The organism is Streptomyces sp. HmicA12 (assembly GCF_000373565.1).
Classification (GTDB): Bacteria; Actinomycetota; Actinomycetes; order Streptomycetales; family Streptomycetaceae; genus Streptomyces.
Window position 1 is genome coordinate 509,858 of sequence record NZ_KB891798.1, and the last position, 55,367, is coordinate 565,224.

Annotated in this window: 56 protein-coding genes and 4 pseudogenes (1 of these 60 cut by a window edge); 26 read left to right on the forward strand and 34 right to left on the reverse strand. The window is 70.5% G+C overall.

Going from position 1 to position 55,367, the window contains the following annotated elements:
* Window positions 1–241 carry the 3' portion of a hypothetical protein gene (locus tag B072_RS0106180; RefSeq protein ID WP_018529069.1) on the forward strand. The gene continues 134 nt to the left of window position 1, outside the view, so the window shows 241 of its 375 coding nt (coding positions 135–375); its start codon lies beyond the left edge, outside the window; its stop codon occupies window positions 239–241.
* Window positions 242–245: 4 nt separating this feature from the next.
* Here the strand turns inward: B072_RS0106180 and B072_RS48990 are convergent, their stop codons facing one another.
* From B072_RS48990 to B072_RS0106195, 3 genes and pseudogenes are all read right to left on the reverse strand, one after another.
* Window positions 246–500, reverse strand: a complete 255-nt coding sequence (locus tag B072_RS48990) for a hypothetical protein (protein ID WP_018529070.1) — start codon at window positions 498–500, stop codon at window positions 246–248.
* Between the two features lie 16 nt (window positions 501–516).
* Window positions 517–1,323, reverse strand: a pseudogene (locus B072_RS42560) (serine hydrolase domain-containing protein); the annotation flags it as partial.
* Window positions 1,324–1,328: 5 nt separating this feature from the next.
* On the reverse strand, window positions 1,329–1,826 hold the full coding sequence (locus B072_RS0106195; RefSeq protein ID WP_026245506.1) for a pyridoxamine 5'-phosphate oxidase family protein: 498 nt from the start codon (window positions 1,824–1,826) through the stop codon (window positions 1,329–1,331).
* A gap of 115 nt (window positions 1,827–1,941) precedes the next feature.
* On the opposite strand from B072_RS0106195, the gene B072_RS0106200 reads away from it, so the two are divergent.
* From B072_RS0106200 to B072_RS0106215, 4 genes are all read left to right on the forward strand, one after another.
* Entirely contained in the window at window positions 1,942–2,340 is a 399-nt protein-coding gene (locus B072_RS0106200) for an SHOCT domain-containing protein (protein WP_018529072.1), read from the forward strand.
* A 99-nt stretch (window positions 2,341–2,439) separates the two neighbouring features.
* On the forward strand, window positions 2,440–2,874 hold the full coding sequence (locus tag B072_RS0106205) for a DUF6325 family protein (RefSeq protein WP_026245507.1): 435 nt from the start codon (window positions 2,440–2,442) through the stop codon (window positions 2,872–2,874).
* 44 nt (window positions 2,875–2,918) lie between these two features.
* Complete coding sequence (locus B072_RS0106210; protein ID WP_018529074.1) at window positions 2,919–3,227, forward strand: SHOCT domain-containing protein; 309 nt, start codon at window positions 2,919–2,921, stop codon at window positions 3,225–3,227.
* Between the two features lie 54 nt (window positions 3,228–3,281).
* Window positions 3,282–4,052, forward strand: a complete 771-nt coding sequence (locus B072_RS0106215; protein WP_018529075.1) for a DUF4239 domain-containing protein — start codon at window positions 3,282–3,284, stop codon at window positions 4,050–4,052.
* A gap of 1 nt (window position 4,053) precedes the next feature.
* On the opposite strand, the gene B072_RS0106220 is transcribed toward B072_RS0106215, so the two are convergent.
* The gene (locus B072_RS0106220; RefSeq protein WP_018529076.1) at window positions 4,054–5,205 is read right to left on the reverse strand and encodes a D-arabinono-1,4-lactone oxidase; all 1,152 of its coding nucleotides are present in this window, start codon (window positions 5,203–5,205) and stop codon (window positions 4,054–4,056) included.
* Window positions 5,202–5,384, reverse strand: coding sequence for a hypothetical protein (locus B072_RS48040; RefSeq protein ID WP_158689157.1), 183 nt, complete (start codon window positions 5,382–5,384; stop codon window positions 5,202–5,204). The genes B072_RS0106220 and B072_RS48040 overlap by 4 nt, the downstream gene beginning before the upstream one ends.
* A gap of 103 nt (window positions 5,385–5,487) precedes the next feature.
* Between B072_RS48040 and B072_RS0106225 the strand changes: the two genes are divergently transcribed.
* On the forward strand, window positions 5,488–6,159 hold the full coding sequence (locus tag B072_RS0106225) for a TetR/AcrR family transcriptional regulator (RefSeq protein WP_018529077.1): 672 nt from the start codon (window positions 5,488–5,490) through the stop codon (window positions 6,157–6,159).
* 3 nt (window positions 6,160–6,162) lie between these two features.
* Here the strand turns inward: B072_RS0106225 and B072_RS0106230 are convergent, their stop codons facing one another.
* Window positions 6,163–7,203 carry an SMP-30/gluconolactonase/LRE family protein gene (locus B072_RS0106230; protein ID WP_018529078.1) on the reverse strand — a complete coding sequence of 347 codons (1,041 nt, stop codon included), beginning with the start codon at window positions 7,201–7,203 and terminating at the stop codon, window positions 6,163–6,165.
* Between the two features lie 143 nt (window positions 7,204–7,346).
* Window positions 7,347–8,408, reverse strand: coding sequence for an SDR family NAD(P)-dependent oxidoreductase (locus B072_RS0106235; RefSeq protein WP_018529079.1), 1,062 nt, complete (start codon window positions 8,406–8,408; stop codon window positions 7,347–7,349).
* A 182-nt stretch (window positions 8,409–8,590) separates the two neighbouring features.
* Between B072_RS0106235 and B072_RS0106240 the strand changes: the two genes are divergently transcribed.
* Window positions 8,591–10,405, forward strand: coding sequence for a flavin-containing monooxygenase (locus tag B072_RS0106240; protein ID WP_018529080.1), 1,815 nt, complete (start codon window positions 8,591–8,593; stop codon window positions 10,403–10,405).
* Between the two features lie 114 nt (window positions 10,406–10,519).
* Here B072_RS0106240 and B072_RS0106245 read toward each other — a convergent pair whose 3' ends face one another.
* Complete coding sequence (locus B072_RS0106245) at window positions 10,520–11,059, reverse strand: hypothetical protein (protein WP_018529081.1); 540 nt, start codon at window positions 11,057–11,059, stop codon at window positions 10,520–10,522.
* A gap of 224 nt (window positions 11,060–11,283) precedes the next feature.
* On the reverse strand, window positions 11,284–11,418 hold the full coding sequence (locus B072_RS48045) for a substrate-binding domain-containing protein (protein WP_158689158.1): 135 nt from the start codon (window positions 11,416–11,418) through the stop codon (window positions 11,284–11,286).
* Window positions 11,419–11,505: 87 nt separating this feature from the next.
* On the opposite strand from B072_RS48045, the pseudogene B072_RS47290 reads away from it, so the two are divergent.
* Together B072_RS47290 and B072_RS49915 are read left to right on the forward strand one after the other, a co-directional pair.
* A pseudogene (locus B072_RS47290) lies at window positions 11,506–11,877 on the forward strand (dihydrofolate reductase family protein); the annotation flags it as partial.
* Window positions 11,874–12,288: pseudogene (locus tag B072_RS49915) on the forward strand (VOC family protein). The pseudogenes B072_RS47290 and B072_RS49915, both read left to right, overlap by 4 nt.
* A 1,194-nt stretch (window positions 12,289–13,482) precedes the next feature.
* Here B072_RS49915 and B072_RS49920 read toward each other — a convergent pair.
* A pseudogene (locus B072_RS49920) lies at window positions 13,483–13,638 on the reverse strand (DapH/DapD/GlmU-related protein); the annotation flags it as partial.
* A gap of 719 nt (window positions 13,639–14,357) precedes the next feature.
* Here B072_RS49920 and B072_RS0106265 point away from each other — a divergent pair.
* Entirely contained in the window at window positions 14,358–14,726 is a 369-nt protein-coding gene (locus B072_RS0106265; RefSeq protein ID WP_018529085.1) for a VOC family protein, read from the forward strand.
* A 50-nt stretch (window positions 14,727–14,776) separates the two neighbouring features.
* Here B072_RS0106265 and B072_RS0106270 read toward each other — a convergent pair whose 3' ends face one another.
* From B072_RS0106270 to B072_RS45425, 3 genes are all read right to left on the reverse strand, one after another.
* The gene (locus tag B072_RS0106270; RefSeq protein ID WP_018529086.1) at window positions 14,777–15,526 is read right to left on the reverse strand and encodes a peptidase E; all 750 of its coding nucleotides are present in this window, start codon (window positions 15,524–15,526) and stop codon (window positions 14,777–14,779) included.
* A gap of 404 nt (window positions 15,527–15,930) precedes the next feature.
* Complete coding sequence (locus tag B072_RS48050) at window positions 15,931–16,095, reverse strand: hypothetical protein (RefSeq protein ID WP_018529088.1); 165 nt, start codon at window positions 16,093–16,095, stop codon at window positions 15,931–15,933.
* A complete protein-coding gene (locus B072_RS45425; RefSeq protein WP_158689159.1) occupies window positions 16,092–16,385 on the reverse strand; it encodes a hypothetical protein in 294 nt (97 codons plus the stop codon). The genes B072_RS48050 and B072_RS45425 overlap by 4 nt, the downstream gene beginning before the upstream one ends.
* A gap of 177 nt (window positions 16,386–16,562) precedes the next feature.
* On the opposite strand from B072_RS45425, the gene B072_RS0106290 reads away from it, so the two are divergent.
* Window positions 16,563–17,321, forward strand: a complete 759-nt coding sequence (locus tag B072_RS0106290; protein WP_018529090.1) for an esterase/lipase family protein — start codon at window positions 16,563–16,565, stop codon at window positions 17,319–17,321.
* A gap of 131 nt (window positions 17,322–17,452) precedes the next feature.
* Here the strand turns inward: B072_RS0106290 and B072_RS0106295 are convergent, their stop codons facing one another.
* A complete protein-coding gene (locus B072_RS0106295) occupies window positions 17,453–17,824 on the reverse strand; it encodes a hypothetical protein (RefSeq protein ID WP_018529091.1) in 372 nt (123 codons plus the stop codon).
* Between the two features lie 203 nt (window positions 17,825–18,027).
* Here B072_RS0106295 and B072_RS48055 point away from each other — a divergent pair, with 203 nt between their 5' ends.
* Window positions 18,028–18,243 carry a hypothetical protein gene (locus B072_RS48055; RefSeq protein WP_158689160.1) on the forward strand — a complete coding sequence of 72 codons (216 nt, stop codon included), beginning with the start codon at window positions 18,028–18,030 and terminating at the stop codon, window positions 18,241–18,243.
* A gap of 214 nt (window positions 18,244–18,457) precedes the next feature.
* Here the strand turns inward: B072_RS48055 and B072_RS0106305 are convergent, their stop codons facing one another.
* The gene (locus tag B072_RS0106305; RefSeq protein WP_018529093.1) at window positions 18,458–19,096 is read right to left on the reverse strand and encodes a DUF402 domain-containing protein; all 639 of its coding nucleotides are present in this window, start codon (window positions 19,094–19,096) and stop codon (window positions 18,458–18,460) included.
* A gap of 444 nt (window positions 19,097–19,540) precedes the next feature.
* Between B072_RS0106305 and B072_RS0106310 the strand changes: the two genes are divergently transcribed.
* Window positions 19,541–20,491, forward strand: a complete 951-nt coding sequence (locus tag B072_RS0106310; protein ID WP_018529094.1) for a hypothetical protein — start codon at window positions 19,541–19,543, stop codon at window positions 20,489–20,491.
* A 4-nt stretch (window positions 20,492–20,495) separates the two neighbouring features.
* On the opposite strand, the gene B072_RS0106315 is transcribed toward B072_RS0106310, so the two are convergent.
* Complete coding sequence (locus B072_RS0106315) at window positions 20,496–21,413, reverse strand: LysR family transcriptional regulator (protein ID WP_018529095.1); 918 nt, start codon at window positions 21,411–21,413, stop codon at window positions 20,496–20,498.
* A gap of 164 nt (window positions 21,414–21,577) precedes the next feature.
* On the opposite strand from B072_RS0106315, the gene B072_RS0106320 reads away from it, so the two are divergent.
* The 3 genes from B072_RS0106320 (at window position 21,578) to B072_RS0106330 (ending at window position 24,381) form a co-directional block, all read left to right on the forward strand.
* The gene (locus tag B072_RS0106320) at window positions 21,578–22,339 is read left to right on the forward strand and encodes an SDR family oxidoreductase (protein ID WP_018529096.1); all 762 of its coding nucleotides are present in this window, start codon (window positions 21,578–21,580) and stop codon (window positions 22,337–22,339) included.
* A gap of 210 nt (window positions 22,340–22,549) precedes the next feature.
* Complete coding sequence (locus B072_RS0106325) at window positions 22,550–23,458, forward strand: alpha/beta hydrolase (RefSeq protein ID WP_018529097.1); 909 nt, start codon at window positions 22,550–22,552, stop codon at window positions 23,456–23,458.
* Window positions 23,455–24,381 carry an NADP-dependent oxidoreductase gene (locus B072_RS0106330; RefSeq protein ID WP_018529098.1) on the forward strand — a complete coding sequence of 309 codons (927 nt, stop codon included), beginning with the start codon at window positions 23,455–23,457 and terminating at the stop codon, window positions 24,379–24,381. The genes B072_RS0106325 and B072_RS0106330 overlap by 4 nt, the downstream gene beginning before the upstream one ends.
* 299 nt (window positions 24,382–24,680) lie before the next feature.
* Here the strand turns inward: B072_RS0106330 and B072_RS0106335 are convergent, their stop codons facing one another.
* From B072_RS0106335 to B072_RS0106345, 3 genes are all read right to left on the reverse strand, one after another.
* Window positions 24,681–24,995 carry a hypothetical protein gene (locus B072_RS0106335; protein WP_018529099.1) on the reverse strand — a complete coding sequence of 105 codons (315 nt, stop codon included), beginning with the start codon at window positions 24,993–24,995 and terminating at the stop codon, window positions 24,681–24,683.
* A gap of 452 nt (window positions 24,996–25,447) precedes the next feature.
* Window positions 25,448–26,833, reverse strand: coding sequence for a glycoside hydrolase family 2 protein (locus tag B072_RS0106340; RefSeq protein WP_018529100.1), 1,386 nt, complete (start codon window positions 26,831–26,833; stop codon window positions 25,448–25,450).
* Window positions 26,834–26,850: 17 nt separating this feature from the next.
* Window positions 26,851–28,848, reverse strand: coding sequence for a DUF4832 domain-containing protein (locus B072_RS0106345; protein WP_018529101.1), 1,998 nt, complete (start codon window positions 28,846–28,848; stop codon window positions 26,851–26,853).
* Window positions 28,849–29,110: 262 nt separating this feature from the next.
* Here B072_RS0106345 and B072_RS0106350 point away from each other — a divergent pair, with 262 nt between their 5' ends.
* The 6 genes from B072_RS0106350 to B072_RS0106375 all read left to right on the forward strand — a co-directional run bounded on the left by B072_RS0106350 (window position 29,111) and on the right by B072_RS0106375 (window position 35,761).
* Complete coding sequence (locus tag B072_RS0106350) at window positions 29,111–30,061, forward strand: carbohydrate ABC transporter permease (RefSeq protein WP_018529102.1); 951 nt, start codon at window positions 29,111–29,113, stop codon at window positions 30,059–30,061.
* Between the two features lie 12 nt (window positions 30,062–30,073).
* On the forward strand, window positions 30,074–30,964 hold the full coding sequence (locus B072_RS0106355; RefSeq protein ID WP_018529103.1) for a carbohydrate ABC transporter permease: 891 nt from the start codon (window positions 30,074–30,076) through the stop codon (window positions 30,962–30,964).
* A gap of 60 nt (window positions 30,965–31,024) precedes the next feature.
* Window positions 31,025–32,374 carry an ABC transporter substrate-binding protein gene (locus tag B072_RS0106360; RefSeq protein ID WP_026245509.1) on the forward strand — a complete coding sequence of 450 codons (1,350 nt, stop codon included), beginning with the start codon at window positions 31,025–31,027 and terminating at the stop codon, window positions 32,372–32,374.
* Between the two features lie 44 nt (window positions 32,375–32,418).
* Window positions 32,419–33,918 carry a glycoside hydrolase family 36 protein gene (locus B072_RS0106365; protein ID WP_018529105.1) on the forward strand — a complete coding sequence of 500 codons (1,500 nt, stop codon included), beginning with the start codon at window positions 32,419–32,421 and terminating at the stop codon, window positions 33,916–33,918.
* A 96-nt stretch (window positions 33,919–34,014) separates the two neighbouring features.
* Window positions 34,015–35,172 (forward strand): ROK family transcriptional regulator, encoded by a 1,158-nt coding sequence (locus B072_RS0106370; RefSeq protein ID WP_018529106.1) that lies wholly within the window; start codon window positions 34,015–34,017, stop codon window positions 35,170–35,172.
* Between the two features lie 127 nt (window positions 35,173–35,299).
* The gene (locus B072_RS0106375; protein WP_018529107.1) at window positions 35,300–35,761 is read left to right on the forward strand and encodes a VOC family protein; all 462 of its coding nucleotides are present in this window, start codon (window positions 35,300–35,302) and stop codon (window positions 35,759–35,761) included.
* A 97-nt stretch (window positions 35,762–35,858) separates the two neighbouring features.
* Here the strand turns inward: B072_RS0106375 and B072_RS0106380 are convergent, their stop codons facing one another.
* The 10 genes from B072_RS0106380 to B072_RS0106425 all read right to left on the reverse strand — a co-directional run bounded on the left by B072_RS0106380 (window position 35,859) and on the right by B072_RS0106425 (window position 46,158).
* Window positions 35,859–37,397, reverse strand: coding sequence for a DHA2 family efflux MFS transporter permease subunit (locus B072_RS0106380; protein WP_234018801.1), 1,539 nt, complete (start codon window positions 37,395–37,397; stop codon window positions 35,859–35,861).
* 331 nt (window positions 37,398–37,728) lie between these two features.
* On the reverse strand, window positions 37,729–38,376 hold the full coding sequence (locus B072_RS0106385) for a CoA transferase subunit B (protein WP_018529109.1): 648 nt from the start codon (window positions 38,374–38,376) through the stop codon (window positions 37,729–37,731).
* Window positions 38,376–39,158, reverse strand: coding sequence for a CoA transferase subunit A (locus B072_RS0106390; protein WP_018529110.1), 783 nt, complete (start codon window positions 39,156–39,158; stop codon window positions 38,376–38,378). The genes B072_RS0106385 and B072_RS0106390 overlap by 1 nt, the downstream gene beginning before the upstream one ends.
* Before the next feature lie 110 nt (window positions 39,159–39,268).
* A complete protein-coding gene (locus B072_RS0106395) occupies window positions 39,269–40,015 on the reverse strand; it encodes an SDR family NAD(P)-dependent oxidoreductase (protein ID WP_018529111.1) in 747 nt (248 codons plus the stop codon).
* Window positions 40,012–40,983 (reverse strand): fumarylacetoacetate hydrolase family protein, encoded by a 972-nt coding sequence (locus B072_RS0106400; RefSeq protein WP_018529112.1) that lies wholly within the window; start codon window positions 40,981–40,983, stop codon window positions 40,012–40,014. The genes B072_RS0106395 and B072_RS0106400 overlap by 4 nt, the downstream gene beginning before the upstream one ends.
* A gap of 87 nt (window positions 40,984–41,070) precedes the next feature.
* Window positions 41,071–42,009, reverse strand: a complete 939-nt coding sequence (locus B072_RS0106405; protein ID WP_018529113.1) for a VOC family protein — start codon at window positions 42,007–42,009, stop codon at window positions 41,071–41,073.
* 5 nt (window positions 42,010–42,014) lie between these two features.
* Window positions 42,015–43,019: an amidohydrolase family protein gene (locus B072_RS0106410; RefSeq protein WP_018529114.1), complete on the reverse strand. Its 1,005-nt coding sequence runs from the start codon at window positions 43,017–43,019 to the stop codon at window positions 42,015–42,017.
* Window positions 43,016–44,161 carry an FAD-dependent oxidoreductase gene (locus B072_RS0106415; RefSeq protein ID WP_018529115.1) on the reverse strand — a complete coding sequence of 382 codons (1,146 nt, stop codon included), beginning with the start codon at window positions 44,159–44,161 and terminating at the stop codon, window positions 43,016–43,018. The genes B072_RS0106410 and B072_RS0106415 overlap by 4 nt, the downstream gene beginning before the upstream one ends.
* Before the next feature lie 36 nt (window positions 44,162–44,197).
* Window positions 44,198–45,160, reverse strand: coding sequence for a cyclase family protein (locus tag B072_RS0106420; RefSeq protein WP_018529116.1), 963 nt, complete (start codon window positions 45,158–45,160; stop codon window positions 44,198–44,200).
* Window positions 45,157–46,158 carry a fumarylacetoacetate hydrolase family protein gene (locus B072_RS0106425; RefSeq protein WP_018529117.1) on the reverse strand — a complete coding sequence of 334 codons (1,002 nt, stop codon included), beginning with the start codon at window positions 46,156–46,158 and terminating at the stop codon, window positions 45,157–45,159. Before B072_RS0106425 ends, B072_RS0106420 begins: the two co-directional genes overlap by 4 nt.
* 136 nt (window positions 46,159–46,294) lie before the next feature.
* On the opposite strand from B072_RS0106425, the gene B072_RS0106430 reads away from it, so the two are divergent.
* The 3 genes from B072_RS0106430 to B072_RS46265 all read left to right on the forward strand — a co-directional run bounded on the left by B072_RS0106430 (window position 46,295) and on the right by B072_RS46265 (window position 49,285).
* Window positions 46,295–47,212, forward strand: a complete 918-nt coding sequence (locus tag B072_RS0106430; protein WP_026245512.1) for a LysR family transcriptional regulator — start codon at window positions 46,295–46,297, stop codon at window positions 47,210–47,212.
* An 881-nt stretch (window positions 47,213–48,093) separates the two neighbouring features.
* Entirely contained in the window at window positions 48,094–48,741 is a 648-nt protein-coding gene (locus B072_RS0106435) for a dihydrofolate reductase family protein (protein ID WP_026245513.1), read from the forward strand.
* Window positions 48,742–48,874: 133 nt separating this feature from the next.
* On the forward strand, window positions 48,875–49,285 hold the full coding sequence (locus tag B072_RS46265; RefSeq protein ID WP_078506311.1) for a hypothetical protein: 411 nt from the start codon (window positions 48,875–48,877) through the stop codon (window positions 49,283–49,285).
* 348 nt (window positions 49,286–49,633) lie between these two features.
* On the opposite strand, the gene B072_RS0106440 is transcribed toward B072_RS46265, so the two are convergent.
* The 3 genes from B072_RS0106440 to B072_RS45430 all read right to left on the reverse strand — a co-directional run bounded on the left by B072_RS0106440 (window position 49,634) and on the right by B072_RS45430 (window position 53,032).
* Window positions 49,634–50,401, reverse strand: coding sequence for a phosphotransferase (locus B072_RS0106440; protein WP_051127110.1), 768 nt, complete (start codon window positions 50,399–50,401; stop codon window positions 49,634–49,636).
* Between the two features lie 209 nt (window positions 50,402–50,610).
* On the reverse strand, window positions 50,611–52,197 hold the full coding sequence (locus tag B072_RS0106445) for a cation acetate symporter (RefSeq protein WP_018529121.1): 1,587 nt from the start codon (window positions 52,195–52,197) through the stop codon (window positions 50,611–50,613).
* Window positions 52,198–52,681: 484 nt separating this feature from the next.
* On the reverse strand, window positions 52,682–53,032 hold the full coding sequence (locus B072_RS45430) for a hypothetical protein (protein WP_018529122.1): 351 nt from the start codon (window positions 53,030–53,032) through the stop codon (window positions 52,682–52,684).
* A gap of 298 nt (window positions 53,033–53,330) precedes the next feature.
* Between B072_RS45430 and B072_RS0106455 the strand changes: the two genes are divergently transcribed.
* The gene (locus B072_RS0106455) at window positions 53,331–54,071 is read left to right on the forward strand and encodes a class I SAM-dependent methyltransferase (protein ID WP_018529123.1); all 741 of its coding nucleotides are present in this window, start codon (window positions 53,331–53,333) and stop codon (window positions 54,069–54,071) included.
* On the opposite strand, the gene B072_RS49755 is transcribed toward B072_RS0106455, so the two are convergent.
* On the reverse strand, window positions 53,959–54,717 hold the full coding sequence (locus tag B072_RS49755) for a hypothetical protein (protein WP_324603818.1): 759 nt from the start codon (window positions 54,715–54,717) through the stop codon (window positions 53,959–53,961). The two genes, B072_RS0106455 and B072_RS49755, sit on opposite strands and share 113 nt — an antisense overlap.
* 260 nt (window positions 54,718–54,977) lie before the next feature.
* A complete protein-coding gene (locus B072_RS42580) occupies window positions 54,978–55,337 on the reverse strand; it encodes a hypothetical protein (protein WP_018529124.1) in 360 nt (119 codons plus the stop codon).
* Window positions 55,338–55,367: the final 30 nt, after the last annotated feature.

Sequence of the window (55,367 nt, forward strand, 5' to 3'; positions counted from 1 at the left end):
CGTCTACCCCGAACCGCACCACCGCGCGGCAGCCCTCATGCACCAACTGGTGCGGGTGCCCGCCCTGGAGGCGCGCAACAAGCTGTTCGCCGCGGTCGTCGCCGCTGCCTATCTGAGCGCGTCGGGCCTGTTCGTCACCGTCGGCGCCAAGACGGCCGCCGACCTCGCCGAACGCATCGACCGCGACGCCCTCGACGTGCGCGGCGCCGCCGCGGAGATCCGCGGCTGGATGCGGACCTGAGGACTCAAGTCCGAGGGCCGATCTCGGTCGCGGTCAGGTCCGCGAGTCGTCGTGCGGTGTCGAAGTGCGGGGTGAGGCGGTTCTTGGACATGGCGAAGGAGGTGCCGGTGGGGATGTCGGCGTAGACGTGGCTGCCGCCACCACCGACCCAGCCGAATGTCGTGGGCGTCTCGTGCGGCCGAGTACCGATGCGGCCGAGCGGATATCCCACGGCCAGCCGTGTGGTTACCGAGTACTTGGTCGGTGCCTTCGAAGGCAACCGCCGTCAACTCCTCGAGCTGGTGGGAGTCGACGAACCGACCGTCGCGTACCGCGGCTTTCATGGCAGCGATCGCCCGCGCGGAGAAGGTGCCGACCGACGGGATGTCCGCTTGCAGGACCTCGTGGTTGTTGCCCATGGCCGCGATCGGCTGCATCTCCCAGGGCGCGAGAACGGCATCGCCGTCAGGTGGGGCCACCGGGCGCGGTGACGCGTCTTCGAGTCGTGCCGGGCCGCTGCGGGGCACACCGAAGTACAGGTCACCGTCGATGTCCATGGGCACGGCGACCCACTCGTGCAGGAGCTGCCACATCGATGTGCCCGTGGTCCGGCGCGCGATCTCGCCGACGAGGAAGCCGAAGGTGAACGAGTGGTGCCCCGTCGCGGTCCCTGGGCGCCATCGAGGTTCGGCGTCGGCCATCGCGGTGCAGACCCGCGACCGGTCGGTCAGGTCGGCCGGACCGATGCCACGAGGCATCGCCGGGACGCCGGCCGAATGCGTCAGCACGTGCCGAGGTGTCGCCGTCTCCTTGCCGCGGGTGCCGAACTCCGGCCACGGGTCAGCCACTTGCGTGTCGTATCCGACAGCGCCCGTCCTGACGAGCAGGTGAGCGATCAACGACGTCATGACCTTGCCCGCGGAAAAGCTGAAGAACGGGATCTGCGGAGTCACCCTGCGCCCGCTCCGACTGTCGGCGACACCGGCGACGGCGTCGACCACCAGCGCGCCGTCATGGAAAACGGCGACCTGCAAGCCGGTCTCTGCTTCGCTGTCGACGAGTTCGTCGAGGACGCTCCGCACCTTCTGCTGCAATGAAGGCATCAATGTCACCGGCTCGGCCACGTGTAGCGGGTCTGACTGGATGCCGGAAGCCCGCCGAAAGCGAATCCGACCATCGGCGCGACCCGATACAGCCTGACGTCGCCGACGATGACGGCCTCGCCCAACCGGTACCAGGGACCCACGGGGCCGGTCAGGTGCGTGCCGTACTTCCGCTCGAAGTCCGCGACAGCCCGTTCACGCCGGGAGCGGTCGTCCACCACGGATACGACCCCCTCGATGACGACGTCCACACCGGGCAACGTATTGGTGCCGATCGTCAGCACACAGCGGGGATCGTGCTCAAGGTCGCGCGCCTTGCGCTCCTGACCGCCCGTGGTGAAGCACATGCCACCCAGACTCCACGCCGCCAACAGCGGTGTCACGTGCGGTCGCCCGTCAGGACGGACCGGGGAGAGCCAGAACACCTCCGCCCCACCGATGACCGCCAACGTCGACGCCCAGGGTGTCGCTCGCACGCCCGGAGACGAGAACGGCCCCAACACGGCATCCGGTCCGAGCCCGCACGGGGCAGGTCCGGATGGCTCAACTCCGCATGCCGTTTGCGGGCCCAGGAGGGAAGCTCGCAGAAAGAATCCCGATCCTCACTGGAGGCAGACGGTGGACGACTACCCGCTCCTCGGCATCTTCCTGACAACCCTGTTCCTCTTCTTGTGGGTCATGTGGTTCTTCCTGCTCTTCCGCATCATCACGGACGTCTTCCGCGATCGTGAGCTGAGCGGCTGGGCCAAGGCAGGATGGATGATCTTCTGCATCGTCCTGCCCTTCCTCGGCGTCTTCGTCTACGTCATCGTCCGCGGCAAGGGCATGGGGGAGCGCGACGCCGAACAGACCCGCCGAGCGCAGGAAGCCTTCCAGGACTACGTCCGCAAGGCGGCCGCGCCCGCTGCCGGCACGGCCTCCGGAACGGACGAGCTGGCCCGTCTCGCCGAGCTGCACGCCTCGGGCGCCCTGACGGACCAGGAGTTCGAGCGCGCCAAGACCAAACTCCTCTCCTGACCGCACGGCGGTGCTCTGTCGCGCGAGCCGAGCACCGCAGCACACCCGCACGCGTGGCGTGCGCCCGTTCGGCCAACCAAACCCTGAAGGGTGACGCTCGTGACGCATGGACTTGACGCCATCGGTCCGGTGGACGTAGCCGTGATCGGCTTCGAAGGCAGCCACTTCAACGGCGAGATCGTCCCGGCACTGAAGGAGATCCAGGAGAACGGCACGGTGCGCGTCCTGGACATCACTTTCGTACGAAAGGACCCGGACGGGGCCGCGGAGGTGGTCGAGCTCACCGACCCTGAGGTCGCCAAGGCGTTCGGCCAGATGACCGACGCCCAGTTCGACCTGCTCAGCGACGAGGACCTGCGGAGCATCGCCGACGGACTGGCGGCCGACTCCTCGGCCGCGGTCGTGGTGTGGGAGAACTGCTGGGCGGCCCGTCTCGGCGCCGCCGTCCGCGCCTCCAACGGCGAGGTCCTGATGCTGGAACGCGTCCCCAGGGACACCGTCGAGGCGGCCGTCAGCGCACTCGACGCGGGCTGAGCCCGCAACCACCGCAGACTCATCACCACGAGGGGACGACGCTCATGCCTCAACGATTCGGACGGCCCGGCCTGCTGGGCACCATGGCCCGCACCGCGGTGATCTCCGGCACGGCCAGCGCGGTCTCGGGCCGCGTGAACCGCCGTCTCGCCGACCGGGACGCACAGCGGCAGGCGCAGGCGTACGAGGCGCCGCCGTACCAGACCCTCGCGCCCGCCGCCCCGGCCCCCGCGCCCGCCGCGGGCGGTCAGGACCGGGTCGGCCAGCTCACCGCCCTGGCGGATCTGCGCGCTCAAGGGCTGCTCACCGAAGAAGAGTTCGCCCGGGAGAAGGCTCGGATCCTCGCCTCCTGAGCCGTCACCCCGACACCACGTGCCGCGTGCCCGTACACGCGGGGACGGAGCGGCATGTATCTGCTGTGGGCCCTGGTCGCCCTCGCGGCGTTCGTGTGCGGCGCGGGGCTGACCCTTCTGTGGCACCGGTACGTGGGCCCACGCGCCGGCACCGACGGCATGCCCGTGATGGCGGCGGCCTGCGGCACCGTCGCCTCGCTGTACGTGCTGACCATCGCCTTCCTGATCGTCAGCGCCAGTTCGAGCCTGGGTGACGCGCGGGCGGAGGCGGAGGCCGAGGCGGGGGCCTTGAGGGACGCCTATCTCGCGGCGGACCACTTCACTTCGGACGAACGCGGTCGTCTCCAGCGCCAGGTGCGCGGCTATGCGCGCACCGTGATCGACGTGGAGTGGCCGACCCTGGCCCGCGATCCGGCCGCCCCCGCCGCCTGGAGCCGCCTCGACGGGCTGCGGGACCTGGCCCTGGACAGCAGGGGCGCGTCGGCCGAGGTGCGCGCCGATCTGCACCGTGCGGTGGGGGACCTGTACACCCAGCGGCGGCTGCGGGTGGCGGCCGCCACGGAGAGCGTGCCCCCACTCCTGCTCGGCTTCCTGATCACCACAGCCGTCGTGGTGCCCGTCTTCTTCCTGCTGATGGGCTGGCCGTCCGGGCCGCGGGCCGCGGTGGGGCTGGGAGTGGTCGCGGCCCTGTTCGCGTCCGGCATCTTCATCGTGCTGCAGCTCGACCATCCCTACGCGCACGGCATGCGCATCTCCCCGGACAGCTTCCGTGAGGCGCTCGTGCGCATGGACCAGATCGACGGCCGGCACTTCGCCGGTTCCTGAGTCAGACGGACGGCGCCGCACGCGTCGTGAGGAACAGCCGGCGCAGGTACGGCGTGAGGAACACGCCTTCCGGGTCCAGGGCCGCACGGACCCGCTGGAAGTCGTCCCAGCGCGGATGCCGGGCCCGCAGCGCGTCCGCGTCGAGGCTGTGCAGCTTGGCCCAGTGCGGGCGTCCGTCCGCCGCGAGCAGCGCACGTTCGGCCGCACGCAGCCACCTCTGGCGTCCGGGCGCGGGCGGCGCGGCGAGGTTGATCCATGCCGTGGCGCGGCCGTGCGCGGGGCTGAGCCAGGTCGCCTCGGCGGGGCCCGGCCGGATCTCCAGTGGCAGCGGGGCGGCGGAGCCGGTGGCGGCCAGGGCGGTGCGCAGTGCGGTGAGGGCGTGCGGAAGGCGTTCCAGAGGGACGGCATACTCCAACGCGGCAAACGGGCGCGGCGGCGTGGGCAGCAGGACGCTTCGGTGCGCAGGCGCCGTGGCGGCGCACCGGCCGCCCCGGGAGCGGTGCAGGTCCTGCCAGGGGAACCAGAACGCCGACACGTGCTCGCCGCAGGCGGCCCAGCCCAGCGGATCGGCACGCAGGTCCGCGAGCGGCAGGTAGCGCTCGTCGCGGCGCAGGAGGTGGTCCTGGACACAGGCCAGAGTGAGGTGGGTGACGACGCCCAGAGTGCCCAGGGACAGGCGCACGGCGGCGAGCCGGGGATCGTCCGCGTCCACGTCGACGATCTCCCCGTCGGCGGTGACCAGACGGGCGCCCGTCACCTGTGCGGACAGAGACGGGTGTCGGCCGCCGCCGTGGGTGCCGGTGGCTACGGCGCCGCCCACCGTCGGCGCGGGTGTGGTCGCCAGGCCCGTGACGGTGCGGCCCGTGCCGTGCAGGGCCGCACCGAGGTTACCCAGGGACGTGCCCGCGCCGACGGTGACCTGCCCGTCGCTCCGGTCGGCGGTCACGCCGCGCAGGGCACTGGTGTCGATCAGCAGACCCGACGTGCCCGTCACCGGGGCGAAGGAGTGCCCGGCGCCGGCGGCCCGCACCGGCCATCCGCGCTCCCGGGCCGTGCGCACGAGCGCGGCCACGTGCTCCGCGTCGCGCGCCACGACGTGGCGGGCGGGAACGCATCCGGCGGTCCGGCCCCAGTTGCTCCAGGTGCGGGTCATGCCGGGCGGGCCACGGCGTCGGCGGGACTCGCCGGGCCCCGCTCGGCGACCTGGCGGGCGATCCACGCGTACATGGGGCGCAGGCCCTCGGACAGGGGGACACACGGTTGCCAGGAGTCATGCACGACAACGATGGCCTCGGCCGCATCCGGATCGGCGCCACCGGTTCCTGGATTCACCCCGCCACGCTACGAGCGATGGTGACCTGCGGCGACTTGAGATCGTGGGTCCGGCTCGCTGCCGGGCCGGGAGGCCGCACCGGCGTACTACCCTTCCGAGGTGATGACCCCCACCGAGCCCCACGACCCGCGGCCGGACGACGCCCGCGGCTCGGCCGCAGCTCAGGGGAGCCGCGCGACCACCTCTGCCGCCGACTCCGACGGCCGGGCCGAGGGAACCCGTCCGCCGGCCAATCAGGGCCGCCGGGTCGCGGCCCGAAACCGGGCCGCCCTGATCGCCGCCGCCCGCGAAGTCTTCGCGGAACAGGGGCTGAACGCCCCGCTGTCGGCTGTCGCACGCCGCGCCGGGGTGGGCCAGGGCAGTCTCTACCGGCACTTCGCCGACCGGACCGCGCTGGTCTTCGCGGTGCTGGACGAGAACGTCCGGCAGATCGAGCTCGCCGCCGCCGAACCCGGTGTGCGCCTGGAGAGCGTGCTGGGCGTGGTCACCTGGCATCTGACCAGGTCGACGGCGTTCGTCGACCTGTTGCGCGTGCGCGGCGACGACGAGCAGGCCCGGGCTCTGTCGGGGCGCGTCCGTACCGTCCTCGACCGGCGTCTACGGGCCGGCCATCGCCTGTCCGCCGACGAACTCATGCTCGCGATCGCGATGGTGTCCGGAGCCGTCGCCGGCCCCACTCCGGCGGAGCGGGAGCGCCTCGCCCTGGAGGCCTGGCGCCTGCTCGATGTCGAAGTGGGGCCGTTGCGGCCGTTCGAGACGGCCGTCGAGGGGTGAGCGTCAGCCGCCGTTGGACTGGCGGATGCCCTCGGCAAGCGCGGTGAACTGGTAGATGTAGCCGCCGTCGGGGCCGCTGACGGTCATGTACGCCGTCGTGCCGCCGGGGGTGATCGCGACATTGGTGGCCGATTCCAGGCCGTCGGCGTCCTTGGCGGGGATCTCGACCGTGGCGAGTCGTGCCCCGTACTTGTTGTAGACGGCCATGGCGGGGCGGCCGTGCAGTCCCTGGTAGAGGTTGCCGTCGGCGTCCACGGCGATGGAGTCGGTCTGGGCCAGGCCGCCGTTGACGTGGATGGCCTCGTGCTGGTTGGTCACCTTGGTCTTCTCGGCGTCGAGCAGCAGATAGGACACGGTGTCCTTGGTGAGCTCGCTGGTCCACAGGCCGCGCCGCTCGGGGTCGAACATGATGCCGTTCGGCTGGGCGAGCCCGTCGGCCAGGACGGTGGCCTTGGTGCCGTCGCGGTCGATGCGCACGATCCGGCCGTCGGTCTCGTCCGGTTCGGTGCCGTGCGCGTCGCTCACGTACAGGTTGCCCGCATCGTCGAAAGCGGCGTCGTCCGGTGTCATCCTGGAGCCGTCGACGGTGCCGGAGAAGAACGTCCGGGGCTCGGTGCCGTCCGGTTCCACGCTGACGACGGCGCCGGTCGCGAAGTCGGTCAGGTACACGCGGCCGTCGTACGGGCTGATCTGCGCGGAGGTGTAGGCGCCCGTCCTGTCGGTGTAGACGCTGCGGTGCTTGCCGCTCTTCACGTCGAGGGAGATGAGCTTGGGCTCGCCCGGGGGAGCGGTGACATCCACGACGTACAGGTCGCGGTTTCCTACCAGGAGCGGACCCTCCAACAGGGTCCTTCCGGTGGCCTCGTGAGGGTTCGTCAGGTGCGCGGCCTTGACGGCCCGGATGCTGCTGCCCTCGCCGGACGGTGCGGGATGCCCGGCCGCGGTGGTGCCTGCCTGGGTGCCGCAACCGGTCAGTGCCAGGAGCCCGGCGGCGGCCAAGCCGGCCAGGGTTCGGGGGGTGTGGTGGGTGCGGTGAGTGGTCATGCGGTGCTGTGCTCCTTCCTGTCGTCCGGGCGGCCCGGACGTGGTGACGTGCAGGAGGTGTGCGCCCGGCGCCGAGGGCGCCGGGCCGACGAACCGGCCTCTCGGCCGGGGTGGACGGCGGAGCGGCCGGATCCGAACGGCCGTCAGGCGACGGACCAGCCGCCGTCGGAGGGCAGGATCACGCCGTTGAGGTTCACCGCGTCCTTGCTGAGCAGGAAGGCGATCGAGGCGGCGAGCTCCTCGGCCATGGCCAGGCCCGGTATCGCCACACGCATCCTCGCGGTGCGGGACGATCCGAACGGCGCGGCGGCGGGCACCTGGATGCCGGTGGCCACCGCGCCCGGGGCGACGGCGTTGACCTGCACGCCCGTGCCCGCGTACTGGTACGCCGACGACTTCGTCAGGCCCACCAGAGCGTGCTTGGAAGTCGTGTAGGCGGCGCCGGCCGCCGAGCCGCGCAGAGCCGCCTCGGAGACGATGTTGACGATCCGTCCGCCGCCCGCGGCGAGCATTCCGGGCACGACGGCGCGCATCAACCGCATGGGGCCGTCGACGTTGATCCGCATGACGCGATCCCAGATCTTGTCGTCGACCTCGTGCACGGCGGCGTCGTCGTCCATGACGCCCGCGACGTTCGCCAGCGCGTCCACCCGGCCGCCCGCGGCGGCGAGTACGGCGTCGGCGGAGGCGGGCGCGGTGATGTCCGCGGTGACGGGCACGACGGCCGCACCCAAGTCGGCTGCCAGGGCGGCGAGTCCGTCGCCCGAGACGTCCACGGCGATCACACGGCCGCCCTCGCGCACGATCCGGGAGGCGACCGCCCTGCCGATGCCGGAGGCGGCGCCGGTCACGACGACGGTCTGCCCGTCGAAGCGGCCGGGCGTGATCTGCTCGGACCACGGCTCGGCGGCGCCGATCTCGACGCCGAGGTCGGGCTCCGCCGTCGCGGTGTCGGCGGGCGGGGGAGCGGTGGGCAGGCCCTCCGGGACCCGGCCGGTCTCGGCCGCGGTGACCAGGGCGTCGACGAGTTCCGGCGGGAACTTCCCGCCGGACATCTTCACGAGCTGCTCCAACGGCAGGCCGAGAGCGGGGGCGAGAGCCTGCTCGCTCTGGCCGCCCTGGGCCAGCATGCCGCGCAGCACCTGTCCGGCGGCGGGGTCCGCCAGCCAGTCGCGCAGCGGGGAAGCGGGGGTGAGGTTCGACATCGCGGGCCTTTCACATCGTGGGGGGCTCGGGCGGGCCGCCGAACGCGAGGCCGCACCCCAACCGGACAAGGTTGTCCGGTTCTTGGGTTACGGTACCCGTGACCGCGCGGCAGGCTGCGCGAGGGCGCTGCCCCACCCACGCGGAGACACCCGAACCTCCCCCCACGAGAGGAATCCGCCCCATGACGCTGCCGCACTGCGACACGCCCCCCACCCCGCAGGAGGCCGCCGACCTGCGCGAGCGCTACCGCGTCGAGCGCGAGCGTCGCATACGCCCCGAGGGCCCGGGGCAATACCGTTCCACCACCGCGGAGTTCGGCTATTTCGCCGCCGATCCGTACGTCCCCGACACGGCGGAGCGCGAGCCGGTGCACGACGTGGTCGACGTCGCGATCGTCGGCGGCGGGTTCGGCGGGATCCTGGCGGGCGCGCGGCTGCGCACGCAGGGCGTGGCCTCGGTGCGTGTCATTGACCAAGGCGGCGACTTCGGCGGCACCTGGTACTGGAACCGCTACCCGGGCATCCACTGCGACATCGAGTCGCACGTCTACCTGCCGCTCCTCGACGAGACCGGCTACGTACCCGAGTGGAAGTACGCCCCCGGTGAGGAGATCCGTCGCCACGCGGTGCGTATCGCCGAGCAGTTCGACCTGTACGAGAGTGCCTTGTTCTCCACCACCGTGACCGGCTTGACCTGGGACGAGCCGGCCCGGCAGTGGAGGGTCACCACAGATCGCGGCGACGTCTTCCGCGCCACCTACGTCATCACCGCCACCGGCACGCTCACCGAGCCCAAACTGCCCGGCATCCCCGGGATCGAGGACTACAAGGGCCACACCTTTCACACCTCCCGCTGGGACTACGGCTACACCGGCGGCCACTCCGGGGGCGGGATGACGGGCCTGGCCGACAAGCGGGTCGGCGTCGTCGGCACCGGCGCGACCGGCGTACAGGTCATCCCGAAACTGGCCGAGGACGCGGGTCACCTCTACGTCTTCCAGCGCACCCCCTCCGCCGTGGACGTACGCGGCCAGCGACGCATGTCGCCGCAGGAGGTCGGCGCGGACCGTCCGGGCTGGGCGGCCGAACGGCGCGAGAACTTCCTGCGGATCGTCTCGGGGGAGAGCGCCGGACGGGACCTGGTGGCCGATCGCTGGACGGAGTCCGCCGCTCTCCTCGAAAAGCTCCTGCCGAGCTTCCGCCGCGACGGCGAACCGGACTTCGAGTCCGCCTACGAGGCCGCCGACCACGCCACGATGAACCAGATCCGCGAGCGTGTGGCCAAGGAGGTCGCCGACGCCACGACCGCCGACGCCCTCCAGCCCTGGTACCGGTACGCCTGCAAACGCCCCACGTTCTCCGACACGTACCTGCCCACGTTCAACCGGGACGACGTCACTCTGGTGGACACCGCCGACTCCCACGGCATCGAGCGGATGACCGAACGGGGCGTCGTCGTCGGCGGGGTGGAGTACGAGGTCGACTGCCTGATCTTCGCCACCGGGTTCTCGGTGGGCGTCTCCGGCATCACGTCGGGGAAGCTGCCGGTGACCGGCCGCGACGGCGTCGAGCTCCTGCACACGTGGGCCGATCGGGGCCCGCGCACCCTGCACGGCTTCACCAGCATCGGGTTCCCGAACCTGATCCGGATGGGCTCGCTGCAGAACGCCAGCAGCGTCAACTTCACGAACATCCTGGACGAACAGGCCCTGCACGCCGCCGCCCTGGTCGCCGCCGCGCAGCAGAAGGACGCCCTCGTGGAACCCACCCCCGAGGCCGAGGACGCGTGGATGGAGACCTGCGCGCAGGGCGCCCCCGACCACGAGTGGTTCCACGCCGAGTGCACCCCCGGCTACTACAACCGAGAGGGCCGCGGCCGCCCCAACGGCCCCACCGCCTACCCGCACGGCGCCGTCGCCTTCCACGACCTGCTGCGCCGATGGCGCGAGGAGAACATCGACGAAGCCCTCAGGCCGAAGAGCGGCACGCCCGCCTGACGCCAGCGCCTGCGGATGCACGGGAACGCGCGCCGGGCCCGAGCGGGAAAGCTCGGGTCCGGCAGGGGCAGCAAGCGATGCCGACGGCAGCGCCTCCTGCGCCGGGGCGCCCGCTCACGGTTGAGAGGGAAAGCAGACCTTCCGGTCCGCACTGCAGATCTCGGCCTTCGAATCGATGGGGCCGTAGGGCCGGTCGAACGTCAGGAAGGTGACCTTCCGGCCCGACGGGAACCTCGACACCACCTGCTGCACAGGCCCCGCGCCCGACGCACGCCTGACATGGTCGAAGTGCCGGGAACCACCCTCGGCGATCACGAAGCTCACCATGCGGACCTGGTCCTCCTTGCCCTCCTCCAGAATCTGGTCCGGGGTGCCGCTGTCCACGAAGAGCAGCCCGGGTGCGGGCGCCTTGTCGGGAGGGGAGCCACAGGCCGATGTGGTCTTCGAGCGCCGCACCATGAGCCAGCAGAAGGTGCGTCCGTCGGGCATCCAGGCCAGCTCGCCGGTCGTGTCGTCCTTGCGGTGAATCACCGCCACCGTGTCGTCCGCCGGAAGGTCGTACCCGACCGGGAGCCGGAGATGCCCCAGCGCCTTCCGCAGGAACACACCGTCGCGAGCGGTGGCGACGGCCGTGCCCGTGGGCCGAGCGGGCATCCTGTCGTACGTCCGGTGCGTGGCCGAAGGCGCGGCGGTCGTGGTCGCCTTCGGCGTGGGTGTCCCTTGTGCCGACGTACATCCCGTCAGTGCCACCAGCACCACGACACTTGTGCTCGCGAAAACCCGTCGCTTCGACACAACCACCCCCCGTTGCGCGGATCTTAGTTCGAAGAACGGCGGCCCGGAGCGAAATGCGTGGTCGGGCCGTCCGCGCGAGCCCGTCACCGACTCCGCGCGGGCCCGGTGGAGTCCCGTACGACGAGGCGTGGCACGAGCGACTGCTGACGGTGTGGCGCGTCCGGGTCGGCCAGGCGTGCGCGCAGGACGTCCACCGCGAGGCGTCCGATCTCGGCCACTTCGTGACCCTGTGGAGGGTTGCATGAGCTGAATCCGTAGGCCTCAACGGGATTGCGAGAAGGGGAAGTTGTCGGCCGTGACATCCCGGACGCTGGCAGGGCGACCACCACGACGGTGTGCCGATCCTCGTCCTCACGCACCATGTGGATGACGGGGACGTGCCACCCGGCCACGCGCGATGCGTCACCGACGTCGACGACTGCGCCCGTCAGGCTCGCGAGGCCGCAGGGGACCGGCCCGTCATGGTCCACGGGGCCGCCGCGACCCAAGCACTCCTCCGGGCCGGACACATCGACGAGATGGAGATCCACCTGATTTCCGTCCTCCTCGGAGACGGCCGACGCCATTTCGACCACCTCGGTGGTGATCACATCGAACTCGACCTCGTCCGAAGGCTCGAGGACCGGGACGTCACCCACCTCGGTTATCGGGTGCATCGACCCGAGGAGGCCGCGTGAAGCCGCTGTTCGTCTCGTACCGCGTCACCGACCTGGACCGCTCGCTCGGATTCTGCACCGCCTCGTGTTATGTCGATCTGGGCAGGGTCGACGCCGGGGACGGGAGCCACCTCGTGATCCTCAAGTTCTCCGGCGAACCTGCGGCCTCGCTCGAACTCGTCGACCGCGAGGTCGACGAACCGGTCGACGTCGGCAGTGGATTCGACCACCTCGCGATCTCCAGGTGGACGCACTGGCCGCCCCCTGGAACAGCTGACCGACGCCGGCCTGGAGCCTGGATCCGTGGAGTGCTCAGGCGGGCCGCACGGCCCCAAGACGTCGTGGCTCACCGACCCCGACGGCTACCGGATCGAGCTGGTGGAGTGGCCGCCCGGACACTCCGACAGCCTCACCGAGGCGGACTTCTCCTGAGCGGTCCGGTAGCCCCCGGCGCCGAGTACGCTGCACGCCACTCCGACGCATTCGTGAATCGGCGGAACACCCAGAGGTCGGTCAGCCCAGCCGGGTGGCGGCTTCGGGCCGGTGGATGCCGCGGGGCCTGTAACCCAGCGCCTCCGCCACACCGGCGAGGTCAGCCAGGTACCAGATGATGGCGAGCCACATCTCGGTGCCTTGCAAGCCGGGCTGGGTGCTGGGCAGACCCGCCGTGGTGGGGTGCGGTGCGCGGAAGGAGAAGCCACGGCCGTCCTGCCAGTGGCCGAGGGCATCGGTGAGCAGACGGCGGGCGAGTGCGGTCACCTCGTCGGCGCGGTGCCCGCCGGCGCGGGTCAGCCACAGCGGGTGGGCGATGTCCAGGATGTTGCAGGCCGTCTGTGCGGCGGGGGCGGTGTAGCGGGGCTCGGCCGCGTGCCTCAGTACGGTGTCGACGACGCGTTCGGGGTGCGGGACCGTGACTCCGTACTGGGCGTAGGTGCCGCGGCTGGCGCGATAGAAGCCGTTGACGACGAGCAGGTGTCCGTCGATGGGGCTGGGCTGTCCCCACATGCCGGTGGAGGAGTCCTGGTGGGTGGCCAGCCAGCCGAAGAGGGTTTCCAGCACTCCGTCGGGCGTGGCGGGGTGGTGCAGGCGGTTCCACAGCAGGGCGGTTCCCAGGGTGTCGACCCAGTCGCCCGCGTGCCAGGGGTCGCTCCGCCAGGGCAGGGCGTCGAGCGCGGTGATCACGCCTGCGGGAGTGGCGTTGGCAACCGTGTGGACGGGATGCGGCAGGCGGCTGCCGAGCAGGTCCAGGGCATAGCCCACGCACAGTAGGTGGTAGGCGGTGTCCCGGTCGAACAAGCCGTCCACTGCGTCCAGTTGACGGCCCTCGGCGGTGAGCGCGCCGATGAGCCCGGCCTCCTGGTCCTGCCAGGAGCGCAGCCGTTCGATCTGATCCTCGCCGGTGAGCGGGGCGGGGGCGCGTCCGAGGAGCAGATCGGCTATCTCGATCGCGTCGCACTGGGCCCGCACGGTCGGGGGCCGCCCAGGCGCGTCGACGAACAGGCCGCCCTGCACGTGCGAGTCGAAGCTGCGGGCGATGACGTCCTCGGCCTGCGCCCGGGTGGTGTCCGCGAACGCGGCCAGGCGCGCGGCCAGATCCGTGGCGGCCGAAGCGGCCGGGGCCGGGCCGCGCCGGCGCAGGACCCTTGCCGGATTGCCGCCGACCACGGCCCCTGCGGGCACGTCCTTGGTCACGACGCTGCCGGCGCCGACAACGGCACCGTCGCCGACGGTGATGCCGTCCAGGATCACGACGTGCGAGCCGATCCACACGTCGTGGCCGATACGGATGCCGTTGGAGGTGACCGGCTGCTTGAACACCTCGGTGTCCGGGTCCTCGAAGCCGTGGTTGAAGGCCAGTAGCGAGGTGTGCGCACCGATCCGTACGGCGTCGCCGAGGACGATGTCGCCCCGCACGACGGTATAGGGGTTGATGGTGCAGTCTCGGCCGGCCCGCAAGGTGCCGGTCACGTAGGCACCGGCCGCGATGTAGCTGCGGGCACCCAGTGCCAGGACATCGTTCTGCACGGCGGCCAGCGGGGACAGGAAGCAGTCCTCGCCGAAGCGGTAGGACGGGCTGTCCTTGCACAGAGCGCTCTGGTGCTCGTTCTGCCGGGTGCGGTCGTCGTCCGTGGCCTGGGTCCAGTAGTGCCAGGGCGAGTAGTCGAACAGGTCGGGTCCCGCGGGCTGCGTGTCCGCGGCATCGTGGTGGGGCATGTCGTCCGTTTCCGCAGAGAACTGCTGTGATCAGCCGTCTACTTGAGGCCGGCGGTGGCGATTCATTTGATCAGGTGCTTCTGCCCGTGGTGAAGAAGCCCACGGCGGGTGCGAGGGGGGACGACCGACACGACGCCCCTGCGGCCGGATCGCCCCCACTGAAGCTCTGCGGTCTTGGTCGTGGGCGGCAATCTGTGTTGCCGATCGTCGGCGGGATGATCTCGCCGATGAGTTCACCGTCCTCGAACGGTCTACCCGGCGACACGACCGTTCTCGACAGGAGTGCCATGTCCACCATCCAGCCCGTCATCCTGACTGCCGACCAGGACGTTCTGCTCAGCTTCTATACGAAATTGTTCGGCGCCGAGGAGACCTTCCGGGTACCGGCGAAAGGCCCGGCCTTCTACCTCGGCCTGCTCATCGGCGACACCGACCTCGGGCTGGTGGTCAAGGAGAACCCGGGGACCGGGGCGACGCCGCGGATCCTGCTCAGCATCGGTGTCGACGACGTCGACGAGACGCTCGCCCGAGTGGAGGCGCTCGGCGGCTCGGTCGGTGGAGGGCCCAACGACATGCCGTGGGGACAGCGCGTCGCCCACATCAAGGACCCCGACGGCAACCCGGTGAACCTCACTCAGCCGATCCCGGCCCGGTGACGCGCTTCCGGGGCGTCCGCTGATCGCGGGCCATCTGATCGTGGGCGGGGTCAGTCCGGAGCTTGGTGAGGATCCGCCGGCGCGGCCCTTGTGATGAGGCGGCAGGGGAGGGGGCGTTCCACGGCCGTGCCGGTTGTGTCTCGCTCGACTCGGTAGACCTGCGCTTGTGGTGCGCGTGTCACGGCGTCGGTGAGGTGGCCGTCGATGAAGAAGGCGCCGGTTCCGTCGTCGAGGGCCCAACCGGAGTCGAGTGCCCCGGTGGCAACGGCTGAGAGGTAAGAAGGGCGGCGACCCGCTTCGCTGTCGTAGTGCGGGCAGACCGAGCCGGGCAGCAGCCCGAGCCCGTCGGCCAGGAAGGTCAGCGGGCCGAAGGAATCGGTATGGGAGCCCCGCGCCCAGCAGTTGGCGCCGGCACTGATACCGCACAGCAGTGTTCCGCGGTCGCAGGCCTCGTGCAGCAGCCGGTCCACACCGTGCGTGCGCCAGACGGCGAGCATGTTCGCTGTGTTGCCGCCGCCGACGTACACGACGTTCTGTGCGAGCAGAAACGCGCGCAGCGCCTCGTCGTCGAGTTCCCTGCGGAACAGTGACAGGACCGAGGACTCGGCCTCGCGCGGTCCGAACACCTCCCAGAAACGCTCGATGTACCCGGCCGCGTCGCCGCTTGCCGTCGGGACGAAGCAGACTTTGGGGCGTGGGGTGCGTGCGTGGGTGAGCAGCCAGTCGTCGAGGAGCCCGTCGTCGTCGGTGGAGAAGCCTCCTCCGAGCAGAGCCAGTCGCTGCTGATGCCGAACGGCCACCAGGTCCTCCTCACGCCGTGCTTCGACCAGTGAGGAACACTGCCGGGCGGCCCGCAGGTTGGCAACCGAACAGGGCGTTCGCGGACGCCTCATGCTCAGCGGGGAGTTGCCCGCTGAACACCGGACCCCGGTCCGGTGGTCGCTACCGCGCTGCTCTGCCGCCGGCAGCGCATCGCCCCCACGACCGTCAGGGCCATAAAGGCGCTCAGCGCCACCGCCATGGGGGCGGCGCTGCGCGTACCGAACACGCCGATCAACGGCGAGGCGGCGGCGCCGAAGGCGCACCGGGAAGCCCCCAGCAGCGCGGACGTCGCACCCGGAGCGCTGCGCCCGCGGCTTTGCCCCACCGTCGTCAGGGCGGGAAAGAGGAGTCCGAACGACGTCACCGTCACCAGCAAGCACGCTCAGGTCGCCCACAGTCCCGCACCCGCCGTCGCGACGAGCGCCAGCAGCGCGAGCTGGCCGGAGACGCCGGCGACCGCGCCGAGGACCAGCAGTGGCTCGGGGCGGTGGCGGCGGGCCAGTCGCCCGTACAGCAGCGATGCTCCAAGATTGCCGAGCGCGTTCACGCCGTAGACGACGCTGTCATCGTCGGCGACAGCTGCAACAGGTCGTGCAGGACGAAGGTGGCCCCCGCCACGAAGGCGAAGACCGCCGGGCCCCTGCATCCTATGGTCAGTACGGGCACCAGGACCCGGGGCTGCGCCGGCGGGTTTGCCGTCGCACGCATCGCTCCGTCGGCCCCGCCGGTGATCCGGCGTCCCGCGGGCAGCGACTCGGGCACGCCGCGTGCCAGCCCCACCGCCAGCCGGGCGCCGACGAGGGCGAGCGTCACGAACACGCCCCGCCACGGAGTCACCGCCAGCACGATCCCGCCCGGCACCGGTGCGAGTACCGGGCCCAGCGCGCGATGGGCGCACCACCGCCGCACCCCAAATTCGTCGCGTACACCGGTGATTTAGCCGATGGCGCCCGGGCCCGACACCCCCACCCTGGGTCGGGCCAGGTACCCGCACACCCCCGTCAGGAGGGCTCCATGGGCTCCACACCTCGTCGTTCGCCACGCCGTCTGCTCGGCGTACTCGCGGCCGGCGCCGTCGCGTTCACTCTCTTCTCCTCGGCCACGACGACGGCAGGCGCCGCCGACACCGCTGCCACCACCGCGCGGGCCACCACCACGCAATCCGCCGCCGCGCAGCCGTTGTCCACGAGTACGCCGGTCGTCTTCGTCCACGGCTACACCGGCAACGCCTCCAACTGGACCACCGCCATGACCGTCTTCCGCGCCAACGGCTGGTCCAGCTCGAACCTCTTCGCCTACGAGTACAACTCGTACGGCAACAACATCACCAACGCTCAGGGCCTCGCCACCTACGTCAACACCGTGAAGGCACGGACCGGCGCGAGCAAGGTCGCCATCGTCAACCACTCGATGGGCGGGCTGGTCAGCCAGTACTACCTGAAGGTGCTCGGCGGCAACACCAGCGTCAGCCACCTCGCCTCGATCGCGGGCGCCAACCACGGCACCACCTACGCCAGTGCCTGCCTGATCTACACGACCTGTCAGCAGATGTACCCGGGCTCCTCGTTCATCTCCCAGATCTCGTCCGGCGACGAGACGCCCGGCTCCACCAAGTACGCCACCTGGTACTCGGCGTGCGACGGCATCATCATCCCCTACACGAGCACCCGCCTCGACGGCGCGACCAACAACAACGTGGCCTGCCAGACCCACATCGGCTATCTGACGGACACGGTCGTGCTCGGGCAGATCGCCCGGTTCGTCGCTTCCTGACCGTCCTCTCCTGAACAACCCGGCTCGTCATGAGACCGGCCCCGTCTCCGGCAGGGCGACGCGACTGCCGGAGACGGGGCGTCAGCGACGTCACTGTCCGACCCGTCCGACGGGTTGGCTCCCGGTGCTGTTCAGGCGGGGACGAAGATGTGCTGTGGTGACGCGTCCAGGATGAACCCGTTGTCGAAGTGGACCCGTACCGTCACCTGGGAGCCCTGTTCGTGGAATGCGGTCCAGGCCGGTTCCAGCTCGGCGATCTTCTGCTCGAGCTGTTTCTTGCTTTCCGGGGGCATGGTGTCGCCGTAAGAGTCGAGCAGCGATGTGAGGCGTCCGTACTCGGCGACGTCGGGGGTCTCGTGTACGTGCTCGATGACCCGTTCCACGGTTCCTTCGGTGCCGGCGGCGAGGGAGAGGATCCCGATGACCGTTCCGGCTGCCTCGATCGGGTCGCTCAGGCGGAGGTCGTCGGCCAGCTTGACCCGCTGGCCTTCCTGCAGACTCATCGTCTCTCCCTGTCTGTCCTGCGGTGAGGTTCTTCCCCGTCCCATGATCGCGCTCGTCACCCAACACCGTGACACCGCCCGGCGACTGAACGGCAGGACCCGCGTCTGCTGGTGAGCCCTGATCGCCCGTTTGGACAGGGGCGGATGTTGTCTGGCAGCGTCGGTTGTCCGATCCCCGTTGACACCGGAAGGCGGTGCGGAAGATGACCGAGGTGAGCACGCGCAGTGTTCGGGACGCTGCTGTTGCCACACGGCTGCGCAGGACGACGGCTCTCGATGTGCCGGAGGAGTTCGAGACGTGGTCGGTCTCCGACCTGGCGGACTGGCTCCACGACACGGAGGACGACCCGCAGGTGTCCGACGAGGACTTCTACCAGGCACGCAAGGCCGTGCAGATGCTGGGAGTCGAGGACGTCTGACCGGTCGGCGGCGTCCGCGCGAGGCCGCCGCACTGCCGCATCGGCGACGAAGGCGTAGAACCGGCAGGCACAGGTAATGGCGTCGACGTCGCCGATGGTGTCGGACATGCCGACGGCGTACGGCATGGTGCCGACCGGCGTCCCGTCCCGGTCTGCGCCGTGGAGTGAGACGAGCTGCGCAGGTCCAGCAGCGGTGCGCGGTCAGCTCTCGCCGTTACGGTCCAGCGCGGGGCAGGAGAGGAGTGGCCCAGTCGGGGGCCCACCGCCACGCGGCCCATCCGGCGGCCTCCGCGAGGATGCCGGAGCGTGCCTCGATCATCGCCACGACCTCGTCGCGGGCGGCCTTCACCGCCAGGTGCTCCGCGTCGGTGATGACACCGAGCCGTCGCGCGTGGGCGTACTCGTCCTCGTCCTTCCACGAGAACGCGGTCAGGTCCGGCTCGACAACCAGGTCCACCGCCAGGTCGAAGGTGTCGAACCCGTCCGGCCGACGACGCGCGGGCCGTTCGAAGTTGATGTACCAGTTGCGCAGTCCGTCCGCGGTGTAGAAGGCGTTGACGCTGTACCAGGCGCCGGCCGGCTTCCACAGCAGCAGTTCGGTCTCCTGCCGGCGCGCGTCCGACAGTTCCCAACTCCCGGCCGCCAGCGCGTCGAAGGCCGCCAGACGCGCCGACCGGTCGGTGCCCGCGGCTGCGTAGGGGGACGGCAGGCGAGCCTGGGCTCCGGGCGCGCACGCTGTCACCAGGACCTCGCCGGTGTCGGACAGCACGCGCAGGGCGTGCTCGCTCCAGACCTGCCCGTCCCGATACACATCACGGCGCACCACGGTGGCCGCCTCGTCGAACCTCTGCATCGTGCCTCCCGCCTTTCCCGGAACCTACCCAGGCCGGCATCCGGTACCGGCGGTGAACGTCACCCACTCGCTCCGGCCGGGGTGCCGACCAGCGCGGAGCTTGTTGGCCCCGCCCTTGACTGCATGGAGAAGGCGGGCGCGGTACCCCTCTGTACCCGACCGGGGTACCGCGCCTTCGTCGCGTGCGGCCAGGAGGCGCCGTGCGATCGGGACGCGTCCCGGCTGGACGGCCCGCACATGCCGGTTCAGGGCCGCCGCATGGATACCGGTGGACGCCTCGCTGATCGCGGCCTGCGCCTCGAAGGGATCCGCGCAGGATGACATCGATGGGCGTGGCCGGAGTCGAGTTGGCGACGGCGCTCTACACTCGGCACGACGAGGCGGGACCAGTCGTGCCCAGGACACCTAGGCCGGTGTCCCTTTCGTGAGCGTCCAGGGAGCAGTGTGCCGCCGTCCTTCGTCCACCAGATCACCAAGTACGACCCCGCCGATCGTGACGAGCGCGGCCGCTACGCCGGCTCCGAGGACACGGTGAGCGATCACGGGCCGGTCGAAGCGGCGTACTTGGAGGCGATCGCCGCGTTCGCGCGGGCCTCGGGCATCGACCGGTTGGAGATCCGCGAGCCCGAGGTCACGGGATTCGCCGCCTTCGGCCTGGAGCCGCCGGTCGAAGGGCACGGCCTGGCCGGGCTCTTCCCGCCCGACCTCACCGGCTATCACGACGGCGCCGAAGTCTCCCTGCCCATCGCCCTGGAGCTGGTGAGGGCCATGCTCCGCGACGCCGGCGCCTGGTGCCGACTGGAGGTGGGCGACCGGTTCACGGTGCACGTGGGATGGGACCAGTACGTGTACGTGGGCAGTGACCGGCCCTGCGGCGACGCGGTGGCCCGCACCCACGAACTCGGCCTCTTCGCCCAGCCGTTGACCGCCTCTCCCTACGCGGCGGAGTCCGACGAAGCGGACGACAAGCCGGCCGCCGACGAGCACTTCTGGGCGCGCGTGCGCACGGAACTGGGCAGCCGGGAGACCCTCCTGTTGCAGGAGTCGTATCTCCGCAACGCCGCGCGCTGGCACCGCCTCGCGAAGGGCAACCTCGACACGGTACGCACCGGCCTCGGCCCGCGCGCCCTGCTGACGGTCTGGCCCGACCTGAGTCCCGACGTCGACGCGGTCCTCGCCGCGCTGCGCGAGGACACGTCCGCGGAGTTCGTCTGGCAGACGCCCGACGGGACGATCCGGCACATCGTCATCGACGACGACGAGTACGAGCAGCTCGCCGCGCTGGTGGCCGACGCCACGGCGGCCCGCGTCCTTCCCCTCGCGGCCGACGATCGCCATCCGCTGCTCCGTGCCGTCCTGCCCGACAGCGACGGGGTGCTGCGCGCCCGCTGGTGACGCCTCAAAGGGCCGGCTCCGGCAGTTCGGCCGCGACGGCGCGGACGGAGTCCCGGAGCCAGCGTTGTCCCAGGTCGCCGTCGAGGCGGGGGTGCCAGGCCATCTCGTAGTGCAGCGGGCGGATCTCCTCGGGGGCGGGCACGATCCTGATCCCGGGATCAGGACGCTCCTCCGTCAGCAGCCGTGACGGCATCGTGAGGATGAGCCGGGTGCCGAGGACGGAGCGTGCGGCCAGGGAGTGGTAGGGCACGGTCAGTCCGGCCCGGCGGCGCGTGCCGAGGTCGTCCAGGCGCCGCTCGATCGCGGTCTGGCGCTCTCCGATGGTGCCGACGATCACGTGGGTGGCGTCCAGGTACTCGTCCAGGGCGATGCCGGGGCGCTCGGCCAGCGGATGATCCGCGGAGAGCACGCACACGAACCGGTCGTCGAAGAGGTGCTCGGTGCGCAGCGCGGTGACCTGCTCGGACCTGGCGTAGAACATCAGGTCCACGATTCCCCGGTCGAGGTCGTCATGGATGGCGTCGTGCCAGGTGCGGAAGTGGAGGGTGGAGCGCGGCGACTCCCGGAAGACGCGCTGGAACACCGCGGGGGCGAGCACCCGGGAGTAGTCGGTCCCGGCCACCCGGAAGGACTCGGCGGCCGTGGCCGGGTCGAACTCCTCCGGCGCGAACAGGCTCTCGAGGCGTGGCACGACCGCCCGCAGCTGGCGCTGGACGCGTTCGGCCCGCGGGGTGAGCCGGTAACCACTCGGCGTGCGCACGAGGAGTTCGTCACCGAGGGTGTCCCGCAGGCGCTGCAGCGCCCGGCTCATCGCGGGCTGGCTCATCCCGGCGACCTCGGCGGCGCGTGAGACGTGCCGCTCCTCCAGCAGAGCGGCCAGCGGGGCCAGCAGATTGAGGTCGACCCGTTCGATATGCGCCATACGCATAAGCTACATAAAAGCTATGCATTGGACAAATAGTTGGGTGCGGCGGAAGGTTGAGTCCATCGGCGGGCGGACGGCCCGCGAAAGTCCCCGACTCCCTCAGCGCGGACCTTCATCTATGCAGGCGTTCACCCGGAACGGGCGCCGGAACAGGAGCGGTCATGAACGGTGTGGTGGATCAGAACGCATCGGATCGGCCCAGGGCGGCCGTGGTCACCGGTGGCTCGGGCGGTATCGGCGGCGCGGTCGCGCACCGGCTGGCCGCCGAGGGCATGGCCGTTGTCGTCCACTACGCGGGCGGGGCGGCCAAGGCCGAGGCGGTGGTCGAGTCGGTGACCGCGGCCGGCGGCACGGCAGTGGCCCTGCCCGGTGACGTCGCCGAACCGGCCGAGATGACCCGCCTCTTCGACGCCGCGGAGGAACGCTTCGGCGGTATCGATGTGGTCGCCAACACCGCCGGGATCATGCTCCTCGCCCCGCTCGCCGAGATGGACCTCGACACCTTCGACCGGATGCACCGGGTCAACGTCCGCGGCACCTTCGTCGTCTCTCAGCTCGCCGCCCGCAGGCTCCGCCCCGGCGGAGCGCTGATCAACTTCTCCACCTCGGTCACCCGCCTCCAGCAGCCGAACTACGGCGGATACGCGGCGACCAAGGGCGCCGTCGAGGCCATGACCCTCATCCTCGCCCGCGAACTGCGCGGCAAGGACGTCACCGTGAACGCCGTGGCACCCGGCCCGACCGCGACGCCGCTGTTCCTCGAGGGCAAGAGCGAGGAACTGGTCGCCCGCATCGCGTCCGCCGCACCTCTTGAGCGGCTCGGCACCCCCGAGGACATCGCCGAGGCCGTCGCCTTCCTCGCCGGACCCGGCGGCCGCTGGATCAACGGGCAGGTGCTCTTCGCCAACGGCGGCATCGCCTGATCTCCCCGCACCCGGGCAGAGCACGACCTCCCCGGTCGGAGAACCACCTTGTCCACCGTGCTCGTCATCGGCGCCGGCACCCGCATCGGCAACCGCACGCTCAAGGTCCGGACTTCGTGCGGGGCATCGGCTTCGGGGATCTCCCGCAAGGCGCCCGGACCAAGGCCGCTCCGCACGTTCCGTCAAGTCCTCCCGTAAGGAAGCGATGTCATGACCCGCCGTCAGCTGGACTCCGTATCCGACCTACTGCGCAACGCACCCCTGGACCTGGGCGGCGACGTCGAGAAGATGCGCCGCGTCTTCGACGAGATGCTCGGCTCCGCGCCACTGCCCGACGACGTCCGCACCCGGGCCACCGAACTGGGCGGGGTTCCCGCCGTCGAGGTACTCGCAGGCCCCACCCGGCCGGGCGCCTCCACCGTGCTCTACTTCCACGGCGGCGCCTACGCGATGGGCTCCGCAGCCGCCAGCGTCGGTCTGGTCTCCGAGATCGCCCGGCGCACCGCGGCCACCACCCACTCCGCCGACTACCGGCTCGCCCCCGAGCACCCCTTCCCGGCCGCCGTGGACGATGCCCTCGCCGCCTACCGGGCACTGCTCGAACAGGGCATACCGGCCGCCTCGATCGCGGTCGTCGGCGAGTCGGCCGGTGGCGGCCTCGCCCTCGCCCTGCTCCTCGCGATCAGGGACGCGGAACTGCCGCAGCCGTCGTGCGCGGCCGTTCTGTCGCCGTGGGCGGATCTCACCCAGTCCGGCTCCACCATGAGGACGCGCGCCGACGAGGATCCGGCGCTCACCCGCGAGGCACTGGAGACCCGGGCCGCCGACTACCTTGCCGACGCGGACCCGCGCACCCCGCTGGCCAGCCCTCTCCATGCAGATCTGCGCGGACTGCCGCCGCTGCTGATCCAGGTCGGTGGCCGGGAGATCCTGCTCGACGACGCCGTGCGCCTCGCCGCGCGGGCCGCCCACGCGGACGTCCCCGTCACGCTGCGGACCTTCCCCGGGGCACCGCACGTCTTCCAGGGCTTCGCCCCGGTCGTCGACGAGGCCGCGCGCGCCCTGGACCAGGTGGCCGCCTTCATCAACAGCCACGTAGATGCGGAGGGTTGGGCGTGAAGGCCGTACGTTTCCACCGCTACGGAGACATCGACGTGCTCGGTGTCGAGGAGGTCGAACCGCGCCCGCTGGGCCCGCGGGACGTCCTGGTCCGGGTACGCGCCGCCGGGATCAACCCGGGCGAGGCCAAGATTCGCACCGGGGCCCTGCACGAGCGCTTTCCAGCGGTTTTCCCGTCCGGGCAGGGCAGCGACCTCGCCGGTACGGTCACCGCGACCGGGGACGCGGTGACCGACTGGGCGCCTGGTGACGCGGTGCTCGGCTGGTCCTGGGAGCGGTCCAGCCACGCCGAGTACGTCGTCGTTCCCGAGGAGCAGCTCGTCCGAAAACCCGACGGGCTCCCGTGGCCCGTCGCCGGGGCCCTCTACGTAGCGGGCAGCACCGCATGGGCCGCCGTCGCCGCGGTCGCACCCCGGGCCGGCGAGACGGTCGTGGTCAGCGGCGCCACCGGCGGGGTCGGCAGCCTCGCCGTCCAACTCCTGCGCCTGCGCCGAGCCAACGTGGTAGCGGTCGCCTCGGCGCGGCACCGAAACTGGCTGGAGTCTCAGGGCGCGACCCTCGTCGCCTACGGGAACGGAGTCACCGAACGGCTCCGCCGGGCCATCGAGGGCGACGGCGCCGGCACGGCGGACGCCTTCCTCGACTTCCACGGCGGCGACTACCCCCGCACCGCGCTCTCCCTGGGAGTGCTGCCGCACCGCGTCAACACGCTTGACCACGATGCCGCCGACGCGCTCGGCACCCGCTCACACGGCAGCGCCGAAGGAACCGACCGGGCGGTGCTGGGCGAATTGGCCGGGCTGGCGGCGGGCGGCCGGATCGAGGTGCCGGTCAGCCGGACCCATCCGCTGACCCAGGTCCGCGCGGCGTTCACCCACCTCGAACACGATCACCCGCTGGGCAAGGTCGTCCTTCTCCCGTAGCAGGCAACCCTTCCGGCACCCGGTCTGCTCGTGCGGGGCGACCCATAAGGGGTCCACGTCGAGTTGCTGAGGGGACCGCTGGAAGGTGTGCTGAAGCTGACGCGGCGGATGCCGGAGTGGTGGTGGCGACCTGGGTGACGCCGCCATCGAACCGGCTGTGCATGAGGGTTCCTCGCATGGTGAAGCCGGTGGGCCTGCCGGGCAGGTGCGGGGCTGCGCCCGGTCCGCTCAGGAGGTGACCGCGTCGGTCACGGTGAGCTTGACGTGCAGCCCGTCCCATGGGCTCCTCGGTGGATCTCCTAGCGGTATTCACCGCGCCGGTGCCGGGCCCGTACGACTCCCACGTCCAGGAGCGGCTCGCTGCCGGCGATGATCGCCGCCTGATGCTCGTCGAGCGCGGCGCGAGCCGCCTGGTCACCGCCGCGCAGGTGCACGATCACCTCGGTACGGGGCTCGTCGAGGACGAGGGCCAAGTGGTCGGCGGCGCAGCGACGGGCCTCCTCCACCGTGCGTCCGGCGACGTGCCCGAGCGCGTCCGGGAGCCCCTCTATCTCGACCTGCCACAAGTCACGGGCGTGGCGGGAGCGGGTGAGGACGGCGTCATGTCTCGGCATGGTGGGGGCTCCTTCACGGAATCGGTACCCAGAGCCGAAAGAGTGCCCCGGATGTGGAGGATCAGACGCCGCTTCGTGAACATGTCCACGCCCCGCGCGTGCGCCGTGGCTGAATTCGGCTGCTTCGCTGCCCGGGGGTGAGGTCCAGGGTGCAGTAGGCGCACGATCCGCAGCCGCCGCTGGGCCCTGGGCCGAGCGGCCCTTCGCTGTGGTGTCCCGGCGGGCGCCGCCGCCGCGCGGCCGACCCTCGGCGGTGGCTCTACGGGTTGGCGGAGTTGATGCGCTCGACCTTCGGCGCAGTTCACCTTTCGGAGCAGAGGGAGCAGAGAACGAGCGTGCGCCCCGAACGGCGCGGTGTGTGCCGGGATGCGGCGCTGTCCGCACTGCGCGGTGCCCGCCGGCGGGTCGGGCACCGCAGAAGCGACGCGCGACCCAGGCGGGCGGACCCGGTATCAGTGACGGCCGCGGCTGGAGGCCAGGGGCGCGCCGTAGCCCTGTGGGGTCACCTCCAGGTCACATCGGTCGTGCTCGCTCTGCGGGCAGGAGAGTGTCACCTCACGGTCCTCTCCCGGCAGCAGCCACAGATAGTTGTCGGAGTAGCGGGCGGGCAGGACGCGGTCGCCCGTGCGGTGGTCGCGCAGCGAGAGACGCACCATGGGCGCGACGGCGCGCCCCTTGTTGCGGACCGTGACGGTCACGCTGATGCGCCCTTCGCGCTGTGACGTCCGGCCGCCGGAGATTTCCAGCTTGGCGCCGGAGAGGCTGTTCAGGGCCTGCATGTCCTTCGGCTGTTCGTAGCGCCAGTACGTGTTGCGCGACAGTGTCCGCCCGTCGGTGCAGGTGAGCGTGAGCCGCACCGGATGCAGGGGGTGGTCACCGTCGGGCCTGTCCACGGCGAACGCCGATGCCGTCGAGGAGGCGTCGACGTCCAGCTTCAGGTGCCGCGGGTCCGCGAGGCGGCGTCCGGACAGGTCGAAGACCTCCGCGCGGACCTCGGCACCGCGCAGCGCCTGCCCCGTGTGATTGATCGCGAGGACCTTCCAGTCCGTCGGGTCGGCCTGCACGTGGTAGGGCTCGCAGCCCGAACGGGCCCCGTAGTAGGTCCCGTTGACGTCGAGGTCGTAGTCGTAGGTCTGCCACACCGTGCTGTGCCACGCCGGGTTGGGCATCCACAGCAGCAGACCGCTGGCGTCGCTCCAGAGGTGGGCGTTCCACGCCTCGAAGATGGCGCGCATCGACTCGAAGTCGACGAACTGGTCCTTGGCGCAGAACTCCTCCAACGACGAGGATCCGCCGAGGCGTTCGTCGATGGCGGCCTGGTAGCCCTGCGGGTTCTGCCCGCCACGGGTCAGCCAGTCGTGGTGGTTCCACACCAGCCCGATCGGCCATTCCTTCTCGCCGTCGACGAGGTTGCGCATGTTCTCGGCGACCGAGACCGTGGGGATGCCGATCTCGGTGTGGAAGCCGAAGGTGCCCTGGGCGTACAGATCGGGGGAGTAGTACCGCTTCGGGTCGACCCAGGCGTACGGTCCGCTGCCGCTGACCACACCGGACGCCGAGTTGCTGACATAGCTGACGCCGGGGTGCTCCTCGGCGACGGCCTTCCGCGCGCCCTCGTCGATCTCGCCGGACGGTGTGCCCTCGTTGGCGCCGCACCAGACCACCACACACGGGTGCGAGCGATAGCGGCGGATCCTGTCGCGCACGTGGTCGAGGTAGAGGGCGTGGTTCGGCGGGTCGAGGAACCACGCGTTCCAGAAGACGTTCCACCCCAGCAGCCCGTCTTTCCGCGTCGCGGTGCGGGATGCCGGCCATGCCGCTGTTCTCGGCGGCGGCATGACCGGCGGGACGCGGCCTACATCGTGAGGCGGTCGATGTCGGGAGCCCAGTCACCGGCGTTGGAGATGGTGATGGTGTTGTCCGTGCCGGGGGCCAGGGTGAGGCTGACGGTGGTGGTGCCGGGGCTCGTCCAGCCGGCGGTGGGCGCGAAGGTGACCGTCTGCGCCTGGGTCGAGTTCGCCTTGACCGTGGCCGAGCGGGTGACGGCGCTCGCGTAGTGGAGGGTCACTGTCCTGGTGCCGCCGCTGCCGCCGTCGACGTGGCGGAACGTGAGGGTGGCGCCGTTGCCCAGATAGCCGACCTTCTTGCCGCCGGAGCAGCCCGAGCAGTCGGCGACGACCGCGGTGCCGGTGAGCGTGTTGCCGCCGTCCTCCGCCTCGTACGAACCGGGGCCGGCGGAGCCGCCGGGACCCACCGCCATGGCGCCGAGGCCGAGCCAGCCGTCGCTGCCCTGCGTCGCGTTGGCGAAGCGCAGCTGCTTGGCCTTCGCGCTGATGTCCTCCAGCGGGTTCTTGGCCTTCATGACGAGCTGGTAGTCGCCCTGGGTGACGCCGGACAGGTCGATGTCGGAGTCGAAGTACTGCGCGTAGCCGTAGTCGAGGTAGGTGTGGTCCGAGCCGCTGCCCCAGTCGGGGAACGCGCGGATCTTCTTCGGCATGACCTTGCGCAGGTCCCAGGAGGTGTCCCAGGTCTTGACGACCTTCCCGGAGGGGTCCTTCAGGCCGAGGCTGACCTTCCAGGGGTAGTAGAACGGGGCGACGCCGTCGTTGCTCATCTGCACGCCGACCGTCGTGGTGCCTTGGGCGGTGTCGTGGAAGTAGGCCTTGTCGACGCCCAGGTCGTAGCCCATCGTCCGCACCGCGGCCGCCACGTTGGGGTTGTCGGCGGAGTAGGCGGCGCTGCCTTCGTTGATCTTCCAGGTGGTGTGCTCGAGTTCGATGCAGGCCTTCATGTCGTCGACCGCACCGGATCCGCCGGGCCAGTTGTCGAAGGCGGTGGGCTGGATCTCGGGACGGACCTCACCTCCCATGGAGGCGGTGATCCATCGGTTCTCCACGCCGTGTTCCAGGGCTTTCTGGAGCTGCGCATAGGAGGCGCCGCCCATCGACTCGGGCAGGGTGACGCCCGCCAGGGGGCTCCCCTCGCGGTAGCAGAAGGAGTCGTCGTGGTAGCCGATTGCGGGTAGCGCGTCGGCGGCGCCGCCCGCCGCCGCGGCGTAGCGCACCTCCACCTTCGTGTGGGTGAAGGCGCTGTTGTACGCGTTGATGAGCTCGGCGCCGTGGGTGTCGGTGGGCATGTAGTCGGGGTACGAGTCGCTGGACGTGTCGGTGTCGTAGGGCCAGGTGTGCCACTCGCCCCACAGGCCGACCAGGCCCATGTGGATGAAGCCGATCCGCGGATCGCCGTCGTAGCGGGCGCCGAACGCCGCGATGAAGTTCTTGACGGCGTCCAGCAGGTAGGCGCTGTCGTAGTCGGGGCTGGTGGTGTTCCAGTAGGTGTTGGTGCGGTTGTCGACGTGTCCGGCGAAGCATGCGGGGATCGCGTTCGCCGGGTGGCTGCCCGTGCCGCCCGGGTACTCCATGTAGAAGCGGACGGCGGCCTGGTTGCCGTAGGAGGCGATCTCGTCGAGCGCCTTGTCGAGGACGCTCCAGTCGTAGTGCCCGCAGTCCGAGGCGCTGTTCATGACCTCCGACAGACCGAAGTAGCTCCAGGTCAGCGCGTGCGGATAGCCGGTGTTCTCGTCGGCCCCGGGCTGGTAGAAGCGGGCGAATCCCTTGAGCGGGTTGTCCAGTGGTGCGTCGGCGCGGGTCAGGGAGTGGGCGGGCAGCGAGGGGTCGGGGTCCGGACCGGGGGCCGGCCGCTGGGGTGCGCCGGCGGCCGACGCGCGCTGGGGGTGGGGGGCGGCCCAGGCGGCCTGGGTCGTGGTCGGCAGGAGCGCCATGGCGACGGCGGCGGCCACGAAGGACAGCGCGGCCAGCCATCTTCTGCCGCGTCGCCGAGCGAAGGTGCGCATGATTTTGAACCTCCGGGAATCGGTGGGGAGTAGCCGTGCAGCGGGGGCACGGCTGCGGATCCGAACGGGTCGACAGGCTTTTGACCTGCAGAGGGGTCCGGATCGCAGGGGTTTCGCCCTGCGGTCGACGCTGCCTCTCGGCGTGGGGGAACTTCGCTTTCTTACGAGGAAGCGTTGACAAACTTTCGCTGTTCCTCATCAATATGTGTCCACGGTGCCCCACTGGCAAGAGGTGCGGCGCACATCTCTTCGGAGGGCAACCATGGGCGCGTACACGGCAGTTGCGCCATCACGCGAGAGCATCGGGACGGACCGGGGGAAGGCGGACGTCCGGCGGCCACGCCGGCGCCGCGACGACCGCAGGGTCGCCTGGCTGTTTCTGGTCCCGGCCCTGTTGGGGTTCGCGCTCTTCTACGCGTATCCGACGATCCGCGGCGTCTACTACTCGCTCACGGACTACAACCTGCTCTCGCCGCCGCACTTCACCGGCGCGGACAACTACCAACGCCTCGTCGACGACGACCAGTTCTGGAACGCGCTCAAGGTCACCGGCTTCTACGTGGTCCTCAACATCGGCTCGCAGACCGTCCTGGGGCTGGGCCTGGCCACGCTGATGCACCGCCTGACCCGCTCGGTCGCGCTGCGCGCGATGCTGCTGGTGCCCTGGCTGGTGCCCAACGTCACCGTCGGCCTGCTGTGGATGTGGCTGCTGGACGCCGACCTCGGCTTCGTCAACCACCTGCTGAACGCCCTGGGCCTCGGCACCACCGGCTTCTTCACCTCACCGCACTGGGCCATGCCGTCCGTAGCCGCGGTCAACACCTGGGCCTACGCCGGGTACACGGCTCTGCTGCTGTACGCCGGGATGCTGCAGATACCCCAACACCTGTATGAGAGCGCCTCGTTGGACGGCGCCGGCGAGTGGCGCATGTTCACCCGGATCACGCTGCCCCTGCTGCGGCCGGTCCTCGCGCTGGTCCTCGTGGTGTCGCTGATCGGTTCGTTCCAGATCTTCGACACGATCGCGGTGACCACCTACGGCGGCCCCGTGAGCGCCACCCGCGTCATCTACTACTACATCTACGAGCAGGCGTTCACGAACTTCCGCATGGGCTATGCCTCCGCGATCGCCGTGGTGCTCGCGGTGATCCTCGGCGTCCTGACCGCCGTACAGATGCGACTGCTGCGTGCCTCCCGCTCGGATCTGGCCTGAGGAGCCCCGACCATGACCCGCCTCCGTACGAAGCCCTCACCCGGCCGGATCGCCGCCTGGGCCGTCCTCGTCGTCGCGCTGATCGCGACCGTGTTCCCGTTCTACTGGATGGTCCGCACCGCCCTGACCCCGGCCGCCGACCTGTACACCGACTCCACCGCGCTCGTCCCGCACCACCCGACAATGATCAACTTCCTGCGGGTGCTCGGCCTGACGAGCCAGGAGGAGGCACAGGCCGCCGGCGGCTCGGGCGCACACGTGAACTTCCTGCGCTACCTGCTCAACTCCGTCGTCTACAGCGGACTGATCGCCGCCCTGCAGACGATGTGCTGCGCGATGGCCGGCTACGCCTTCGCCCGGCTCCGGTTCCCCGGCCGGAACCTGGTGTTCGGCATCCTGGTCGGCGCTCTCATGGTGCCGCCGATCTTCACGGTCCTGCCCAACTTCGTCCTGGTGAAGAACCTCGGCTGGCTGAACACGTTCGCGGGAATGGTCGCGCCCAGCGTCCTGATGACCCCGTTCGCCGTCTTCTTCCTGCGCCAGTTCTTCCTGTCCATCCCGCGGGAGGTGGAGGAGGCGGCGGTCCTCGACGGCGTCGGCCCCTGGGGCGTCTTCTGGCGCGTCGTGCTGCCGATGAGCCGCGGCCCGCTGCTGACCATCGGCCTCACCACCACGGTGTGGGCGTGGAAGGACTATCTGTGGCCGCTGCTGACCGGGCGTGAGGAACAGACCCGCGTACTGACCGTCGCCCTCGGCATCTTCCGGCAGCAGTCGCCCAACACCCAGCCCGACTGGACCGGGCTGATGGCCGGTTCGGCGCTGTCGGTGCTGCCCGTGCTCGTCCTGCTGTTCCTGCTCGGCCGGCGCCTGGTCGAGTCCCTGAACTTCACCGGGATCAAGTAGCCCACCCCGTAACCGACTTCACACACCTCCCCCTTCTTACGAGCTGAGAGGCCCTTCGTCATGAGCTCCATGCGTCTGCGTACCGGCACGGCCCTGCTGTGCCTGGCCGCCACCGCCACCCTCACCTCCTGCGCCGGATCCGACGACACGGCCGGCGGGAAGACGACCGTCGACTACTGGTTGTGGGACGACAAGCAGCTGCCCGCCTACCAGGAGTGCGCCGCCGCGTTCCAGAAGGCCAACCCCGACATCACCGTGAAGATCACCCAGACCGCGTGGGAGCAGTACTGGCAGAACCTGACCACCCAGCTGGCCTCCGGCGACGCGCCCGACGTGTGGACGGACCAGGCCTCGTACTATCCGCAGTTCGCCACGAGCAACCAGCTCCTGGACCTGCAGCCGCTCGTGGAGCGGGACAAGGTGGACCTGTCCGCCTACCAGGCGGGTCTGGCCGACACCTGGGTCAAGGACGGCAAGCGCTACGGGCTGCCCAAGGACTGGGACACCATGGCTCTCGTCTACAACACCGCCCAGCTGAAGAAGCAGGGCTTCAGCGCGGCTCAGCTCGACACCCTGACCTGGAACCCGTCCGACGGCGGCACCCTGGAGAAGGCAGTCGCCAAGGCCACCGTCGACACCCACGGCCGCAACGGACTCGACCCCGACTTCGACAAGGACAACGTCAAGACGTACGGATTCCTGCCCGAATGGAAGGACGGGTCCCAGGGGCAGAACGGCTGGGGCGACCTCGCCGCCTCCAACGGCTTCACCTACCTCGACAAGAACCCGTGGGGCACGGAGTTCAAGTACGACGACCCGCGGCTCGCCGAGACCATCGGCTGGTTCAAGCACCTCATCGACAAGGGCTACGCGCCCCGCTTCGACAAGAAGTCGACGCTCGCCAACTCCGAACTGCTCACCGCGGGCAAGGGCGCCATCATGGTGGCCGGTTCCTGGACGATCTCCACCTTCACCGATCCCAAGGTCAAGGGGAAGTTCGCGTTCGCGCCGCTGCCGACCGGACCGCAGGGCCGCAAGAGCGCCATCAACGGCCTGTCGGACGCCATCTGGGCCGGCACCAAGCACCAGGAACAGGCCTGGAAGTGGGTCAAGTTCCTCGCCTCGCCCGACTGCCAGAACCGCGTCGCCCAGCGCGGCGTCGTCTTCCCCGCGCTCAAGAGCGCCACCGCCAAGGCGCTGGCCGCGCACAAGGCGAAGGGTGACGACGTCCACGTCTTCACCGACGCCGCGAACGACAAGGACGTGACCTTCCAGCTGCCCGTCACCGAACACGGCACGGAGATCAGCACCCTCGTCCAGGACGCCATCCAGTCGGTCGTCCTGGGACAGGCGAAGCCCGGTCCCGCCCTCAAGGGGGCGAACGACAAGGCGAACGCGCTGTTCAAGTAGCCGGTCCCCGCACCGACGTTCCTGACCGACCTCTGAGGAGATCCATGGCCCAGCTCCTGCGCCTCGGCGCGCACACCGTCGCCGCCGAACTCGACGACGACACCCCGCCCCGTCCCGTCGACGGCGGACTGCTGCTGCCGCCCGGCCGCGTCGCCCTCCTGCACGGCCTCGGCGACGCACTCTTCTACCGGCACGGCCACAACTCCTGGAGCCCGTGCGGCTGGCGGCGCCTGTCCGACGCCCCGCTGCGGATCGCCGGCGCCGAGCGCCGCCTGACCGCCGACGACACCGTGTGGGACGACCCCGCCCGCCACCACTCGTCGGCCGTCGCAGCCCTCGAAGGGCCGGACGGACAGGTGCTCCTGCTGGGCGCGCTCGGCCTCGACATACCCCGCCTCACCGCCGACCGGGACTCGCTCGCCGGATGGTACGAGCGCGGGGGAGCCCCCTGGTTCCTCGCCCACGGCAGTGAGGAGGAGGTGTTCGGCGCCTACGCCCGGCAGCTCGCCGAGCGCCTCGGGCACAGCGACAAGCACGCGGGCAACGTCTGGTGCAGCTGGTACGCGTACTACGAGAACATCACCGAGGAACAGCTCACCAAGGACATCACCGCACTGCGCGGACTGCCCTTCGACGTCGTCCAGGTCGACGACGGCTGGGAACAGGCGGTGGGGGACTGGCAGCCGAACGCCAAGTTCCCCTCCGGAATGCGGGCGCTGGCCGACCGGATCACCGACGCGGGCCTGCGCCCCGGACTGTGGATCGCCCCGTTCATCGTCCACCCCCGGTCCCGCACCGCCCGGGAACGGCCCGACATACTGCTCCGCGACGCGCAGGGTGAGCCGGTGGTCGCCGGACACAACTGGGGCACCGGCTACTGGGCCCTCGACCTGGCCCACCCCGCGGCCCAGGACCATCTGCGCGAGACGATCCACCGGGTGTGCCGGCAGTGGGGATTCACCTACCTCAAGGCCGACTTCATCGGCGCGGGCGCGGCTCCCGGGACGCGCCACGTCGACATGGGCCGGGAGGAGGCATACCGCACCGGCCTGGAGATCATCCGTGAGGAAGCGGGCCCTGACGCCTACCTGCTCGGCAGCGGCGCTCCGCTGCTGCCGTCGCTCGGACTGCTCGACGGCATCCGCAGCGGCCCCGACGTGGCACCCCTGTGGGAGCACTACGCCACCCAGGACCCCTCCGACGCCCTCGCCCGCAACGCCGTCGTCAACACGCTGCACCGGCTGTGGCAGTCGCGGCTGCTCGAGGTCGACCCGGACGTCGTCTACTTCCGCAGCCGCCTCAACCTGCTGACCGAGCAACAGCAGCGGTGGCTGCGCGACCTCGCCGACATCTGCGGATTCCGGGCCGTCTCCGATCCGCCCGGATGGCTGCACCCCGACGAACTGGAGGAAATGACCGCGTACTTGGGGACCCGGCCTGAGTCCCGCAGACTCGGGCGCTACCGCTTCGCGCTCGACGGACGCGAGGTCGACTTCACGCCCGCCGTCCATCCCGACGCGCAGCAGCTGTATCCCATCGCGTGATCCGCGCGGTCGTGGGTACGGCAGAGAGGAGGAATTAGTAAACTGCGCAGCATTATTAAGGCGGCGGGCAAGGCAACCCCCACAGGGAGCACCAAGATGGCGACGACCGGAACAGACCTGTCCCGGATGCGCGAGATGAACCAGTTGTCCATCGTGTGGGCGCTGCGCGGGAAACAACCCGCCACCGTCACGGAGTTGGCCGGCCGCACCGGGCTGTCCCGCCCGGCCGTCGACGTCCTGGTGCAGGCCCTGGTCACCGACGGCTGGGCGGAGGTGGAGGAGCCGGGTGCCAGCAGCGTGGTGGGGCGCCCGGCACGCCGCTTCCGCTTCCGGGCCCGCGCCGGGCATGTGCTGGGCATCGACATCGGCGTACACAAGATCCTCGTGATGCTGAGTGATCTGGAGGGCAACCTGCTGGAGTCCCGCCGCTGCCCGGTCGATCCGGACGCCGCGCCCGAAGCGCGGCTCACCGCGGTCGACGAGGTCATCGACGAAGTGCTGCACAGCGCCGGGATGGCCCCGGCCGACATCTGGGCCGTGACGGTCGCGGTGACCGGGCCCGTCGACGCCACCGGCCGCACCACCCTGTTCACCCCGCTGCCGGGCTGGCGTACCACCGACACGGTCGCGCACCTGCGCACCCGCTTCACCTGCCCGGTCCAGGTCGAGAACGACTGCAAGCTCGCCGCCGTGGCCGAACGCTGGAAGGGCGTCGCGCAGGACGCCGACGACATCGTCTTCCTCCTGGCCGGGCTGCGCACCGGCGCCGGACTCATCCTCGACGGCACCCTGCGCCGCGGCTACGGCGGTGCCGCGGGCGAGATCGGGGCCCTAAAAGCCGTGCGCTGGCTCAGCGCACCCGGTCACCTGGAGTCCTGCCCGGGCATCCCCGCGACGGCGGCGCCGGGCGAAGCGGCGGCCTGGGTGTTCCAGGCCGCCCGGGACGGCGACCGGGACGCGAAGACGGCGGTGCGCCGCTACACCCGTGACCTCGCGGTGGGTGTCGCGGCGCTGGTCCTCGCTCTCGACCCCCAAGTCGTCGTCTACGGCGGAGGCTTCTCCCGCTCGGCGGACGTCGTCCTCGACCCGCTGCGCAGAGAACTCACCAAGCACTGCCTGCGCCTGCCGGAGCTGCGCACCTCCACTCTCGGCGACGAGGGCGTGGCGCTGGGAGCGGTTCGCCTGGCCCTCGACGAGGTCGACCAGCGCCTGCTCACCGACGGTCTGGCGGCGCCGGCCGCGCCGGAGGGGTAGCCCGCATACTCTCTTTGGCGCGGGGCGGTGGTCAGTGGCACCCGGCGCCACGCCTCACATTTCAGGGCGCTGTGCTGTCGTCTCTCTGAAAGTGTCGGAGCTCGTTCCACCCGCTGCGGAGGAAGAGATGAACACGTCAGGCAAGGCCGTCCCCGGCTTCGCGTTGCACCTCGTCGTCGACGACGTCGAGCGCAGTATCGCTTGGTACGAAGCGGCGTTGGGCGCGAGGGTGACCCGCGTTCTCCGGCTGCCGGACGGGGCGATCGCCACCGTCGACCTCGATGTGCGCGGTCTGCCCGTGGCCATGGCCGCGCCCGTACCGGGCACCCCGCTGGCCAGCCCGTCCACGAGCGGTACCTCTGCGGCCGCCTACCGGCTCGGCGTCGAGGACGCCGACGAGGCCATGAAGCAGGCCCGCGCCGCCGGTGCCACCGTGAGCGAAGAGGTTCACGACGCGTTCTGGGGGATCCGCACGGGTGAGGTGCTCGACCCGTCCGGTCACCGCTGGGCATTCGACCAACATGTGCGGGACGTAACGGTCGAGGAGATCGAAAGCCGGCTGGCCGAGCTTCTGTCGGGCCCGCACTGACCGGCAGCCCGCGGCCACCGGGGCCAGGTCGGGTATCTCTGGCCCCGGTGGCCGGGGGAGCGCGGCCAGTGGCCCCTCCCGCCCAAGAAGTAGGAACTCAGTGGCCCACCAGCACCGTGGGATCGGCGGCCTTGACCTTCTTGCGCGGCAGCAGGGCGGCGGGGATCAGGCAGACAGCGATGAGGATGGTCGCCACGAGGAACACCGCGGCGTAGGCGTCGCCCATCTGATCCTTGATCGCGCCGGGATCGGTCGGATCGATGTTGTTCTTGAGGCCGTTGGTGAGGAGCACCGAGAACAGGGCGGTGCCGATGGAGGCCGCCACCTGCTGGACGATGTTCATCAGCGTCGACCCTCGGGCGACGTTCTGGTCGTTCAGCGTGGCCAATGCCGAGGCCATGATGGGCATCATCGAGGCACCCATGCCGAGGCCCATCACGAAGAGCGCCGCGATGATGTAGGTGTACGAGGTGTCGGCGGTGAGCTGGGTGAACATGCCCATGCCTACGGTGATCACCGCGATGCCGGTCATCACGATCTTGCCGGGGCCGATCTTGTCGGCAAGCATTCCGGCGATCGGCATGGTGATCATCGCGCCGATGCCCTGCGGGGCGAGGAGGAGCCCGGAGTCGAGCGCGGACTCGCCGCGGACCTGCTGGAAGTAGAGCGGGAAGAGCAGGCTGGCGCCGAAGAAGGCGACGGCGAACAGCGACATGGCGATCACCGAGATGCTCATGTCCCGGTTGAGGAACAGGCGCAGGTCGACGAGCGGGTGAATGTTCCGCCGGTTCAGCGCCCACGGAACGAACGCCGCGATCAGCACCAGCCCGATGACGGCGGGTACGAGCACTTCGGCATCCCAGACGGTGCCGGACTCAGGAATGGTCGAGACGCCGTACAGGAACGTCGCCAGTCCCGGAGAGAGCATCACCATGCCCAACCAGTCGAAGGTCTCCGACGGCTGTACGTGGTCCTTGGGCAGGACCTTCGCCGCGTAGATCAGCGCTATCGCGCCGACGGGCACGTTGATCAGGAAGATCCAGTGCCAAGAGGCGGAATCGATCAGCCAACCGCCCAGGATGGGACCGAAGATCGGCCCGAGCAGCATGGGGATCCCGAGCACCGCCATCACGCGGCCGACCCGCTCGGGGCCGGCGGCACGCGTCAGGATCGTCATGCCGAGCGGCATCAGCATGCCGCCGCCCAGTCCCTGCAGGACGCGGAACGCGACCAGCATCTCCAGGGAGGTGGCGGCCGCGCACAGGGCGGAGCCGGCGGCGAAAAGGACGATCGCCAATAGATAGAGCCGTTTCGTGCCGAACCTGTCGGCGGCCCAGCCGGTGAGCGGAATGACGCTCGCCAGAGCCAGCGTGTAGCCCGTCATCGTCCAGGCCACCTGCGCCGAGGTCGCGCTGAACTCCTTCTGGAACGTCTGCAGCCCGACCGACACCACCGTGATGTCGAGGATCGACATGATGCCGCCGAGCACGATCACGCCCGCTACGAGGAGGACTCCGCGGTCCAGCCCGGCGCCGGATTTGTCCTCGGGAGGACTGCTCTCGGTCCGTTGTGATGTGGTCACTTCGCAACCTTTCAGGGAAGGACGGCACCGCCTGATTCGCCCGCGCCCGTCCACCGTCTCGTAACCGCTGAAGAGGGGTGACCGCCGTGGCGAAGCGCCCTGAACTCGACCGACGTGCCCCCGCACTCACAACGGACAACTGTGGTCCTACATACAGATGGACCCATTATCGAGCAGGACCGTATCACTGCGGTGGATCATTCTCTTGGGGGGCTACGGCGTGGGTTCGCCGAGGACACGACGCCGCGCCGGCGCGGGCGTTGAGGTGCGACCGTCGTGTTCAACGGCGCGGTCCGTGCCGGTGGGGAAGCACGCAGGGCGTGCGGCCCGTTGCCGGCGGCCGCCTCTCTCAAGGGCACCCGCAGGGATCGGAAATGTTCCTCTGTCAGATGGCTGCGAGCCCGTCCAGGCGGAGCGGTGCTGCCGTGCGGCGGCTGACGTCGTCGACGGTGGTGCCGGGAGCGACCTCGACGAGGGCGAGACCGGCAGGAGTGATGTCGAGGACGCCGAGGTCGGTGATGACGCGGTGCACGCACGCCTCGCCGGTGAGGGGCAGGGTGCAGCCCTCGACGATCTTGGGGGTGCCGTCCTTGGCGGTGTGGTCCATGAGGACGATGACGCGGCGGGCGCCGTGGACGAGGTCCATGGCGCCGCCCATGCCCTTGACCATCTTGCCGGGGATCATCCAGTTGGCGAGATCGCCGCGGGCGGAGACCTGCAGCGCGCCGAGTACGGCGGTGTCGATGTGTCCGCCGCGGATCATGCCGAACGAGAGCGCGGAGTCGAAGAAGGCGGCGCCGGCCAGGACCGTGACGGTCTCCTTGCCGGCGTTGATCAGGTCCGGGTCGACCTCGTCCTCGGTCGGGTACGGGCCGGTGCCGAGGATGCCGTTCTCGGAGTGCAGGACGACGTGCACTCCGGGCGGGAGGTGGCCGGGGATGCGGGTGGGCAGGCCGATGCCGAGATTGACGTAGGAACCGTCGGTGAGTTCGGCGGCGGCGCGGGCGGCCATCTGGTCGCGGGTCCAGGGCATCAGGAGCTCACCGTTTCTCGTGTCGAGGACGCGGAAGTCACCAGGTGTTCGATCCGCTTGGCGGCGGCTTGTTCGGGCGTGAGGCGCACCATCCGCTGGACGAAGATCCCGGGGACGTGGACGGCGTCGGGGGCCAGCTCGCCCGGATCGACGAGTTCCTCGACCTCGGCGACGGTGATGCGGCCGGCCATGGCCGCCAGCGGGTTGAAGTTGGCGGCGGCGCGGCGGAAGACGAGGTTGCCGTGGCGGTCTCCGCGCCAGGCGCGAACGAGGGCGTAGTCGGTCGTGATGCCGTGCTCCAGGACATGGGGCCGACCGTGGAAGTCGCGGGTCTCCTTGGGCGGGGAGGCCACGGCGACGGTGCCGTCCGGGGCGTACCGCCAGGGCAGTCCGCCGGCGGCGACCTGGGTGCCGACGCCGGCCGGGGTGTAGAAGGCGGGGATGCCCGCGCCGCCTGCGCGCAGGCGCTCGGCGAGGGTGCCCTGCGGGGTGAGTTCGACCTCCAGTTCCCCCGAGAGGTACTGGCGGGCGAACTCCTTGTTCTCGCCGACGTAGGAGCCGGTGACACGGGCGATGCGACCCGCGGAGAGGAGGACACCCAGGCCGTGGCCGTCGACTCCGCAGTTGTTCGAGACGACCCTCAACGCGCCTGCGCCTTGGGTGTGGAGGGCGTCGATGAGGGTGGCGGGGATACCGGAGAGGCCGAAGCCGCCGACGGCGAGGGTGGCGCCGTCGGGAATGTCGGCGACCGCTTCCGCGGCGCTGCCGATGACTTTGTCCACGGTGGTTCTGGATCCTTTCGGTGGTTCGGGTGGGACGGGCCGTGCGGCACGGTCGGCCGCTGTCGATGCCGACCCGGGTTCGGCGCGGAGCGTGACGCCGAATCAGCCGCTCATGTCCCCGTTTCCGCACGCAGGGCGTCGGAGATCGACTTGGCGCCGCCGTGTGCGGTGTAGCCGCCGTCCACGGGGATCTCGGCGCCCGTGATGAACGAGGCGTCGTCCGACAGCAGGAACGTGACGAGCGGGGTGATCTCGTCGACCGTTCCGGTGCGGCCCAGCGGGGTCTCGCGCAGGTTGCTCTCGCGGAAGGCGGGCGCGGCCGACGCGGTCATCTCGGTCTCGATGAAGCCCGGATGGACGGTGTTGACGCGGATGCCGCGCGGCCCGAGTTCGAGTGCGGCGGTCTTCGACAGGCCGCGCAAGGCCCATTTGCCGGCCGTGTACGCGACCGGGTAGTGCGCGGTGAGGGCGGCGGAGGAGCCGACGTTGACGATCGACGCGCCGGGCGGCATCAGCGGGGTGAGGTGCTGGATGCCGAGGAGCGGGCCGGTGACGTTGACGGCGTGGACGCGGGCGAAGTCGTCGGCGCGTATCTCGTCGAGGCGGGCCCGCCAGGTGATGCCCGCGTTGTTGACCAGGCCATGGACGTGCCCGTACGACTCCCTTAGTTCCGCGGCCAGTTGGGCCCACTGTGCCTCGTCGGTGACATCGAGCGGGCGGATGCCCGGGGCCTCGGTGACGTCGGTGGCGATGACGCGGGCGCCCTCGCGGGTGAGCGCCTCGGTCGCGGCGGCGCCCTGGCCGCGCGCCGCGCCGGTGACGACGATCACCTTGCCCAGCAGGCGCTTCGGATTCACGGACGCTCCCGGGTGCGTCGCCGTCCCGCCGGGAGCGGGACCGGGGCCGAACCGCCGGTGACGGTGTTGGAGAGGGAGCCGAGGCCTTCGACGGTGAGCGTGACCGTGTCACCGGGCTTGAGGGGTGGCGGGGTCTGTTCGCCGCGCAGTCCCCACAGCTCGGCGAGGCAGCCGCCGTTGCCGCAGGTGCCCGAGCCGAGGACGTCGCCAGGGACGACGCGGGTGCCCCGTGAGGCGTAGGCGACCAGTTCCTCGAAGGTCCAGCTCATGTTGGAGAGCAGGTCCTTGCCGATCACCTGGCCGTTGACCTCGGCCGTCAGGGCGAGGCGCAGGAAGCCGTCACGGTCGCGGAACGGGTCGAGTTCGTCGGCGGTGACCAGATACGGGCCGAGAGTCGTGGCGGTGTCCTTGCCCTTGCAGGGGCCGAGACCCACCTTCATCTCCGCGGACTGGAGGTCTCGGGCCGACCAGTCGTTGAAGATCGTGTAGCCGATGATGTGGTCGCGGGCCTGCTCGGGGGTGAGGTCGCGGCCCTCCCGGCCGATGACGGCGGCGACTTCGAGCTCGTAGTCGAGGACGGCCGAGCCGGGCGGCATCGGGACGGCGTCGTCGGGCCCGTAGACGGCGTGCGGGTTGGTGAAGTAGAAGGTGGGCGCGGCGTACCACTGGTCGGGGACGCCGCTGGCACCGTCCACCGAACGCCGTACGCCCTCGACGTGCTCCTCGAAGGCGACGAAGTCCCGTACGGAGGACGGCTGGAGCGGGGGCAGCAGCCGCACCTGGGAGACGTGCTGACCGGGCGGCACGTCGAGGGCGGCGGATCCGGCGTCGAGAAGGCCGGACAGGCCGCTGCCGGAACGCAGCAACTCGGTGAGCGACGCGGCGCCGGGCAGCGGGAAGAGGGTGCCGTCCTCCTCGACGACGGCGACGCGGGTGCGGTGCTGGTGTGCGTACATGGCGAATCGCATGGGGGACTCCTGGTGCGACGGCACCGGGGGCGCGGGGTGAGTCAGGGCATGGACAGGGCCGCCGCGCCCCCGGAACCGGGGGTGGGATCAGACCGGCGGGGCGATGAACACGCCGCGGTCGGGGTCGTTGAAGGACTCCTTGGCCACGAGCTCGTTCATCGCGTTGGCGGTGCCCCACTGGTCGGTGACCTCGGGCTGTGAGAAGTCGTAGACGTGCGGGTGCCAGGTGTCCTCGTCCAGCACCTCCAACTCCGTTGTGTACTCGACGGTGTTGCCGTGCGGGTCGAGGAAGTACGTGAACGTGTTGTCGCCCGCCATGTGCCGGCCCGGGCCCCAGATCTTCCGGAATCCGGCGCGCATCACCCGGCCTGAGCCGCGCATGTACTCGTCGAGGCCGCGCATCTCGAAGGAGACGTGGTGCAGGGCGGTGTGCGGGCCCTGTGCGATGGCCATGGAGTGGTGCTGGTTGCTGATCCGCATGAAGTGCATGACCTCGCCCATGTGCGGTGAGGACAGCGTGTCGGACAGGGCGAAGCCGAGATGACGCTCGTACCACTCCCGGGTCCGGTTCAGATCGGGGGAGTTGAGGACGACGTGGGAGAGCTTGACCGGGATGGCCTCTTTCTCCTCGATCCTGCGGTGTCGGCGCACCTCGACGTCGGCGGAGACCTCGATGGTGCGCCCGTCGACGTCGAAGAAACGGAAGCCGTAGCCGCCGCCGGGGGTGTCGACCGTGCCCGGCCGCGATATCAACTGCACGCCCCCGGCGAGGAGTTGCTCAGCCAGGGTGTCGACGTCTGCAGGGGATGCGGCCCCGTAGGAGACGAGGTCGAGGCGCTTCTCCTCGGCCTTGCGCAGCCGCACGACGTACTGCTCGGGGCTGCCCTCGGCGGCGAGGAAGGAGATGCCGGAGTCCTCGGCGACCTTGGTCAGGCCCCAGACGCCCGCGTAGAAGTCGAGCTGCTTGTCGTAGTCCGGCACGGCGAGGTCGACGTGCCGCAGGTGGGTGAGCAGACGTCCGCTCATGGGGATCAGTCCTTCCGGAGGAGGGCGGTCGCGTTGCCGCCGCGGACGGCGTGGAATGCGGCGTCGGGCAGACGTGCGGCGCGCAGCGCGCCGAGCGGGTCGTCGGTGCCCATGTCGAAGGGGAAGTCGGAGCCGAGGAGGACGCGGTCCGCACCCGCGGCGCGCACCAACTCCCGCAGGACGTGCGGGTCGTGGACGAGTGAGTCGAACCAGATCCGCCTGAGGTAGCTGCTGGGCAGGTGGGCGCAGCCGGCGCCGGCGTCCGAGCGGGTCTCCCAGGCGTGGTCGGAGCGGCCGATGTGGGTGGGAAGGTAGCCGCCGCCGTGCGCCGCGACGAGGGTGAGGGCCGGGTGGCGGTCCAGGACGCCGGAGAAGATCAGGTGGGAGAGGGCGACGGCGTTCTCGGTGGGCTGGCCGACCGTGTTGGACAGGTACCACTGGTCGAGGCGTTCGTCGAGGGTGCAGCCGAAGGGATGCAGGAAGACGATCGCGCCGGTCTCCTCCGCTCTGGCCCAGAAGGGTTCGTAGGCCGGGTCGGACAGTTCGCGCCCGGGGGCGTGGCTGGAGATCTCGACGCCGGACAGGCCCTGTGCCAGGGCGTGGTCGAGCGCGCGCACCGCATGTCCGGGGTGCTGCAGCGGTACGAGGCCGAGGCCGCGCAGCCGGTCCGGCGCGGCCGAACAGTGCGCCGCGGTCGCCTCGTTGGCGAGCCGGTACACCTTCTCGGCGGTCTCCTCGTCGGCCCAGTAGTGGTAGTGAGAAGGGGAAGGGCTGACCAGCTGGACGTCCACGTCCTGGGCGTCCATCGCCGCGAGGCGGACGGCCGGATCGGTGAGCCGGGCGATGCGTTCGCCGATCATCGGGCCGTTGACCTTCAGCGCGGCCGGTCCGTTGCGCCGGGCGTCCAGGGCCTTCGCCTCGGCGAGACCGGGCAGGCCGTCCACCAGCGCCTCGATCTCGGGCAGCAGGACGTGGGCGTGCACGTCGACCGTGGGCGGTGTCGTCGTCACGGCAGCTCCCGCAGCATGGTCATGGTGCGGCCCATCAGGCCGGGCACGTCGGCGTCACGGACCCCGTCGAGCTGCCACTGGCCCAGCTGCACGGACGCCTCCACGACGGGCCGCACGCGGGCGATCCGCCGCTCGTAGTACGCCTGGAACAGGGCGTCGTCCCAGGCGTCGCCCGCGGTCAGCAACTGCGTGAGGACCCAGGCGTCCTCCAGGGACATCGCCGCGCCCTGGGCGAGGGTGGGCGGACAGCAGTGGGCGGCGTCCCCGACGAGGACGACGCGGCCTCGGTGCCAGGCCCCCTCGACCAGCATCCGGTCGAACCAGGTGTAGTTGACCTGCGTCGGGTCGGTGATGTGCGCGGTGATCTCGGGCCAGTGGCCGCCGTAGTGCCGTGCCAGGGACCGCATCTCGTCGGCGTACGTGGCCGGCGGGATGGAGGCGCGGTCGCGGTTGGCCTCGACGACGTACGCGTACAGCGTGCTCTCGCTGGTGGGGCAGTAGCCGGCGATGTAGGCGGGGCCGCCGTAGGCGAGATCGGTGCGGGTCACCCCGGCCGGGCGGGGTCCGGCGATGCGCCAGATGGCCATGCCGGTGGGCTCGGGCTTGTCCGTGATGCCGATGGCCGCGCGGGTGGTGGAACCCATGCCGTCGGCGGCGATCACCAGGTCGTAGCGGCCCTCGGCGCCGTCGCTGAAGCGGGCGGTGACGCTGTCTGCGCCGGGGGACTGGTCCAGGGACGTGGCGCGGACACCGAGGCGGACGGTGGCGCCGCTGGCGCGCACCGCGTCGATGAGGATCCGCTGCAGTTGCGGGCGCTGCATGCCGACGGTGGCGGGCAGGTCGTCGCCGCCTGTGCGGAGGTCTTCGGCGACGTGCAGGACGGTGCCGTCGGGAGCGGCTATGCCGACCGCGTCGAAGCCGTAGCCGGACTGCTCCACCTGCTCCCACACGCCGAGTTCGCGCAGGACGCGCAGGGCGTTGCCCTGGAGGGTGATGCCGGAGCCTGCGGTGGCGTTCCAGTCGTCCTTCGCCTCGATCAGGTCGACCGTGATTCCGGCGCGGCGCAGCAGAATCGCGGCGGCGTTGCCGGCCGCGCCGCCGCCGATGACGAGGACCGTGCGGGGTGTGCGGGGTGTGCTCATGCGGGAACTCCTTTGTTCCTCAAGGAGGGTGAGGCGCTACTTGACGGCGACGGGGCTGACGGGGGAACCGACGGCGCCGGTGATGGGCAGGGGAGCGGCGGTGAGCCAGAAGTCGTACACGCCGTCGTCCGCACAGTCGGCGGCGAGTGCGTCCAGGTCCCACATCTCACCGATGAGCAGGCCCATGTTGGGGATGGCGACCTGGTGCAGGGGCTGGAAGGCGTCCTCGAACTCGTTCGGGCGGACCTCGAAGCCCCAGGTGTCGGTGGCGATCGCGGCGATCTCGCCACGGTGCAGCCAGCCGGCCGTGGTGAAGGACAGGCCGGGTGCCGGGCCGCCGGCGTACTCGCCCCAGCCCTCGCGCCGGGCTCGGGCGAGGCGTCCGGTGCGCACGAGCACGAGGTCGCCGCGGCCGACGGTCACGCCGTGCGCCTCGGCGGTCGCCGTCAGATGCTCCTCGGTGATCGCGAAGCCGTCGGGGAGTTCGCCGTCCTCGCCCACGACGTGGCCCACGTCGAGGAGGACGCCGCGTCCGGCGACGTGGGGGGCCATGTGCTCGATGCCGGTGACGAGGTCGCCCTCGGAGGTGACGACCTTCTCGGCGGGACGGCCGTTCCATGCCTTGCCGTGGTCGAAGATGTGGCCGAGCCCGTCCCACTGGGTGGAGCACTGCAGGGGCATGGCGATCACGTCGTCGGCGCCGCCGAGCCCGTGCGGGAAGCCCTGGTTGCCGAGGGCGGCGTCGGTCCCGGTGTCGAGCATGGTGTGCACCGGATTGGTGCGGCGCCGCCAGCCCTTCTGGGGCCCGTCCATGTCGAACCGCTGCGCCAGCGAGAAGCTCACGCCGCGACGCACGAGCGCGGCCCCTTCGCGGCGCTTGGCCGCGTCGAGGAAGTTGAGGGTGCCCAGCCGGTCGTCCTCGCCCCAACGCCCCCAGTTCGAGTACGACGTGGCGGCCTCGGCGATCGCGCCCTCGGGGTCGTTGCGGTCCAGGATCACGACGCCACCTCCGCCACACACCGGGTGCGCTGCGCGCCGAGGCCGGTGATCGAGCCGTCCATCACGTCGCCGTCGCGCAGCAGTCGCCCCCAGTGCATGCCGTTTCCGGCGGGCGATCCGGTCAACACCAGGTCGCCGGGCAGGAGTTGAGCGGTCTGTGAGGCGTAGGACACCATGCGGGCCACATCGAAGATCATGTCCTTGGTGGACTCGTCCTGCATGGTCTCGCCGTTCAGTTTCAGGACCAGCCGCAGGTCGCCGGGGTCGGCGATCGACTCGGCGGGCACGATCCAGGGCCCGAGCGGGGTGAATCCCGGCGCGTTCTTGCTGCGCAGCCAGTCGGTGCCGATCTGCGGCATGTCCCGGCGGAAGACGGTCGCACGGTCGGTGAGGTCGTTGGCGATCGTGTACCCGGCGACGTGCTCCAGAGCCTCCTCGACCGACACCCGGTGGGCGGGCTTGCCGATGACGGCCGCCAACTCCAGCTCCCAGTCCGGCTTCTCGGCCCAGCCGGGCAGTACGACGTCGTCGCACGGTCCGGTGATCGCGCTCGGCAGGCCGATGAAGACGTAGGGCAGGTCCTCTGTCGCCCGCCGGTCCATGATCTCCGCGGCCTCCGCGCGCCGCTCCTCGTCGGGACGGTCGTCACCGGGCGCACGGTGCGCGACGTGCAGGTCGATGACGTGCTGGCGGTAGTTGGCGCCGGACTGGAAGACCTGCCGCGGTGCGACCGGAGCGTGTACCCGGAACTCCGCGAGCGGCCTGCGGGCCACGGCGTCGTCACCGGCCAGCGCGCGCAACCGTGGCAGAACGGCTGCCCAGTCCTCCAGGAGCTGTCGGATCGTCAACCGGTCGTCGCCCAGGGCGGTACGCAGGTCGAGGACGAACTCGTCGGGCGTGACCAGCGCGGGAAACGCCGGGCTGTCAGCGGCCGAGAGCGTCGCGAGGGCGAAGGGGCCGGCGAAGAGCGGGGATGCGGGAGCAGGTTTCACGGACATGTCCTCCTGATGGCGATGGGACTAATCTGGACCCGCCGCGAGCGATCAGGGAAATCGATTGTGTGGATGGTCGACATCCATCACACGGATTTTCCCTGGTCAGCGTCGCCTGATGCCGTACAGCAAGGGAAATCCCGTGAATCTGGCCCGCCTGGACCTCAACCTCGTCGTCGCCCTGCGCGCCCTGCTGGAGGAGCGCAACGTGACCCGCGCCGGGCAGCGCGTCGGGCTGAGCCAGCCCGCCATGAGCGCCGCGCTCTCCCGCCTGCGCCGCCACTTCGACGACGACCTGCTCGCCCGCGTCGGCGGCCATTACGAACTCACCGCGCTCGGCCAGGTCCTCCTCGACCGCACCTCGACCGCGTACGACGTTCTGGAGCGCCTCTTCTCCAGCCAGGCCGACTTCGATCCGGGCAGGGAGATCCGCGAGTTCAAGCTGTTGGCCTCCGACTACGCCGTCTCCGTGTTCGGCGCCGAACTGGCCCGCGTCGTCCACGAGGAGGCCCCCGGCATTCGCCTGCGGTTCGCGCAGACCCCGCCCACCGTGGTCGACGACACCGCCACCCTGCTCAGCGCCGTCGACGGACTGCTCATGCCGTACGGCGTCATCAGCGACTTCCCCAGCACCGACCTCTACGACGACCGGTGGGTCTTCGTGGTGGCCGACGACCACCCGACCGTCACCGACCGGCTCACCCGGCAGGACCTCGCCGAGCTGCCGTGGGTCACCTACCAGCGGACGTACGACGCACCGGCCGTACGCCAGCTCGGGATGCTCGGGGTCGAGCCTCATGTCGAGGTCTCCGTCGACAGCTTCCAGCTGCTGCCACTGCTCGTGGCAGGCACCCGGCGTATCGCCATGATCCAGGCCCGCCTCGCCCGCCTGCTCGCGCCGATCGCCCCCGTGCGGGTCCTGGATCCTCCCTACGAGGCGGTTCCCCTGCAAGAGGCCCTGTGGTGGCATCCGGTGCACACGCACGACGCCGCTCACATCTGGTTGCGGGAGACCGCGGCGCGCGTCGGATCGAGGCTGTCACCGCCTAGCGGCGCATGACCCTTGGGCCGAGGCGCGGAAGGCCGGAGCTCCGTCAGGCATCCGGGAGAGGGGATGCGGGCGGCGTGTCCGGTGCGGCGCCCCGGTCAGCCCACTGACGACGGATCCGCGCAGCGCCGACGGGCGGGAATTCGCGGAGCGCGGCTCGACGCCGGCGCGCCCGGAGCCCGGCTCGTCCTGCGACGCCGTGGACGAGCTTGTCCGGGCCGTGCACGGCCTCGACCGCCGGGCAGGCCGGTGAGGGGGGCAACTCCTGTGGGGCGGGGCCGGGAGGTGGAGGCGCTGGTGAGCAGCCCGTCGGACCGCCTCGCACACGTGCGCGGGGGTTGCCTGCCAAGGGCTGCCATGACCGGGTAGGACCCAGGAGGCCTGTAGCTCGGAGAGACGGGTCGAGTGAGGCGAGCGTCTCGGCCGGGTGGTCGGTGAACGGCGCGGATTGTGGGCCGGTGCGCCCGGTGAGGACGTGCCGGGGCCTCAGGGCGTCGCGGTCGGCGACCTCGATCACGTCGTTGACGAGTGTGGGGTGTACGCGGCCGGGCAGCGCGAAGTGGCGCGGCTGGCCGAACTGACGGTGCCGCACGGAGTGGAACGGTTCCTGCTGCAGTTCTGGCCGGCCCGAGATCCGCGGCCCCTGCATCATCTGTCCGTCCTGGCCCTCACCTGGCCCGGCTGGTGCTCTGACCACGTAGGTCCGCCGGGTCGGTGGTCTGCGGTCGCAGTGGAGGGACGGGTGGTGGCGCCGGGGGGCGTCGCCCGGGCCGTTTCTCTGGTGCGTCTTGAAAAAGGTTGTGGGGCGCTGTCGATCCGTCCATGTCCCGTTCGACGTGATGATGTGCGGCGCCTCGCCACACGATGACGCGACAGGACTGACGAGGACACACGTGGATCAACTGCTGAGAGTCATGAACTTCACCGTCTCGAGTGACGGAATCGGTGCCGGTGAGGACCAGAGTCTCGAGAGTCCGTTCGGCCACGCCATCGACCCGGCGAGGCTGTTCGCCTGGGCAGGCGCCACGGCGAGCTGGCCCATGCGTACGGATTCCGGGGGGAGCAGAGGCCTCGACGACTACTTCACGCGCGACTTCCCGCGCAACATCGGCGCCGAGATCATGGGCCGCAACAAGTTCGGGCCCCAGCGCGGGCCTTGGCACGACCACGAGTGGCGTGGCTGGTGGGGAGAGGAGCCCCCGTTCCACACTCCGGTGTTCGTCATGACCCACCACACACGTCCGTCGTTCACGCTCTCCGACACCACGTTCCACTTCGTCGACGGCAGCCCGGCCGCGATCCTCGAACGGGCACGGGAAGCGGCGCAGGGCAAGGACGTGCGGCTGGGCGGCGGGGTCACCACCGTCCGGCAGTTCCTTGATGCCGGTCTCGTCGACACCCTGCATGTGGCGGTCGCGCCGGTGAAGCTCGGGTCCGGACTGCGTCTGTGGGAGTCTCCTGACGATTTGCTCGACGGGTTTCACCTGGAGGTCGTGCCCAGCCCGAGCGGCGTGACGCACCACCTGTTCTGGCGAAGGTGACGAGGGGCCCCACCTGAGTTCAGGCCGCGGCTGCGAGGGGGGCGTCCGCTTCAGGACTCTGTAGCCGGCGAGCGGTGAGTGTGTGTCTTCAAGTGGCGGACCGGACCGGGCGTCCGGCGGGCAGAATGGCCTTATGCCGAAGCTGCCGGTGTCGTCGGTTCGTCGTTCCTCCTCGGGTTCAGTGCTCTCCTTGTGGTCGCAGGATTCCGTGTTGTCGATCGGCTCGGTGGGTTCGGTTCTGTCCATCGGGTCCGTTGGATCGGCTCTGTCGGTCGGCTCGATCGGGAGCGCGCTCTCGGTCGGCTCGGTCGGCTCGTCCTTGTCATTGATCTCGACCGGGTCGTGGCTGAGTACGGGTTCCTTGTTCTCGGCGCAGTCGCGCTGGTCGGTGTTGTCCTGGCGCTCGTCGCGCGGTTTTCTGGCCATGGGAGCGGCAGGGGCAGCGACGGGAGGCGTCCTGGTGTTGGTGCAGGTGCTGCAGTCGGGCCGTCGACCGGCGTCAAGAGGACGTGCCGGACTGTTCGTCGGCGCGGCTGTGCGCTGAACTCGGCACCGACGGCCGCCCCGGCACCTCTGGTACGCGGGTGATCAGCGGTCAGCCCAGTTGCACAGCCCTTGCCCTGCCCACCGCGGATCTGTCGGCCTCGCGCCCGCGGGCACGCCCTTCGGCCGATGACGCCGGCTACGGCGCCTACGCGTACGCCTTGTCGAAGTGCAGTCGGCGAGCGGATTCGCCGATGAGGAACTTGTCTCCCGTTCGCGGCGTCATGAGCAGACCCTCGCGGCCTCGGTTGCGCCCCCAACCACCGCTCACACCACATCCTTGACCCCCAAGGGGCCCGCGGTGCACCGACGGAGCCTCACGGCTCACGTACGACTGCCGACCTGACCGTCAGCCCAGTAGGGCGGCGGTGAGCGTCGCGCGGTGCGCCACCAGCCATCCCTGGACGCGGTCCCAGCGTTGCCAACCATCGCGCTCGGCCAGCGCCTGGATATAGACGGGGTCACCGTCGGCGACTCGATCCGCGACGAAGGCCCGGCAGGACGCGGTGGCCTGTTCGATGACGGCGGGCAGTTCAGCGCGCTCCTGCGGGGAAAGGCCGTAGCTGTCGGCGAGGATCCGCAGTCGCTTCGGAACGTCCAGCCCTGCGGGACAGAAGGCTGCCGCGGACGCGGGATCGAGCAGGGGAACCCAGTAGCGAGCGGTCATCGCGACGTCCCACAGCGGCCGGCCGGGTGCCGCCAGGTCGAAATCGATCAGGGCTGCGGCACGGCCGTCGCGGAAGACGACGTTCTCCGGGCACACATCGTTGTGGCACAGCATCGTTCCACCCTCAGGGTCGGCCAGGGACCGGGGCCACTCGACGCGTGGGGCGACCGCGATGGACGCGCTGGCCTCGTGCAGGCGCCGCAGCAGGTCTCCCACTGATGTCAGCGCGGTCTCTGTCATCACCCAGTGCGGGAACGGTGGTAGGGCGACATCGCCAGGGATGAAGGTCAACTGCTCACGGCCGTCCGCGGTGAGACGGACCGGTGTGGGTGCCCCGTCGAAGCCGTGCTCCTCGAGCGCGAGGAGGTGGGCGTGAAGGGCGCGTGCAGTGCCCGGCGCCGGGCGTTCCACCAGGGCTCCGTGACGGACGACCGCGCCCGAGTTCATCATCCCGCCGACCAGTGCTTCGCCCTCTGCCGCCTCGCCCTCAGCCGTCACGTCGATCACGCTACCGTCGGATCGGCCACCCCGTGAACAGCCTCTTGCCCTTACCGGTCTGACTTTCGCTGGGGCGCGCCCGGGCGCCTGTTGCCGGGACAACGCGACCGTGCCCAGGTTGACACGTACCGCTCGTCACGGGGCGCCGATGTCCGGGACGGTCACTCGATCTTGCCGTGGCTCACCGCCACCCGGCCTCGCCAGGCGCGCTGTTGAGCCGTCCCGGAGCGCGTGCGGCCCACGAGTCCGAGCAGGAAGCCGGCGGGAATGGTGATGAGCCCGGGGGTCTGGAGCGGGAACCAGTGGAGATCGTGGTCGGGGAAGACCGCGATGGGTGTGCCGGTGGCGGCCGGGGAACCGGCCAGCAGGAGCACGATGAGGGGGATGGTCCCGTAGACGGTCCAACGGACACCGGTGGCTGAGTGACCCGGCAGGAAGAGCGCGTACAACAGGACCGGGGCGAGCACCGAGGCCGCGACGGAGAACGACAGCGAGATCAAGGGCAGCGTGCCGCGGTCGGCGAGGGCGGCCGAGAGGACGACGGCGACGGCTCCGACGAGCACGATGCTCAGGCGCGCCCGCCGGATCTCCCTGGCGGCCGACTGGTTCTTGGCCCTGTGAGCGGATCGTCTGAGGTCGCGGGTGAGACTGGAGGCGGCGGCGAGCGTGATGCCCGCCACGGCCGCGAGGGTGGTCGCGAAGACGGCGCACGCGACGATGGCGAAGAGCATGCTGTGCCGCGCGCCCCCGGCAGCGGGGTCGAGAGCGCCCGTCACCATGAGGAGGGCGGTCGCTCCTCCGGGGTCGGCGGCCCGTATCGCGTCACGGCCGATCAGGGCGCAGGCCCCGAGACCGGCCACGACGACCCCGGCACACACGACCGCGACGGGGCCGACGGCCCAGCCCACGGCGCGCCGCGCGGTGAGGGCGTCCCTGAGCGGGTGCAGGCGCATGGTGAGGTGCGGCAGACAGGCGGCGCCGATCAGCAAAGTGGCCTGGAAGCTGATCAGGTCGAGGCGGCCAGCGAGGGAGGGGCCGAAGTGCAGGCCCGGCCGTACGTATCCGGCGCCGGCTTCTGAGCGGTCGCGGGCGGCATCCACGAGGGCCAGGGGCGACCAGCCGTAGCGGGCGAGGACGATCCCCGCGAGGAGCGACAGGGCGGTGAGCACCACGCCGACCTTGAGGATCTGTACGTAGCCGACGCCGCGCATGCCCCCGAACGCGGCGTAGCCGATCATGAGGGCACCGCCCGCGACCGTGCACCCGGTGAGCGCGCCGTCGGGGAGGCCGAACATGGCGGCCAGGATGCGTCCGGCGGTGGTGAGCTGCACCAGGAGCAGCGGGGTGAGGACGAGCAGGCTCGCGACACCCAGCGCTCTGCGTACGGACGGGTCGTCGAGCCGGTCGGCGAGGAAGTCGCCCAGGGTGAACACACCGGCGCGGCGCAGGGGTTCCCCCAGGATCCGCATGACCAGGAACAGCGACAGGACCGTGGCACCGGCGAAGAGCATGCCGTCGGCGCCGTCGAGGGCGACCGCCCCCGTGGTGCTGAGCAAGGTGGCCGCGGAGATGTAGTCACCGGCGATGGCGAGCCCACCGCCGACTGGGCCGAAGGCCGCGCTGCCTCCCGCGTAGAAGTGCTCGGGGTCGTCCAGATCAGCCGCCGCGAGCCCGCACAGCAGCAGCGACACGGCGACGAAGCCGAGGAAGACCACGACGGCCAACGACTGTCCGTCGCCGCCGGTCACGGCCGGTGCTCCCGTGCGAGCGGACCCCGACGGTGGGTGAGGGTGATGCGGAGGGGAGGCGGATTCGGAGTCGGAGTCCGAGTTGCACGAGATGCGGGAGAGGACATGCCGGGCATGGCATCAGCCGCTCGGACGACACGTACAGGGGAGAGGGCGTTCCGGAGGCGCCCGCACAGCAAAGCCGAAGCGGTGTTGTGCGGCTGTACAAACCCTGAACTTGTGGTGGTCGCCGCGCAACTTAGCGGAGTAGGACGTCCACCTGTCGGGAGACTTGAGCGCGCGCCGTGACCGCACGTTCGCCTGCGGACCACGCCCACCGCCCGCGGCATCGACGAAGCCCACCTCCTCGCCTACGTCGCCCTCACTCGAGCCCGCCACCATCGATCAGGTGCCGTTGGCGTCGTTCAGGTGGAGCGGTGGGAGCGGTTCGAGCCGTAGGTTCCCGATGGTGGGCCAGCGGCTGACGGTCAACGTTGCGGGCATGTCAGGCTTGTTGGTAGGCATCGCCTTGCATGTTGAGGAGAACGTACGAGGGGTCCAGGGCGGCAGCCTTGCGGGCCTGGACCAGCAGTTCGGTGAGTGGCGGCAGGGACAGTCCGAGACGCTCGAGAAACTCGGCGCGCCGCGCGGGTAGGTCGTCCATGTCTGCCGCTTCGCCGAGTTCCTCGTCCTCCTGCTCTCGCAGCTCCAGCAACATCGCCTCGTCCACGGCGCGGCCTTGCCTCTCCGGATTCAGTGCCTGTTCCGCACAGGGCAGTACGGCCAACAGCGGCAGCGCGTCGCGGAGGTAGGCGCCGACGATTCCGGCAGATCCCTCGGCGTCGGCGAACAACACGGGTCGGTCCTCTCCGCCGCCAGAACCGCACAGGAAGTACGTTCCGCCTCCGCCGTCCTTGGCGGCGCACGCTGTTCGCGTTGCCCCGCCGGACGATCTGCTGCAGCTTCTGCCCTTCCTGGTCGGGCGATCCTGCGGACTTGAACCCGCGCTGTCACCACGTCTCCTGACTCTGGATCGGTCGATCGTTCCCCCGATCGCATCGGCAGTCAGACAGGACACTCGTGCACCGGTGAACCTTCCCAGTCGCAGCACAATCGTGTTGACCGCCCCCGGCAGGCAGTGTTTGAGTCGGCGCGTGGACAGCATTTCTGCCAACCGGCAGTTCTGGAATCAGATCAGCAGCGCCTACCAGCACGAGCACGACCCGCAGATCGGCGCCACACCCCGGCTGTGGGGCATGTACTCCATCCCCGACGCGCACCTGCACGCCCTGGGCGACGTCACAGGCAAGCGCGTCCTCGAACTCGGCTGCGGCGCCGGTCAGTGGTCCAGTGCGCTCGCCGCTGAGGGTGCCACCGTGGTCGGTCTCGACCTGTCCGAAGCCCAGCTCGCCGCGGCAGCTCGCACGATGGGATCGGCCCGCTACTCGCTGGTGCAAGGCGCCGCCGAACACCTCCCCTTCGCCGCCGACAGCTTCGACCTGGTGTTCTGCGACTTCGGCGGGCTCAGCTGGGCGCCCCCGCACCTGGCCGTCCCGCAGGCCGCCCGCATCCTGCGCCGCGGTGGGCGCCTGGTGTTCAACGTCGCCAGCCCATGGTTCGAAGCCTGCTACGACGAAGCCGCCAGCCGTGTAACCACGACGCTGCAGCAGGACTACTTCGGGCTGAACACCATCGCCGAAGGCGACGATGCGTCCAGCTATCAGCTCACCTACGGCGACTGGATCAAGGTGATGCGTGGAGCAGGTCTCGTCATCGACGACCTCATCGAGCCGCGGCCCGACCCCGGAACAGCCAACGGCTACAACGAAACCGACCCGCCTGACTGGGCACACCGCTGGCCGGCAGAAATGCTCTGGGTAACCCATAAACCGTAGGCACAGCCGCACCAAGACGTGAAGATATCCCCTCCTCGGTTGGCCCTGGAAAGGTCCTGTCCCACGTGCCATCCGCCGACCACCCCTGGTCGGCGTCGTGGTTGGGCGGGTGAGGCAGGGTGCAGGTGGACGTGGTGGACGTGGCGGGCGTGTGGCGTAGGCCGTCGCAGAGGATCGCCGCGACGTGACGGGCGTCGTCCTGCCGGCCGGTGGCGCGCATGCCGCAGCTGCCTCCGAGTGCCCGCAGGACGATCCGGCCGCTGACGTCGTCGCGTAGCAGTCCCGCCTCGAGGCCCGCGTTGAGCAGCTGCTTGAGGGCGCGTGCCATCTCGTCGCGGGCCTCGTCGAAGACGGATGAGTTCGTCGCCATGATGCTTTTCGTGGGCTTCGCCCGTGCCCTTGCCGGTTGCCGTGTGCTGCACGAGCAGCGGCTCCGGTCTCTGAGTCCTCCCGCGCCTGCCAGTTCCCCCTGCCGGACCGCTGCGGCATGCCGCACCCCAGCACCCCGGGAGCCTGCCCAGCTCAACGGCCTGCTGCGCGAGTCGGCGCGAGCACAGGAAGGCAAGGACCGGCAACCTTCGGCCGGTGCCATGGACGCGCAGAGCGTGAAGGCCTCCACATCGGTGCCCGTCAGGACACGGGGCATCGACGCCGACAAGAAGATCGTCGGAGGCCGGCGCAGCTCATCACCGACACCCCCGGCCTGCTCCGGCGGTCCTGGTCATCGCGGCCGGCGTCCAGGATTCCGCCTCCGACCGCATCCTGCTGGACGAGGTCGCTGCCGACCGCCCCCTGGCCTGAGCAGAGCCTGGGCCGACAACGGCTACCACAAATACTTCATCGAGCACCCCGCCAGCCTCGGCATCGACCTCGAAATCGCCCAACGCGCCTCCGGAACCGGGGGTTTCACTCCAGAGCCTTACGAGCAGCGAGGTAGCCCGCGACTCTGAAGGCCAGTTCGCTGGAGCCGAAGGGATCGGCGTGTGCGCTCCGGAGCACCACCCGTGTGGCGATCATGAAAGTACCCTCGTGCACGTTCAGTTGTTCCTCGATGCCTGCGGCGGCCGCGGCGGAAAAGCGTGGTAGATCCTCGGCAGGTTTGAACTCGACCGCCAGCTCTCGAGCAACCTCGAAACGGAAACCCTCGTCTGCGGGCTCGAAATCCACCTCGATCACAGCGAATTGCGGGGCACAGTTCTGCTTCTGGTGACGCACCCGCACACCGCGTATCGGGTGCGGCGGAAATCGGGGCAGCGCCGGCATCATGCCGGAACGCTACTCCTGGCTGGTGCCCCG

What these genes read in the sequence shown, in the direction of transcription:
- B072_RS0106210 (WP_018529074.1), top strand. Translation starts at nt 2,919, where the DNA reads ATGCCTCAACGATTCGGACGGCCCGGCCTGCTGGGCACCATGGCCCGC.
- B072_RS0106215 (WP_018529075.1), top strand. Translation starts at nt 3,282, where the DNA reads ATGTATCTGCTGTGGGCCCTGGTCGCCCTCGCGGCGTTCGTGTGCGGC.
- B072_RS0106220 (WP_018529076.1), bottom strand. Translation starts at nt 5,205, where the DNA reads ATGACCCGCACCTGGAGCAACTGGGGCCGGACCGCCGGATGCGTTCCC.
- B072_RS0106225 (WP_018529077.1), top strand. Translation starts at nt 5,488, where the DNA reads ATGACCCCCACCGAGCCCCACGACCCGCGGCCGGACGACGCCCGCGGC.
- B072_RS0106230 (WP_018529078.1), bottom strand. Translation starts at nt 7,203, where the DNA reads ATGACCACTCACCGCACCCACCACACCCCCCGAACCCTGGCCGGCTTG.
- B072_RS0106235 (WP_018529079.1), bottom strand. Translation starts at nt 8,408, where the DNA reads ATGTCGAACCTCACCCCCGCTTCCCCGCTGCGCGACTGGCTGGCGGAC.
- B072_RS0106240 (WP_018529080.1), top strand. Translation starts at nt 8,591, where the DNA reads ATGACGCTGCCGCACTGCGACACGCCCCCCACCCCGCAGGAGGCCGCC.
- B072_RS0106245 (WP_018529081.1), bottom strand. Translation starts at nt 11,059, where the DNA reads ATGCCCGCTCGGCCCACGGGCACGGCCGTCGCCACCGCTCGCGACGGT.
- B072_RS0106265 (WP_018529085.1), top strand. Translation starts at nt 14,358, where the DNA reads ATGTCCACCATCCAGCCCGTCATCCTGACTGCCGACCAGGACGTTCTG.
- B072_RS0106290 (WP_018529090.1), top strand. Translation starts at nt 16,563, where the DNA reads ATGGGCTCCACACCTCGTCGTTCGCCACGCCGTCTGCTCGGCGTACTC.
- B072_RS0106295 (WP_018529091.1), bottom strand. Translation starts at nt 17,824, where the DNA reads ATGAGTCTGCAGGAAGGCCAGCGGGTCAAGCTGGCCGACGACCTCCGC.
- B072_RS48055 (WP_158689160.1), top strand. Translation starts at nt 18,028, where the DNA reads ATGACCGAGGTGAGCACGCGCAGTGTTCGGGACGCTGCTGTTGCCACA.
- B072_RS0106305 (WP_018529093.1), bottom strand. Translation starts at nt 19,096, where the DNA reads ATGCAGAGGTTCGACGAGGCGGCCACCGTGGTGCGCCGTGATGTGTAT.
- B072_RS0106315 (WP_018529095.1), bottom strand. Translation starts at nt 21,413, where the DNA reads ATGGCGCATATCGAACGGGTCGACCTCAATCTGCTGGCCCCGCTGGCC.
- B072_RS0106320 (WP_018529096.1), top strand. Translation starts at nt 21,578, where the DNA reads ATGAACGGTGTGGTGGATCAGAACGCATCGGATCGGCCCAGGGCGGCC.
- B072_RS0106325 (WP_018529097.1), top strand. Translation starts at nt 22,550, where the DNA reads ATGACCCGCCGTCAGCTGGACTCCGTATCCGACCTACTGCGCAACGCA.
- B072_RS0106335 (WP_018529099.1), bottom strand. Translation starts at nt 24,995, where the DNA reads ATGCCGAGACATGACGCCGTCCTCACCCGCTCCCGCCACGCCCGTGAC.
- B072_RS0106340 (WP_018529100.1), bottom strand. Translation starts at nt 26,833, where the DNA reads ATGCCGCCGCCGAGAACAGCGGCATGGCCGGCATCCCGCACCGCGACG.
- B072_RS0106345 (WP_018529101.1), bottom strand. Translation starts at nt 28,848, where the DNA reads ATGCGCACCTTCGCTCGGCGACGCGGCAGAAGATGGCTGGCCGCGCTG.
- B072_RS0106350 (WP_018529102.1), top strand. Translation starts at nt 29,111, where the DNA reads ATGGGCGCGTACACGGCAGTTGCGCCATCACGCGAGAGCATCGGGACG.
- B072_RS0106355 (WP_018529103.1), top strand. Translation starts at nt 30,074, where the DNA reads ATGACCCGCCTCCGTACGAAGCCCTCACCCGGCCGGATCGCCGCCTGG.
- B072_RS0106360 (WP_026245509.1), top strand. Translation starts at nt 31,025, where the DNA reads ATGAGCTCCATGCGTCTGCGTACCGGCACGGCCCTGCTGTGCCTGGCC.
- B072_RS0106365 (WP_018529105.1), top strand. Translation starts at nt 32,419, where the DNA reads ATGGCCCAGCTCCTGCGCCTCGGCGCGCACACCGTCGCCGCCGAACTC.
- B072_RS0106370 (WP_018529106.1), top strand. Translation starts at nt 34,015, where the DNA reads ATGGCGACGACCGGAACAGACCTGTCCCGGATGCGCGAGATGAACCAG.
- B072_RS0106375 (WP_018529107.1), top strand. Translation starts at nt 35,300, where the DNA reads ATGAACACGTCAGGCAAGGCCGTCCCCGGCTTCGCGTTGCACCTCGTC.
- B072_RS0106385 (WP_018529109.1), bottom strand. Translation starts at nt 38,376, where the DNA reads ATGCCCTGGACCCGCGACCAGATGGCCGCCCGCGCCGCCGCCGAACTC.
- B072_RS0106400 (WP_018529112.1), bottom strand. Translation starts at nt 40,983, where the DNA reads ATGCGATTCGCCATGTACGCACACCAGCACCGCACCCGCGTCGCCGTC.
- B072_RS0106405 (WP_018529113.1), bottom strand. Translation starts at nt 42,009, where the DNA reads ATGAGCGGACGTCTGCTCACCCACCTGCGGCACGTCGACCTCGCCGTG.
- B072_RS0106415 (WP_018529115.1), bottom strand. Translation starts at nt 44,161, where the DNA reads ATGAGCACACCCCGCACACCCCGCACGGTCCTCGTCATCGGCGGCGGC.
- B072_RS0106425 (WP_018529117.1), bottom strand. Translation starts at nt 46,158, where the DNA reads ATGTCCGTGAAACCTGCTCCCGCATCCCCGCTCTTCGCCGGCCCCTTC.
- B072_RS46265 (WP_078506311.1), top strand. Translation starts at nt 48,875, where the DNA reads ATGCCGAAGCTGCCGGTGTCGTCGGTTCGTCGTTCCTCCTCGGGTTCA.
- B072_RS0106440 (WP_051127110.1), bottom strand. Translation starts at nt 50,401, where the DNA reads ATGATGAACTCGGGCGCGGTCGTCCGTCACGGAGCCCTGGTGGAACGC.
- B072_RS49755 (WP_324603818.1), bottom strand. Translation starts at nt 54,717, where the DNA reads ATGCCCCGTGTCCTGACGGGCACCGATGTGGAGGCCTTCACGCTCTGC.
- B072_RS42580 (WP_018529124.1), bottom strand. Translation starts at nt 55,337, where the DNA reads ATGATGCCGGCGCTGCCCCGATTTCCGCCGCACCCGATACGCGGTGTG.